Source organism: Bradyrhizobium sp. UFLA05-89 (assembly GCF_059803475.1).
Map to the genome: position 1 here is coordinate 1 of NZ_JBANBA010000015.1, position 52779 is coordinate 52779.

The 52779-nt window shown below is 60.1% G+C and carries 69 protein-coding genes and 2 tRNA genes (1 of these 71 only partly in view); 23 read left to right on the forward strand and 48 right to left on the reverse strand.

Annotated features, from left to right (window positions below):
* Positions 1-70 precede the first annotated feature (70 nt).
* The 4 genes from SO139_RS10525 to SO139_RS10540 all read right to left on the reverse strand — a co-directional run bounded on the left by SO139_RS10525 (position 71) and on the right by SO139_RS10540 (position 2565).
* Complete coding sequence (locus SO139_RS10525) at positions 71-322, reverse strand: hypothetical protein (RefSeq protein ID WP_498540018.1); 252 nt, start codon at positions 320-322, stop codon at positions 71-73.
* A 4-nt stretch (positions 323-326) separates the two neighbouring features.
* Positions 327-539: a hypothetical protein gene (locus tag SO139_RS10530; protein WP_498540019.1), complete on the reverse strand. Its 213-nt coding sequence runs from the start codon at positions 537-539 to the stop codon at positions 327-329.
* 267 nt (positions 540-806) lie between these two features.
* Positions 807-2081, reverse strand: coding sequence for a tyrosine-type recombinase/integrase (locus SO139_RS10535; protein WP_498540020.1), 1275 nt, complete (start codon positions 2079-2081; stop codon positions 807-809).
* Positions 2082-2379: 298 nt separating this feature from the next.
* Positions 2380-2565, reverse strand: coding sequence for a hypothetical protein (locus tag SO139_RS10540; protein WP_449381790.1), 186 nt, complete (start codon positions 2563-2565; stop codon positions 2380-2382).
* Between the two features lie 827 nt (positions 2566-3392).
* Between SO139_RS10540 and SO139_RS10545 the strand changes: the two genes are divergently transcribed.
* Entirely contained in the window at positions 3393-3644 is a 252-nt protein-coding gene (locus SO139_RS10545; protein ID WP_449381789.1) for a hypothetical protein, read from the forward strand.
* Between the two features lie 1354 nt (positions 3645-4998).
* Here SO139_RS10545 and SO139_RS10550 read toward each other — a convergent pair.
* The 3 genes from SO139_RS10550 to SO139_RS10560 all read right to left on the reverse strand — a co-directional run bounded on the left by SO139_RS10550 (position 4999) and on the right by SO139_RS10560 (position 5861).
* A complete protein-coding gene (locus tag SO139_RS10550; RefSeq protein ID WP_449381788.1) occupies positions 4999-5139 on the reverse strand; it encodes a hypothetical protein in 141 nt (46 codons plus the stop codon).
* A 210-nt stretch (positions 5140-5349) separates the two neighbouring features.
* Positions 5350-5499 (reverse strand): hypothetical protein, encoded by a 150-nt coding sequence (locus SO139_RS10555; protein ID WP_449381787.1) that lies wholly within the window; start codon positions 5497-5499, stop codon positions 5350-5352.
* 134 nt (positions 5500-5633) lie between these two features.
* Positions 5634-5861, reverse strand: a complete 228-nt coding sequence (locus SO139_RS10560; RefSeq protein WP_449381786.1) for a hypothetical protein — start codon at positions 5859-5861, stop codon at positions 5634-5636.
* Positions 5862-6101: 240 nt separating this feature from the next.
* Between SO139_RS10560 and SO139_RS10565 the strand changes: the two genes are divergently transcribed.
* Together SO139_RS10565 and SO139_RS10570 are read left to right on the forward strand one after the other, a co-directional pair.
* The gene (locus SO139_RS10565; protein ID WP_449381785.1) at positions 6102-6368 is read left to right on the forward strand and encodes a hypothetical protein; all 267 of its coding nucleotides are present in this window, start codon (positions 6102-6104) and stop codon (positions 6366-6368) included.
* 161 nt (positions 6369-6529) lie between these two features.
* A complete protein-coding gene (locus tag SO139_RS10570; RefSeq protein ID WP_449381784.1) occupies positions 6530-6700 on the forward strand; it encodes a hypothetical protein in 171 nt (56 codons plus the stop codon).
* A gap of 271 nt (positions 6701-6971) precedes the next feature.
* On the opposite strand, the gene SO139_RS10575 is transcribed toward SO139_RS10570, so the two are convergent.
* The 4 genes from SO139_RS10575 to SO139_RS10590 all read right to left on the reverse strand — a co-directional run bounded on the left by SO139_RS10575 (position 6972) and on the right by SO139_RS10590 (position 9312).
* Positions 6972-7769 (reverse strand): transglycosylase SLT domain-containing protein, encoded by a 798-nt coding sequence (locus tag SO139_RS10575; RefSeq protein ID WP_498540021.1) that lies wholly within the window; start codon positions 7767-7769, stop codon positions 6972-6974.
* Between the two features lie 140 nt (positions 7770-7909).
* Positions 7910-8650 (reverse strand): hypothetical protein, encoded by a 741-nt coding sequence (locus SO139_RS10580; protein ID WP_449381782.1) that lies wholly within the window; start codon positions 8648-8650, stop codon positions 7910-7912.
* 162 nt (positions 8651-8812) lie between these two features.
* Entirely contained in the window at positions 8813-9022 is a 210-nt protein-coding gene (locus SO139_RS10585; RefSeq protein ID WP_449381781.1) for a DUF2273 domain-containing protein, read from the reverse strand.
* A 62-nt stretch (positions 9023-9084) separates the two neighbouring features.
* Positions 9085-9312, reverse strand: coding sequence for a hypothetical protein (locus SO139_RS10590; RefSeq protein WP_449381780.1), 228 nt, complete (start codon positions 9310-9312; stop codon positions 9085-9087).
* 268 nt (positions 9313-9580) lie between these two features.
* Between SO139_RS10590 and SO139_RS10595 the strand changes: the two genes are divergently transcribed.
* Positions 9581-9934: a DUF6481 family protein gene (locus SO139_RS10595; protein WP_449381807.1), complete on the forward strand. Its 354-nt coding sequence runs from the start codon at positions 9581-9583 to the stop codon at positions 9932-9934.
* 128 nt (positions 9935-10062) lie between these two features.
* On the opposite strand, the gene SO139_RS10600 is transcribed toward SO139_RS10595, so the two are convergent.
* Positions 10063-10302, reverse strand: a complete 240-nt coding sequence (locus SO139_RS10600; protein ID WP_449381779.1) for a pentapeptide MXKDX repeat protein — start codon at positions 10300-10302, stop codon at positions 10063-10065.
* A gap of 341 nt (positions 10303-10643) precedes the next feature.
* Here SO139_RS10600 and SO139_RS10605 point away from each other — a divergent pair, with 341 nt between their 5' ends.
* From SO139_RS10605 to SO139_RS10615, 3 genes are read left to right on the forward strand one after another with little or no spacing between them, the layout of a single operon-like run.
* Complete coding sequence (locus tag SO139_RS10605; RefSeq protein ID WP_449381778.1) at positions 10644-11666, forward strand: TRAP transporter substrate-binding protein; 1023 nt, start codon at positions 10644-10646, stop codon at positions 11664-11666.
* Positions 11663-12217 carry a TRAP transporter small permease gene (locus SO139_RS10610; protein WP_449381806.1) on the forward strand — a complete coding sequence of 185 codons (555 nt, stop codon included), beginning with the start codon at positions 11663-11665 and terminating at the stop codon, positions 12215-12217. The genes SO139_RS10605 and SO139_RS10610 overlap by 4 nt, the downstream gene beginning before the upstream one ends.
* Complete coding sequence (locus tag SO139_RS10615; protein ID WP_449381777.1) at positions 12214-13572, forward strand: TRAP transporter large permease; 1359 nt, start codon at positions 12214-12216, stop codon at positions 13570-13572. Before SO139_RS10610 ends, SO139_RS10615 begins: the two co-directional genes overlap by 4 nt.
* A 92-nt stretch (positions 13573-13664) precedes the next feature.
* Here the strand turns inward: SO139_RS10615 and SO139_RS10620 are convergent, their stop codons facing one another.
* The 4 genes from SO139_RS10620 to SO139_RS10635 form a co-directional block, all read right to left on the reverse strand.
* Positions 13665-14576 carry a hydroxymethylglutaryl-CoA lyase gene (locus SO139_RS10620; protein WP_449381776.1) on the reverse strand — a complete coding sequence of 304 codons (912 nt, stop codon included), beginning with the start codon at positions 14574-14576 and terminating at the stop codon, positions 13665-13667.
* Between the two features lie 7 nt (positions 14577-14583).
* Positions 14584-16587: an acetyl/propionyl/methylcrotonyl-CoA carboxylase subunit alpha gene (locus SO139_RS10625; RefSeq protein WP_449381805.1), complete on the reverse strand. Its 2004-nt coding sequence runs from the start codon at positions 16585-16587 to the stop codon at positions 14584-14586.
* Positions 16588-16601: 14 nt separating this feature from the next.
* The gene (locus SO139_RS10630; RefSeq protein WP_449381775.1) at positions 16602-18206 is read right to left on the reverse strand and encodes a carboxyl transferase domain-containing protein; all 1605 of its coding nucleotides are present in this window, start codon (positions 18204-18206) and stop codon (positions 16602-16604) included.
* A 74-nt stretch (positions 18207-18280) separates the two neighbouring features.
* Positions 18281-19453 (reverse strand): isovaleryl-CoA dehydrogenase, encoded by a 1173-nt coding sequence (locus tag SO139_RS10635; RefSeq protein WP_449381774.1) that lies wholly within the window; start codon positions 19451-19453, stop codon positions 18281-18283.
* Positions 19454-19556: 103 nt separating this feature from the next.
* Between SO139_RS10635 and SO139_RS10640 the strand changes: the two genes are divergently transcribed.
* A complete protein-coding gene (locus tag SO139_RS10640; protein WP_449381773.1) occupies positions 19557-20585 on the forward strand; it encodes an AraC family transcriptional regulator in 1029 nt (342 codons plus the stop codon).
* Here SO139_RS10640 and SO139_RS10645 read toward each other — a convergent pair.
* Together SO139_RS10645 and SO139_RS10650 are read right to left on the reverse strand one after the other, a co-directional pair.
* The gene (locus SO139_RS10645; protein WP_449381772.1) at positions 20582-21052 is read right to left on the reverse strand and encodes an Lrp/AsnC family transcriptional regulator; all 471 of its coding nucleotides are present in this window, start codon (positions 21050-21052) and stop codon (positions 20582-20584) included. The two genes, SO139_RS10640 and SO139_RS10645, sit on opposite strands and share 4 nt — an antisense overlap.
* 156 nt (positions 21053-21208) lie before the next feature.
* Positions 21209-21514 (reverse strand): ETC complex I subunit, encoded by a 306-nt coding sequence (locus tag SO139_RS10650; RefSeq protein WP_449381771.1) that lies wholly within the window; start codon positions 21512-21514, stop codon positions 21209-21211.
* Between the two features lie 290 nt (positions 21515-21804).
* On the opposite strand from SO139_RS10650, the gene SO139_RS10655 reads away from it, so the two are divergent.
* Positions 21805-22983 carry an OpgC domain-containing protein gene (locus tag SO139_RS10655; RefSeq protein ID WP_498540022.1) on the forward strand — a complete coding sequence of 393 codons (1179 nt, stop codon included), beginning with the start codon at positions 21805-21807 and terminating at the stop codon, positions 22981-22983.
* 23 nt (positions 22984-23006) lie between these two features.
* Here the strand turns inward: SO139_RS10655 and SO139_RS10660 are convergent, their stop codons facing one another.
* The 3 genes from SO139_RS10660 to SO139_RS10670 all read right to left on the reverse strand — a co-directional run bounded on the left by SO139_RS10660 (position 23007) and on the right by SO139_RS10670 (position 24305).
* Positions 23007-23201, reverse strand: coding sequence for a hypothetical protein (locus tag SO139_RS10660; RefSeq protein ID WP_449381769.1), 195 nt, complete (start codon positions 23199-23201; stop codon positions 23007-23009).
* A 151-nt stretch (positions 23202-23352) separates the two neighbouring features.
* Positions 23353-23538 carry a hypothetical protein gene (locus SO139_RS10665; RefSeq protein ID WP_474797391.1) on the reverse strand — a complete coding sequence of 62 codons (186 nt, stop codon included), beginning with the start codon at positions 23536-23538 and terminating at the stop codon, positions 23353-23355.
* Positions 23539-24143: 605 nt separating this feature from the next.
* On the reverse strand, positions 24144-24305 hold the full coding sequence (locus SO139_RS10670) for a hypothetical protein (protein WP_449381767.1): 162 nt from the start codon (positions 24303-24305) through the stop codon (positions 24144-24146).
* On the opposite strand from SO139_RS10670, the gene SO139_RS10675 reads away from it, so the two are divergent.
* Positions 24286-24462 carry a hypothetical protein gene (locus tag SO139_RS10675; RefSeq protein ID WP_449381766.1) on the forward strand — a complete coding sequence of 59 codons (177 nt, stop codon included), beginning with the start codon at positions 24286-24288 and terminating at the stop codon, positions 24460-24462. The genes SO139_RS10670 and SO139_RS10675 overlap by 20 nt on opposite strands.
* A 235-nt stretch (positions 24463-24697) precedes the next feature.
* On the opposite strand, the gene SO139_RS10680 is transcribed toward SO139_RS10675, so the two are convergent.
* On the reverse strand, positions 24698-24958 hold the full coding sequence (locus SO139_RS10680; RefSeq protein WP_449381765.1) for a hypothetical protein: 261 nt from the start codon (positions 24956-24958) through the stop codon (positions 24698-24700).
* A 458-nt stretch (positions 24959-25416) separates the two neighbouring features.
* Between SO139_RS10680 and SO139_RS10685 the strand changes: the two genes are divergently transcribed.
* Genes SO139_RS10685 through SO139_RS10695 form a run of 3 tightly spaced genes read left to right on the forward strand, consistent with a single transcriptional unit; the run spans position 25417 to position 27108 of the window.
* Positions 25417-25707: an Arm DNA-binding domain-containing protein gene (locus tag SO139_RS10685; protein WP_498540060.1), complete on the forward strand. Its 291-nt coding sequence runs from the start codon at positions 25417-25419 to the stop codon at positions 25705-25707.
* The gene (locus SO139_RS10690) at positions 25620-26558 is read left to right on the forward strand and encodes a tyrosine-type recombinase/integrase (protein WP_498540023.1); all 939 of its coding nucleotides are present in this window, start codon (positions 25620-25622) and stop codon (positions 26556-26558) included. The genes SO139_RS10685 and SO139_RS10690 overlap by 88 nt, the downstream gene beginning before the upstream one ends.
* 4 nt (positions 26559-26562) lie before the next feature.
* Positions 26563-27108, forward strand: coding sequence for a hypothetical protein (locus SO139_RS10695; protein ID WP_498540024.1), 546 nt, complete (start codon positions 26563-26565; stop codon positions 27106-27108).
* A gap of 1161 nt (positions 27109-28269) precedes the next feature.
* Here SO139_RS10695 and SO139_RS10700 read toward each other — a convergent pair.
* The 3 genes from SO139_RS10700 to SO139_RS10710 all read right to left on the reverse strand — a co-directional run bounded on the left by SO139_RS10700 (position 28270) and on the right by SO139_RS10710 (position 29130).
* Positions 28270-28398 (reverse strand): hypothetical protein, encoded by a 129-nt coding sequence (locus tag SO139_RS10700; RefSeq protein ID WP_498540025.1) that lies wholly within the window; start codon positions 28396-28398, stop codon positions 28270-28272.
* Between the two features lie 103 nt (positions 28399-28501).
* Complete coding sequence (locus SO139_RS10705) at positions 28502-28753, reverse strand: hypothetical protein (protein ID WP_498540026.1); 252 nt, start codon at positions 28751-28753, stop codon at positions 28502-28504.
* Positions 28754-28902: 149 nt separating this feature from the next.
* Positions 28903-29130 carry a hypothetical protein gene (locus SO139_RS10710; RefSeq protein ID WP_498540027.1) on the reverse strand — a complete coding sequence of 76 codons (228 nt, stop codon included), beginning with the start codon at positions 29128-29130 and terminating at the stop codon, positions 28903-28905.
* 26 nt (positions 29131-29156) lie between these two features.
* Between SO139_RS10710 and SO139_RS10715 the strand changes: the two genes are divergently transcribed.
* On the forward strand, positions 29157-29489 hold the full coding sequence (locus SO139_RS10715; protein ID WP_498540028.1) for a hypothetical protein: 333 nt from the start codon (positions 29157-29159) through the stop codon (positions 29487-29489).
* Between the two features lie 553 nt (positions 29490-30042).
* The gene (locus tag SO139_RS10720; RefSeq protein ID WP_498540029.1) at positions 30043-31098 is read left to right on the forward strand and encodes a DUF2971 domain-containing protein; all 1056 of its coding nucleotides are present in this window, start codon (positions 30043-30045) and stop codon (positions 31096-31098) included.
* A 601-nt stretch (positions 31099-31699) separates the two neighbouring features.
* Here the strand turns inward: SO139_RS10720 and SO139_RS10725 are convergent.
* The gene (locus SO139_RS10725) at positions 31700-32923 is read right to left on the reverse strand and encodes an HNH endonuclease (protein WP_498540030.1); all 1224 of its coding nucleotides are present in this window, start codon (positions 32921-32923) and stop codon (positions 31700-31702) included.
* Between the two features lie 877 nt (positions 32924-33800).
* Here SO139_RS10725 and SO139_RS10730 point away from each other — a divergent pair.
* Positions 33801-34652, forward strand: a complete 852-nt coding sequence (locus SO139_RS10730) for a hypothetical protein (protein ID WP_498540031.1) — start codon at positions 33801-33803, stop codon at positions 34650-34652.
* A gap of 152 nt (positions 34653-34804) precedes the next feature.
* On the opposite strand, the gene SO139_RS10735 is transcribed toward SO139_RS10730, so the two are convergent.
* From SO139_RS10735 to SO139_RS10810, 16 genes are all read right to left on the reverse strand, one after another.
* Positions 34805-35104, reverse strand: a complete 300-nt coding sequence (locus SO139_RS10735) for an HNH endonuclease (RefSeq protein ID WP_498540032.1) — start codon at positions 35102-35104, stop codon at positions 34805-34807.
* Between the two features lie 405 nt (positions 35105-35509).
* Positions 35510-37789: a bifunctional DNA primase/polymerase gene (locus tag SO139_RS10740; RefSeq protein WP_498540033.1), complete on the reverse strand. Its 2280-nt coding sequence runs from the start codon at positions 37787-37789 to the stop codon at positions 35510-35512.
* Positions 37789-38121 carry a hypothetical protein gene (locus tag SO139_RS10745; protein WP_498540034.1) on the reverse strand — a complete coding sequence of 111 codons (333 nt, stop codon included), beginning with the start codon at positions 38119-38121 and terminating at the stop codon, positions 37789-37791. Before SO139_RS10745 ends, SO139_RS10740 begins: the two co-directional genes overlap by 1 nt.
* Positions 38122-38142: 21 nt before the next feature.
* On the reverse strand, positions 38143-38346 hold the full coding sequence (locus SO139_RS10750; protein ID WP_498540035.1) for a hypothetical protein: 204 nt from the start codon (positions 38344-38346) through the stop codon (positions 38143-38145).
* A 69-nt stretch (positions 38347-38415) separates the two neighbouring features.
* On the reverse strand, positions 38416-38835 hold the full coding sequence (locus SO139_RS10755) for a hypothetical protein (protein ID WP_498540036.1): 420 nt from the start codon (positions 38833-38835) through the stop codon (positions 38416-38418).
* A gap of 65 nt (positions 38836-38900) precedes the next feature.
* Positions 38901-40172, reverse strand: a complete 1272-nt coding sequence (locus tag SO139_RS10760) for a phage major capsid protein (RefSeq protein WP_498540037.1) — start codon at positions 40170-40172, stop codon at positions 38901-38903.
* Positions 40173-40420: 248 nt separating this feature from the next.
* A complete protein-coding gene (locus tag SO139_RS10765) occupies positions 40421-40960 on the reverse strand; it encodes an HK97 family phage prohead protease (RefSeq protein ID WP_498540038.1) in 540 nt (179 codons plus the stop codon).
* Positions 40947-41126 (reverse strand): hypothetical protein, encoded by a 180-nt coding sequence (locus tag SO139_RS10770; RefSeq protein WP_498540039.1) that lies wholly within the window; start codon positions 41124-41126, stop codon positions 40947-40949. Before SO139_RS10770 ends, SO139_RS10765 begins: the two co-directional genes overlap by 14 nt.
* A complete protein-coding gene (locus SO139_RS10775; RefSeq protein ID WP_498540040.1) occupies positions 41123-41680 on the reverse strand; it encodes a hypothetical protein in 558 nt (185 codons plus the stop codon). Before SO139_RS10775 ends, SO139_RS10770 begins: the two co-directional genes overlap by 4 nt.
* On the reverse strand, positions 41664-42227 hold the full coding sequence (locus SO139_RS10780; RefSeq protein ID WP_498540041.1) for a hypothetical protein: 564 nt from the start codon (positions 42225-42227) through the stop codon (positions 41664-41666). Before SO139_RS10780 ends, SO139_RS10775 begins: the two co-directional genes overlap by 17 nt.
* Positions 42228-42542: 315 nt before the next feature.
* Entirely contained in the window at positions 42543-43082 is a 540-nt protein-coding gene (locus SO139_RS10785; RefSeq protein WP_498540042.1) for a hypothetical protein, read from the reverse strand.
* Entirely contained in the window at positions 43082-43276 is a 195-nt protein-coding gene (locus tag SO139_RS10790; RefSeq protein WP_498540043.1) for a helix-turn-helix transcriptional regulator, read from the reverse strand. The genes SO139_RS10785 and SO139_RS10790 overlap by 1 nt, the downstream gene beginning before the upstream one ends.
* A 240-nt stretch (positions 43277-43516) precedes the next feature.
* Positions 43517-43593, reverse strand: a tRNA-Pro gene (locus SO139_RS10795).
* 73 nt (positions 43594-43666) lie between these two features.
* Positions 43667-44143: a DUF192 domain-containing protein gene (locus SO139_RS10800; protein WP_449381764.1), complete on the reverse strand. Its 477-nt coding sequence runs from the start codon at positions 44141-44143 to the stop codon at positions 43667-43669.
* Positions 44144-44274: 131 nt separating this feature from the next.
* The gene (locus SO139_RS10805; protein WP_449381763.1) at positions 44275-44937 is read right to left on the reverse strand and encodes a cold-shock protein; all 663 of its coding nucleotides are present in this window, start codon (positions 44935-44937) and stop codon (positions 44275-44277) included.
* Positions 44938-45135: 198 nt separating this feature from the next.
* The gene (locus SO139_RS10810; RefSeq protein WP_449381762.1) at positions 45136-45897 is read right to left on the reverse strand and encodes an SIR2 family NAD-dependent protein deacylase; all 762 of its coding nucleotides are present in this window, start codon (positions 45895-45897) and stop codon (positions 45136-45138) included.
* 428 nt (positions 45898-46325) lie between these two features.
* Between SO139_RS10810 and SO139_RS10815 the strand changes: the two genes are divergently transcribed.
* On the forward strand, positions 46326-46490 hold the full coding sequence (locus SO139_RS10815; protein WP_449381761.1) for a hypothetical protein: 165 nt from the start codon (positions 46326-46328) through the stop codon (positions 46488-46490).
* A 69-nt stretch (positions 46491-46559) separates the two neighbouring features.
* Here the strand turns inward: SO139_RS10815 and SO139_RS10820 are convergent, their stop codons facing one another.
* Positions 46560-46835 (reverse strand): hypothetical protein, encoded by a 276-nt coding sequence (locus tag SO139_RS10820; protein WP_449381760.1) that lies wholly within the window; start codon positions 46833-46835, stop codon positions 46560-46562.
* Positions 46836-47144: 309 nt separating this feature from the next.
* Here SO139_RS10820 and SO139_RS10825 point away from each other — a divergent pair, with 309 nt between their 5' ends.
* Positions 47145-47360 (forward strand): hypothetical protein, encoded by a 216-nt coding sequence (locus SO139_RS10825; RefSeq protein WP_474797387.1) that lies wholly within the window; start codon positions 47145-47147, stop codon positions 47358-47360.
* 218 nt (positions 47361-47578) lie between these two features.
* Here SO139_RS10825 and SO139_RS10830 read toward each other — a convergent pair whose 3' ends face one another.
* Both SO139_RS10830 and SO139_RS10835 read right to left on the reverse strand, forming a co-directional pair.
* A complete protein-coding gene (locus tag SO139_RS10830) occupies positions 47579-47779 on the reverse strand; it encodes a hypothetical protein (RefSeq protein ID WP_498540061.1) in 201 nt (66 codons plus the stop codon).
* A 165-nt stretch (positions 47780-47944) separates the two neighbouring features.
* Positions 47945-48292: a GrlR family regulatory protein gene (locus SO139_RS10835; protein WP_498540062.1), complete on the reverse strand. Its 348-nt coding sequence runs from the start codon at positions 48290-48292 to the stop codon at positions 47945-47947.
* Between the two features lie 171 nt (positions 48293-48463).
* On the opposite strand from SO139_RS10835, the gene SO139_RS10840 reads away from it, so the two are divergent.
* Both SO139_RS10840 and SO139_RS10845 read left to right on the forward strand, forming a co-directional pair.
* On the forward strand, positions 48464-48916 hold the full coding sequence (locus tag SO139_RS10840; protein ID WP_449381758.1) for a VOC family protein: 453 nt from the start codon (positions 48464-48466) through the stop codon (positions 48914-48916).
* 281 nt (positions 48917-49197) lie between these two features.
* Positions 49198-49863, forward strand: coding sequence for a glutathione S-transferase family protein (locus tag SO139_RS10845; protein ID WP_498540044.1), 666 nt, complete (start codon positions 49198-49200; stop codon positions 49861-49863).
* A 3-nt stretch (positions 49864-49866) separates the two neighbouring features.
* Here the strand turns inward: SO139_RS10845 and SO139_RS10850 are convergent, their stop codons facing one another.
* The 3 genes from SO139_RS10850 to SO139_RS10860 are packed head-to-tail and all read right to left on the reverse strand — an operon-like array spanning position 49867 to position 50597.
* Positions 49867-50034, reverse strand: a complete 168-nt coding sequence (locus SO139_RS10850) for a hypothetical protein (RefSeq protein WP_449381756.1) — start codon at positions 50032-50034, stop codon at positions 49867-49869.
* A gap of 6 nt (positions 50035-50040) precedes the next feature.
* Positions 50041-50286, reverse strand: a complete 246-nt coding sequence (locus SO139_RS10855) for a hypothetical protein (RefSeq protein WP_449381755.1) — start codon at positions 50284-50286, stop codon at positions 50041-50043.
* 56 nt (positions 50287-50342) lie between these two features.
* Entirely contained in the window at positions 50343-50597 is a 255-nt protein-coding gene (locus tag SO139_RS10860) for a PilZ domain-containing protein (RefSeq protein ID WP_449381754.1), read from the reverse strand.
* A gap of 206 nt (positions 50598-50803) precedes the next feature.
* Between SO139_RS10860 and SO139_RS10865 the strand changes: the two genes are divergently transcribed.
* The 3 genes from SO139_RS10865 to SO139_RS10875 form a co-directional block, all read left to right on the forward strand.
* Positions 50804-50878 (forward strand) — tRNA-Glu (locus SO139_RS10865).
* Between the two features lie 612 nt (positions 50879-51490).
* Positions 51491-51625, forward strand: coding sequence for a hypothetical protein (locus tag SO139_RS10870; RefSeq protein ID WP_449381753.1), 135 nt, complete (start codon positions 51491-51493; stop codon positions 51623-51625).
* Positions 51626-52183: 558 nt separating this feature from the next.
* Positions 52184-52779, forward strand: partial view of an autotransporter outer membrane beta-barrel domain-containing protein gene (locus SO139_RS10875; protein ID WP_498540045.1) — the 5' portion only. 2917 nt of this gene lie beyond the right edge of the window; the window shows 596 of its 3513 coding nt (coding positions 1-596); the start codon lies at positions 52184-52186; its stop codon lies off the right edge, out of view.

The window sequence follows — 52779 nt, forward strand, 5'->3', positions numbered from 1 at the left end:
TTCATAGCGCTGCGGCGCGCTGAATTCGACGAACGCGGGCGACGGATCTCCGATGCAGTGATAGTACATCTCAGATGCTCTCGATTTTGGCGGTCGCGAAGGAAAAACTCGGACCGACGCGCCACCGACTTTCGTTCGGGCATGCGATCGAAATTTCCTCGCCGTCGTAGAGCCGGAAACAATTGTGGTGCGTGCCGTCGAGGCGATGCACGGGCACTTCGTGGACACCGACACCGGCCTTCACGACCAGTCGCCAACCGGCCGGCAGAACGACGTCGCGCTCGGCGCGGGGCGAGACTGAAAACGTTTCAAGGGTGGTCATGGGATCAGGCCGCGACCGGCTGGCGCTGCTGCTTCTCGGCGGCGGCGCGGTGCGCAGCCTCGAAAATCGCGGTGTCGAGTAGCCAGCTTCCACCCTGCTTCGCTGCGCCAGCGACCTGGCCGCGTTCGAGCATGTGGAAGGCCGAAGCAACGGAGCAGCCGAGATAACCGGCAATGGCTTTGCCACCGCGCCTAAATCGGGATTGAGAGTTAGACATAGCGAGCCCTCTTCGGTGCTCGCTGACGGGCATAAAAAAAGCCGCGGCGAGCACAGGTTAAACTGTGTGCTCGTATCCGCAGCATCCCGCCGCTAAGACGCGCCGTGCGATGTCGCAGATTGCTCTGCTGAGGTAGGCCCCTGCCACCCTCAACGCTGATTAACAGCGCGCACCGTCGACTGACCATCAACGATATACAATTGCCACCTTACATCAAAATTCGCCTTGATACAACTAACCGGAGATGAACGAATCCCTAACAACTACTTAACCCCATTTGCCTTCTGCGGCGGTAAGCTCTCTGGAACGGTCAGGACGATCAATCAGGTGCGTGTAAATCTCTGTCGTCGTGACGGACTCGTGTCCTAGTGTTTCGCTCAATTCCTTCAAGCTCATCCCCGCGCCAACCGGCGGACGCGCCAAACACCACGACGCAAAGTAGTGTCGTAGGTCATGCAAACCGCTGTATTTCGCTTTGACGATCGGCCTGCCCTCTTCATCGCGGGTCGGCTTTCCATTGCCATCAAGCACCGGCTTCGTCACGTCTGCGCGAATCCACGCAGGAATTAGGCCGCGGTCAATAATGTTGCTGTGTGTCTCGACGTTGCCCTCGCCGTTCGGAAACACAAAATGCCGCTGGCCGTCCTTATCCGTCGGGCAGTTGATTTTCCACGCTTTAAGCGCCAACACAGTCTTCTCCGGGATCGGCACGCTGCGCCGGCTGTTTCTCGACTTCGGAGGGCCGATTCGGTTGTACCGATCAGCGCGTTGACGAATGTGAATTTCGGGATCGGACTTTTTCAAATCCACATCGATCCATCGCAAACCGCGTAGTTCCGACGATCGCAAACCACACCGAATTGCGACCAAAAAGAACGCGCGCCACCGTTCGCTCTTTTCATGCTGTAGAAGCAAATCGATTTCGTCCGACGTCGGGATGTGCTCGCCGACAACGAGTTTCTCCTTATGTCGACGTTGAACCTTGCTGTCTTTTTTCCTCCGGACGGTCATTGACCGCACGACGTTGTGGCCAACCTTGCCGCTTTCCATCGCTTCGCTAAGGAGGCTGGAAAGCGACGTCGTGACCTTGCGAACCATCGCCGCAGAGCGTGGCTTGGTTTCGGCCTGCCCTGGCGCGGGCACACCCTGGCGCAATCTGTTCTGCCAATCCTTTACCGCTTCGGCGGTCAGCTCCGATAGCTTTGCGGCGCCAAGATACGGATTAATGTGGAACCGCAGATGCTGTTCGTATTGGTCACGCGTCGAGCGTTCCAGCTCGCCGCAGCTATCAATCCATAGATTACCAGCCTTTTCGACGGAGATGCTCCGGCTGTGCGGCGTATGCGTACCCTTGCTGATGTCGACGTGCGTCTGCGCAGCCCACGCCTCAGCATCCTTTTTGCGATCGAACGTCTTGATGTGCCGCTTTAGTCGGCCGGTTTTCTCGTCGCGCTCGTTACTCGAATAGTCGACGATCCACTTTTCCTGCTGCTCGCCTGTGACCGGATCCTTCGGACCCCATTTCCGCTTCCGTATGCCCACGCCCCACCTCCCTTTGCGAACGCTGGCGAGCATAGGCGAATAGAACTGGTCAGACAAGAGTCAGACACAAGGCAAAATTCGCCAATAATTTCAATGTAGCGAGCGGATTTCTACTCCGCGGGTTGCAGGTTCGAGCCCTGCCGGGATCGCCATTTTCCGCAAATCGACAGGCAGGCGTATTGGCGTCGCTCTTCGAACCGATACGTGGCGCCCCACTTCACGCTTGCAGCAAATTCCACGCGCTACGGGACATTACAAACCGCTCCGCGCAACGCGAGCGCAACCCGCGAATTCGCGTTCACTGCTCGGTGGCGCTGCCGCCGACACGAAAGACGAGATCGGTCAGCGCTATATTCGATGGCGTATCTTTCGAACGCCATTTCTCCACACCCACGAGAAGCAGAAGTCCATCGGCAGGGGCAGCAGGCTTGTGACTGGCAACGACCATAAGGAACCCGGGGCGTTTTGCAGGGTTGTTGGTCACGCCTTTGTCTTTTACGAGTGGAGGTGATCCATGAGCATCGTCAAGACAGCAGCCGCGCTCTTTGTCGCCGGCACGATATCGTTGGTCAGCGCGCCCGCTTCTGCTGCACCGCTGTCGTCCCTTTCCGGATTAGCGAAATCGACTGAGAATACGGTACAAGTTCGCTGGGGTGGTGGCTGGCACGGAGGCTGGGGTGGTGGCTGGCGGGGTGGCGGCGGCTGGCATGGAAGAGGCTGGGGCGTAGGCGCGGGACTTCTTGCGGGCGGTCTGATCGCAGGCGCCCTTGCTGCCCCTTATTATGGGGGCGGCTACTACGATCCTTACAATTCCTACGGCTCCTACGGCTACGTGTATCCGGACCCCGGGTATGGGGATCCCTATTATGGCGGAGGATACGGGTATCCACCTGCTTATGCCCCTCCGCCTCGGTTCTATGTGAGCCCCTACGGGGGCCCCTACTGATAGACCCGCTTCGGCCCTGTCACAAACCTGTGGCATGAGCCTTGCTAATTCATAACCAACTGGGATTTCAGCGCCCAGTTTGAGACACGAGCGCTGCCGGGGGGACTGGCATTTCGAGCCCGGCAGCGCTTTCGTATCGGTACGCCTTGAGCCTGGCGACGCGATAGAGTTTGGCGAGCATGGGGCTTGGCTCGACCGCTCCTCGGACAATCCAATCGCGCGCAACCGGGATATCTAGCGGTTGCTGTAAGCTCCGTCCTTTGCCGAGCTTGCACCGTGACGCTCCTCATAGATGAAGACGTTCCGGTCTCGCATTGTGCGGCGGCTTGCACGGATGCAAGCGACCACATGAGAGGATCAAAAACATGTACAGGGCCCTTTGCCGCTTGTTCGCGGCAGCCGCCGCGCTGGCTGCCGTTTCCATCGTGCCAGCCATGGCCTCCCAAATGCCGCTCGGAGAAAAAGACATGCCGGCCAACGCGGACCGTCCCAATGCGACGATTCGGTTGCCGAAGCACCAGTTCCGCGAGACCAAAGACAGCGGAGCGTTTGGAATAGGCGGCGCCGCGACGCCCAACGTGCGCTGCCCGCGTGGAGCATACTGCCTGACGCCCTGAGAGCTGGCACGTGACATCGCAGGGCTTGCCGCAAATTCATCCACGCGATGGACGGTCACGATCCGCGCAAACTGCGCCCTACTTTGCGGAAGACGAGCTCCGAAAGGCTAGTGGCGCGCGGCCAGACGGGCATCAGTGTGCCGCATGTGCCTTGAGGGATTGGTTTCCAAGCGCGGCGATCGGCGTACCGCAGGGGCCAGGTCAGAAGACCGCGGGTCATCTCGCCATGGGTCGCGTGAAGGAGCGCGTTGTCGGGTGAGACGGGAGGAATGCCTCCGGAGTTCCTGACTGCACCAGATCAGCAAGATGGGCTTGGGCTTGATCTATTCTCCGGAGCAACTCTGCCTGACGCATGCAGAAGCCGGTTATGGAGAGGTCACGCCGTGCGGCATGCACCTCGTGCAACGCGTGATCGATTGCCTCCGCAACATTGTCCTTTTCGATGGGTTGTTGTGGACCGATACCGGTCGCCACCGGGCGCATGAGCCTGCGTTGATCAGCCATCAAATTGCCTGCCTCCAGTCCGATGCGCGTCCGATGTCGGAACCGTCTTGCTTTGTAGCGAACTCGTCCGCTGTGGCTTATCTACGGCGGCCGCCGGCGTCTTTCCTGGCGCGGCAGTGCGCTGCGCTTTTAAGCTCCGCTTTTCACCGTTTCCGCACCGTCCGTGGGAATCGCCGCGCACGCCCTTCACTCCGGAAAAATACGGCTGTGGCGCGCACGCCACGACCTCTGGGAGAACGTCTGGACGTGGCGCGCGTACAATTGCCGGGGATTCCGCGAATCACCTAAACCGCAAGTGGGGCTGGGAAGCGGAGAGTAAAATGAGAGTCGCTTCCTTGGAAAGTGTACTGGCGGCAGCCAGTTTGGTCATGGGTATTGTCATCGTGTTGTGGGGAATCAAGATCTTCTACGGCGTGTAAGGTGTAAACAGACAGGACGCAGGCGTCGGACAAGAGACTTTCGAAAGGTCCACGACAGGCATCCCTTCCGCGGCGGCGGAAGCCCTGCTGTTTTTCATGAGCCAACACGTGGCGAATGACCGCTACGTCACCAGGATCTCGTCCCGCTTCGACCTTTCCTTGACCCGGTTCAGGAATGTCACGCAGACGAAGTCTGCCGTTCACTCAGGTGAGCTCGCAAGATGCGACGCGGGGGGACTGGCACGCCGATCAAACCTACCCATGAATCTGCGCCTCTTGAGCAAAGCCTTGCCGGTAACATAGTGCAGGCGCATTTTACGCGAAGTGAACGGCGTGTCCCGAATGGGGCGTCATGGCCGGGCACGTCCTACTTTGCATGGGGTTGTTCTCGCGAAAATGCGCGCGACGTGGGCGATGGCGGATCTGGAGAATCACTTTCCCTGGCCGACCGATTGCGAGGAGTTCGTCGAAAGTTTCTCGAGGGCCGCCTGCTGTGCGCGTTCGCCAAAATGAAGGCACAGGAAGAGGACGAAGCCCGCCACCGCAACGATCGCGAACCAGGCGACGTTCATGCGCGCACGCTTTGAGCGAAGTGGTCGAAGTGAAGATCGCCGCATCGTCGGCGTCCGTTGTCGCGATCAAAAACGGCCTCGGCTGGTACGGGGGGCATCACACCGAGGCCGCCATTCCGACGTGCCGACAGTCGGCGGTCGTCGGCACAACAAGGCAAGTCGGTCAGGAGCCAACGGTTCCAAGACGCCGAGCGCCGGTTGCGGGACGCCCTACTCCGCGTCGTTCTGACGGCGCTCACGCGCGAGCTGATGCCACGCCAGAGCAAGCTGGATCAGCCGCTGCCGGTCGGCACCTTCGGAGGCCGCAGCGCGCTTCATCGCCGCCGCGGCTTCACTCTCGGGGTCATATTCCGCACTCATGACGGCGATCATGACTCGTAAAAGTGGACGAGGGCATGACAATTCGTCCCGTATGAATGCGGGGGGCGTCATCACAGTGCACCTGCGAAATAATCGGGAAACCCGCAATCGACGCGGGACGCCCTTCGATGCGGCTAAAGCTCTTTCACAGTCGCCGCGGCGGGCTCGTCGAGCCTTCTCAAGCCGCTCTCGATCGCCTCGATATCGTCGGCAATCTGCGCGATCGACTGGCGGCAGTCGAATCCCTTGATGGATTTGAGATCGACGGCAAGGCGCCGCCTGTGCATCCGCAGATCCTCCAGTGACTGGCGATCCCTGATGCGCGTAAAACCGTCGACGATCAGCTCGATGGCCTTGGACATGACGCATACCCCCAGCTCGCGACGCAGCCGGCCGGGACATCCGGCCTGGCACGCCATTAAAGCCTGCCGTCGCGTCTGGCTTTCGTCATTAATGCAGGTTTGGTTAACGCGGCAGCGCAGCAAGATGCGGGCAACACGTCTTGCGGCCCCCGGCCCTTCGTTCGAATTGGCACTCGCCTTGCTCAGCCAAGCCCAATCAGCCAGACCCGCCGTGGGTCTGTTTCACAGTGAGGCAAGCCCATGCAGCCGATGTCCCGCTTCGAAGCGACCGCCACCACACAACTCCATGCCTTGATCGCCGACCTGCGCTGGAGGGTTCAACTCCTCGACGCCGACATCAAGGAAGAGGAGCGCAAGGCCGGCGTGTCCGATCCCGCGAGCCTCGCTTATCCCATGCTGGCCGTGACGCTGCGGGGACGCCGCGACAACTTGCAGGCGACGGTTGCGACCCTGCAGCGGCAGCTCGAGGCCATTGCTCCCTCGCCCGATTGGGGCCGGGCCGCCTGAGGCCGGTGGGTCGTGTTGACGGCAGTTCACGGATAGCGGCCGCGATTGTGAATTTAATCACAGAGGTGGCGCGATTCCTCGGCTAAAAGGCAGGCCACGCGGCCGCGCGATGTAGCGGCCGCGGGCCACGCAACGACGCACCAACCGACGCCCTCCCCGCCATGACACACGACGCCGAAGCAGCAGCCACGGACGCAGACGCACAGGCGCCGCGCCGGAGTCGCGATCTGCTCGGCTTCGCCTATCTCGCGACCATCGGCGTCGTCATGGTCGCCTGGATCGGCGGCCTGATCTGGGCCGGAGTAGCCGTGGTCCGTTGGCTGATCTTCTAGAAAAGATGTGGCGCCAGTTGTGCGGCCTTGATGCTGCCGCACACGATCATTCCCCAAAGTGCAACGCTGATTTGGATAGCATCCAGCATGTCCCGTTTCCCCGCGAATCAACTTCAAACTTTTTTTCTTTGATCAAAACCGCGATCTGGCCGGGAGCGCCAGAGAAATTTTCAGGCAGTTGTTGTGCATCGCCGAAGGATGCACAGCGCTCGTCAAGGACGATATCCGCATGCCCGGCAATGATTGAGACGCAGGCAGCTGCGCAGATTGCCTAACGCGACGCCACGCGCCGCCACTTGGCCTCGATCCGCGCCTTGATCGCGCGGACGCGTGCTTCGTGCGCGGCCCAGAATGCGCGGCTGGCCGCCGCCGTTCCGTGTTTGTAGGTCGCGTAGACGTCGGTCGGCTTGACCGGTGATGGCCGTGCTTGCGGCTTAGCGCTCACCACCGCCCGCGCGGGCGCGGGATCCGGCGCTACGGCCGTCGCCGCGTCTGTTGTCGCAAACGGCGAGTTCATCGCGATGAGGCGGTTGCGCGCGCGATTGCAGTAGATGGCGGAGCGCGGCGTCATGGTCTCTTCGCCGTGGCCGGCGCGGTATTTCATCAGTGCGCGGCAGAGGTCGCCATGCGCCAGCCGCCAGGCCCTGGCGAGATAGGTCACGCCGTAGCGGATATTGATCTCGGGCCTGGCGAGTTCGGCCGTGGTGCCCCTGAAGCCGAGCATGGCCGCCGTCTCGGGCCTGACCTGCATCAGCCCGATCTCGCCGACGCGGCCGACCACCGTGGAATCGTAGCGGCTTTCGACGAAGACGACCGCTTCCGCGATATCGGGCGGCAATTTCGTCTTCGCGGCTTCCTTCTCGATCAGCGCGCGAACGGATGCGCGCACCGGAAACGGCTGGGCATCTACGGCCATTGGAGCTTCGACACTATCCGACGCGACCGCGCCGGTGACGTCGGCCGCCGCCGCATCATCCGCCGCGCCGGCGTGCACTGGACCGGCCGCGAGCACCGCCAGACAAAGCGGCGCGGCGTACAGAATCCAAGGAATGCACGTGGAAGACCTCATCGGCGCTTCATAGCGGAGGCCAGTTAACAACGCTTGTCGGCACGCCCGCCGCGCGATCGCGCCGCGATCCGAAGCAGCGTGTCAAACGAAAGAGGCGGGCCGTGAGCCCGCCTCGGTCAGATCGTGGATCGATCCACGGATCAGTAGCACGCGCGCCGATCGGCAAGCACGTACTGGCCGCTCGGATAGCGGTAGTAGCAATTGCCCTGCGACCAATAATAGCCCGGCTGCGACGCCGCCGTTGCGCCGGCAATCGCACCGGTCGCGCCGCCGAGCACAGCGCCCGCGGCAGCTCCCGTTGCGTTGCCGGAGATCAGCCCGCCCAATACGCCACCGACGATGGCCCCGCCGAGCGCACTGGCACCCGGGTCTGCCGGAGCAGGCGGCGGCGGAGGCGGCGCATAGGCCGCCGGAGGTGGCGGCGCATAGGCCACCGGCACATCATCGATGTACTCTTCGGAGATGTACGCGGGCGGCCCTTCTATGCGCTCCGGATAATAATACCAGACGCCGCCAACGTCCCACCACCAGCCATAACGGCCATTGTGGTTCTCATGCCGCCAGCGGCCCCCCTCCCAGGCGAGATTGCCGCGATAGGCGTGTCCGCCCCAATCGCGCTGCGGCACCGGTCCGCGGGCCACGTAACGCCCCTGCGGCGATCCGCCGGGGGGACCCTGATGCCCAGCGTGAGGCGGCGCGATTCGTGTGGCCTGCTGCGGCGGCGCAACTCGCGTGGGAGCATTGGCGTGTGGCGCCGCGCCCGCACCCGGCGGCTGACCGCCCCTCCCCGTGTTTGAATCCTGTGCCTGCGCCGAAAGCGCGAGCAGCGACACGGCCGAAACCAAGGGAATGATAATCTTCATCCGGCTGGATGCACGCATTGGTGCCTACCCCTTACCTCTATCTCTCATCTGTCGTCGCCGTGGTCCGGATGCCCGAACAATCTCAGGTCCCGGTTGATGCCGGCGGACAACGTTGATCCCGTTGATCAGCGATGTCCCGTTACAAACAGTTAAGATCACGGCAATTTTTCGTCCGCGGCGTTAGCGCGCCGGCTCGATCACGTTGCAATTGGTCCGCCCCGACATCAGGCAGTCCTGCATCTTGCTGGCGGCGGTGAGATCGCGCGCCAGCCAAAGGCCGACGCCGAGGATGACGACGGCAATAATCAGTCCGGCGATGGCGCCGCGCCGATTGTCGCCGGGCGGCCTTGGCTGCGGCTTTGAATGCGAGCTGGGCTGGGTATCGGGCATGGCAAGGTGAAGCCGAGAATTGCTGCCCTTACCATCTCTGCGGCGCCACGTCACACCCCGCTTTAAGGCTTGGGTGCGCGGAGTGCCACCTTGTTCGATGCCGATGTGGCCTGCTGTACCCGCGGCGCGCAGGTCGTGAGCACAAAGGCCGTCTGGCTGCACTGCCATTCGGCGCCGAGTAAATCACTCTCGACTGGCTTGGGCTGGGCCAGGTAAACCACGATGCCGACGAGCGCCACTGTCGCAAATGTGATCGCGAGCCTTCGCAAAGACACCCGGAAAATAGTCATCGCCGTAGCTCCGTTCGTCTGGGTGCGGACACTAGGCGCCGCCCCCGTGCTCCCTTGTTAGGGGGATCACAATTCGGCAGTTTTTCCGGACTACGAAAGATCGGCGATTCCAGCGATTTTTCGCGACCTGATAGGCTGCGATTATGGGTGGCTTCGCGACGCGCATAGATGTACACGCTTGTTCGTCGCGCGGCGCGCGCTTGTTCGCGGCCGCTGCACCCACAGGTGCTGATGTAGGATTGAAAGCGAGGAAGACAAGGCTCGTTCGATGAGTGGATTCAGGGAACCCGGCTTCGCAGACCGGCAAAAGGCGGCACAGGACGCCCGCAAAAATCTTTTGAACAAATTCAAATCGCAGCCGGGGCACGACGACCCCGCGGTCGCGGCGCGGCGTGCCGAGCGCGAGGCGATTGCCGCCAAGCGTGCCGAGGTAAAGTCGGCACGCGAAGCAGAAAAGGCCGAGCACAAGCGGCGTGAGGACGAGGCTGTGGCCGCCGAAGCCGCACGCATTGCTCGCGAAGCCGAGGAGGCCGCCGCCAGGCAGGCCGATCTCGAAGCCGAGCAGAAGGCCAAGCGCGATGCGCGCTACGCCGCCCGCAAAGCCAAGGGCAAGCGAAAGTAACCGTCACACCGGAGCGATGCGACGGGACCGCGCCAAGCACGAGCCCAACCGTATCGAGTCCACAACGTGTCGTTGCGCATTCCGGGGCTCGCGTTGTCGCGCGCCCCGGAATGACGACGACGGCGCGATCAGTTCTTCTTCATCATTCCGTCGTCTTTTTTCATGCCGTTCTTGGACATCGTGTCCTTCTTCATGCCGTCGTCCTTCGACATGGAATCCTTCTTCATGCCATCCTTGGACATCGCGTCCTTCTTCATGGCGTCATCCTTGCCCATCTTGTCCTGAGCGAAGGCGGCCGGCGCGAGCGCCAGGCTGAGCGAGAGAGCGGCAGCGGAGACGCCGAGTGCGATGCGGGTGCGAATGGTCATGGTTCATCTTCCCTTCGAGGGGTGGAGGTTGCCAGCGACGGATGCCGCTACTCACGCTCGACGGGTCGACGGGCACGCTTGTTACGCGAGCGGCCGAATTTTTTCCGAGCCCTTGCCCCGTTTCCGTGTTCAGCCCGACACAATTTTGCCCGCGTCTGCCATGCTAGTGCGCGGAACCTGAGGAACGAGTGTGCAGCGCAGCATCGGCGCCCCCGCGACTTGCCGCCGCATTCGCTCTCGAACTATCAGATTACAGAATATCGGGTGAAAGACCGGCTAGGATGCGCCTAAACGCCGGCCTCAAGACCCAATCATCAAGAACCGTTCAAGGGGATCATTCCATGTTCACGCGACGTCAACTTCTCGCGACGGCTGTTGCCGCGCCCGCCATTCTGCGCTTCGGCATCGGGACCGCCCAGGCCGCGACCACGCTGAAGATCTCGCACCAATTCCCGGGCGGCACGATCGACAAGGGCGACTTCCGCGACCGTCTCTGCCGCATGTTCGCCGCCGAGGTCGCAAAGCGCAGCAATGGCGACATCGCCGCCGAGATCTATCCGAACTCCTCGCTGATCAAGACCAACGCGCAGTTCTCCGCGATGCGCAAGGGTGCGCTCGACATCTCCCTCTATCCGATGCCCTATGCCGGCGGCGAATTGCCTGAGACGAACATCGGCCTGATGCCGGGCCTCGTCACGACCTACGACCAGGGCATGCGCTGGAAGAAGGAGCCGGTCGGCAAGGCGCTCTCCGACTTCCTCGCCGACAAGGGCATCATCCTCCTGAGCTGGATCTGGCAGGCCGGCGGCGTCGCCAGCCGCTCCAAGGCGATCGTTGCGCCTGAAGATGCCAAGGGCATGAAGGTGCGCGGCGGCTCGCGCGAGATGGATATGGTGCTGCAAACTGCCGGCGCGTCCGTGCTGTCGGTGCCATCGAACGAAATCTACGCTGCAATGCAGACCGGCGCCTGCGATGCCGGCATCACTTCCTCCACCAGCCTGATCTCGTTCCGCCTCGAAGAGGTCGCCAAATCGCTGACCTCGGGCGCCGGCGCCTCCTACTGGTTCATGCTCGAGCCCCTGATGATGTCGAAAGCGATCTTCGACAAGCTGCCGAAGAACCATCGGGATATCCTGCTTGCCGTCGGCACCGAGCTCGAAGCCTTCGGCCGCAAGGGCGCGCAGGACGACGACGTCGAGGTCGCCAAGGTCTACGAGAAAGCCGGCGCCAAGGTCAGCGCACTCGATGCGGCGACCGTCGGCAAGTGGCGCGAGATCGCCCGCGATACCGCCTGGAAGGACTATGGCGCGAAGACTGCGACCGCGGCGAACCTGCTCAAGCTCGCCTCCGAAGTCTCGGCATAATGCACGGTCTGCTTCCGGATCGTGACGACCCGGTGGATGCCGCCGCACGCCGTGGGCTTGCGGCGGTGCTCGATCGCGGTCTCGCTGTCCTCAACAGCGTTATCGTCGTGCTGGCTGCGCTCGCGCTGATCGCCGCCTGCGCGATTCTGAGCTACAGCGTGCTGAGCCGCGCCCTCTTCAAGGCCGCTAATTACTGGCAGGACGAGGCGGCCGTGTTCCTGCTGGTCGGCGCCACCTTCATGACGGCGGCCTATGTGCAGCAACATCGCGGCCATATCGGCATCGAGGCCTTTGTCGGGCTGTTGTCGCCGCTCGCGAACAAAATCCGACTCTGGCTCGTCGACGCCGTGACGCTGCTGTTCTGCGCCTTCTTTACCTGGAAGTCCTGGACGCTCACGCATGAGGCCTATGTCGACGGCCAGGTCTCGAACTCGATGTGGTCGCCTCCGCTCGCCATTCCCTACAGCCTGATGGCGATCGGCATGACCCTGCTTTGCGTACAGATCATCGTGCAGCTCGTCCTTCCCTTCACCGGAGCCAAGCGCCGATGAGCGTGTTCGGTATCGGCCTGTCCTACGGGCTGGCGACGCTGTTTGTGATGTTTTCCGGCATGCCGATCGCGTTTGCGCTCGGCGCGGTCGCGGTCGTGTTCATGGGCATCTACATGCCGGCCGCCTCGCTCGATACCGTGACGCAGAACGTCTACGAGGAAATGGCCTCGATCACGCTGCTGTCGATTCCGCTCTTCATCCTGAAGGGTGCGGCGATCGGCAAGTCGCGCGCCGGCCAGGATCTCTACTCGGCCCTGCATGCCTGGCTTCATCGCGTGCCCGGCGGCCTTGGCGTAGCCAACGTCTTCGCCTGCGCGCTGTTCGCCGCAATGGCCGGCTCCTCGCCCGCGACATGCTCGGCGATCGGCTCGGCCGGCATTCCCGAGATGCGCAAACGCGGCTATTCCGGTGGCTTTGCCGCCGGGATCATCGCCGCCGGCGGCACGCTCGGCATTCTGTTGCCGCCCTCGATCACCATGATCCTGTTTGCGGTTGCCGCGGAAAAATCGCTCGGGCGGCTCTTCCTCGCCGGCATCGGCCCAGGGCTTTTGCTGGTCAGCCTGTTCGGCGCCTATGCCGTGATCCGCTTCCGCCGGGAATATGCTGCGGCTGAAGCCGTTTACAAGACGGGCGGCCCTGAGGCTGCGATCCTGACCCGCGACGAATACACATTGGCCGAACGTTTCAGTGTGCTGCCGCGCGTCATTCCGTTCGTGCTGTTGCTCACGGGCGTCATGATCGCGCTTTATGGCGGCTATGCCACGCCGTCGGAAACTGCGGGACTGGGCGGCCTCCTCGCGCTCGCGCTGATCGCGATGATCTACGGCGTCTGGCGGCCGACAGATCTCGGGCCGATCATGAAGTCGACGATCCGGGAGTCGACCATGCTGATGATGATCATCGGCATGTCGCTGCTCTATTCCTACGTGATGAGCTATCTGCATATCTCGCAATCGGCCGCGGAATCCATCGTCGCGATGCACCTACCGCGCTGGGGCCTCTTGTTCGCGATCCTCGCTATGGTGATCGTGCTCGGCTTCTTCCTGCCGCCAGTCTCGATCATCCTGATGACCGCCCCGATCATCCTGCCGCCCTTGCGTGCCGCCAATTTCGACATCATCTGGTTCGGCGTCGTCATGACCATCGTGATGGAGATGGGGCTGATCCACCCGCCAGTCGGTCTCAACATCTTCGTCATCCGCAATGTCGCGCCTGATATCCCCCTGAGCGAGGTGATCTGGGGCACGCTGCCCTTCGTGCTGTTGATGATGGGCGCCGTGCTCCTGCTCTGTTTCGTGCCGGAGATATCGACCTGGCTGCCGGATCTGGTGATGGGGCCTGACGGGAGCAGGTAGACGCTCTCGGGTGGGCCAAGCGAAGAGTGCCCATCATCAAGACCATGATCGTTGAGAGATGGTGGGCACGGCGCTCCGCGCCTTTGCCCACCCTACGAAGCCGCCTGGTTCTTCCTCGCATTCAGCGCCGATGCGACACGGCTCACCGGCGTCCGGCCAAGCAGTCGGCTGATCTCGTTCGTCGCCGCCAGCAGCTTTTCCATGTCGACGCCAGTTTTGATCCCCATGCCCTCGAGCATGTAGACGACATCCTCCGTCGCGACATTGCCGGTCGCGCCCGGCGCATACGGACAACCGCCGAGCCCGCCGGCGGCTGCGTCGATGACGCGGACGCCCTCCTCCAACCCCGCATAGAGATTGGCGAGCGCCTGGCCGTAGGTGTCGTGGAAATGCATCGCGAGATGGGCCGCCGGGATGTTCGCGGCAACGGCGCGCAGCATATCCTTCGCCTTGGTCGGCGTGCCGACGCCAATGGTGTCGCCGAGCGAAATCTCGTAGCAGCCGAGATCCCACAGGGTCTTGGCGAGATCGGCGACGGCGTTGGGCTTGATCTCGCCGTCGAACGGGCAACCCAGCACGCAGGAGATATAGCCGCGTACTCTCACGCCGTCGGCTTTCGCGCGCGCAAGGACGGGCTTGAACCGCTCGATGGATTCGGCGATCGAGCAATTGATGTTGGCCCGCGAGAATCCTTCCGAAGCTGCCGCGAACACGGACACGACCTGCGCACCGGCCGCGCGCGCGGCGTCATAGCCCCTCTCGTTCGGCACCAGCACTTGGAATTCGGCGCCCTTGACGTGGCTCACCCCGCGCAGCACCACATCGGAGCCGGCCATCTGGGGGATCGCCTTGGGCGAGACGAAGGCGCCGACCTCGACGGTGTGAAGGCCGGCCGCGACCAGCGCCTCGACGAAGGCAATGCGCGCCTCCACGCTGACCGGTGTCTTCTCGTTCTGGAGGCCGTCGCGCGGCCCCATTTCAATGATGCGGACCTGGTCGCTCATGTCTTGCTCACTCGCCGATCGGCTCGAGCTCGGCAAGCTCGACGCCTTCTTGCACGATGTCGCCGACCTTGCACTTGATCGCCTTCAGAACGCCTGCAAACGGCGCGCGCAGCGTCTGCTCCATCTTCATCACTTCGAGCGTCAGGATTGGCGCGCCCTTCTCGAGCTTGGCACCCTCCTCCGCGAGCACCGCCACGACCGTGCCCGGCAGGGGCGCTGCAATCTTGTCCTCGCCGACATGCTCCTCGCTCTCGCCGCCGAACGGATCGACCCAGTGCAGATCGAACCGGCCATTGCGCGTACGCAGATAGAGCTCATGGCCATCAACAACCGCGGCAACCGCCGTCTTGACGCCGTCGAGCGCCAAATCGAATCCACCCTCCTTCGGTACCATCGCGAAAGCCAGCTCCCGCTCACCGATGACGAGCGTCGAGGGGCCGCTGCCGTAATTCAGCGAAATCGTCTGCTCCGGCCCGTGGCCGACACGGAAGGCAAAGCTGCGCTGACGTCGTCCGACCGGCTGCCAGCCGAAAGTTCGCCAGGGCGAAACGGTTTCGCCCTGAGCGGCTCTACGTTCCTCATTGACGATAGCCGCGACGGCCGCACACAGCTCGAGCTCGCCGGGCGCGGCGCCCGCCGCCGTCAGCCCGGCCAGCTCCCGCTCGATGAAGCCGGTGTCGATCGAGTTCGACCGGACCTTGGGATGCGTCATCAGCGCCGAGAGGAACGGAATGTTGGTGACGATGCCGCGGACGTCGGAATTCTCGAGCCCGCGGTTCAATCGCTCGATCGCCGCATCCCGTGTCGGCGCCCAGGAGATCATCTTGGCGAGCATTGCGTCATAGTAAGGCGAGACGGCATCGCCCTTGCGATAGCCAGCGTCGATGCGCAGACCGCCGGCCTCCTCGGGCAAACGCCAGGTCGAGATCCTGCCGACCGAGGGCATGAAGTTCTTGGTCGGATTCTCCGCGTAGACGCGCGCCTCGATGGCGTGCCCGTTGAGACGGATCTCGTCCTGTTTCAGCGGCAGCGCCTCACCGAAGGCGACGCGCAACTGCCATTCGACGAGATCGATCCCGGTGATCAGCTCGGTCACGGGGTGCTCGACCTGGAGGCGGGTGTTCATCTCGATGAAGAACACGTTCTTGCCGTCGGAGACGAACTCGATGGTGCCGGCGCCGACATAGTTCACCGCACCGGCCGCCTTGCGCGCGGCGGCAGAGACGGTCTCGCGTTGCGTGGCATTGAGCGTCGGCGAAGGTGCTTCCTCGATCACCTTCTGGTGCCGCCGCTGAAGAGTGCATTCGCGCTCGAACAGCGACAACAGATTGCCGTGGCTGTCGCCGATTACCTGCACCTCGATATGGCGGGGATTGTCGACATATTTCTCGATCAGCATGGTGTCGTCGCCGAACGCGGCTTTTGCTTCCCGCTTGGCGCTGACGATCGCCGGTCCAAGCTCGGCAGCCGAGCGCACGATGCGCATGCCACGGCCGCCGCCGCCCGCGGAAGCCTTCACCAGCACGGGAAAGCCAATCTTGTCGGCAGCCTTCGCGAGCGTCGTCTCATCCTGCGCCTCGCCGTGATAGCCAGGCACCAGCGGCACGCCGGCCTTCTCCATCAGCGCCTTGGAGCCTGACTTTGAGCCCATCGCGGTCATCATCCCGGCTGTCGGGCCGACGAAGACCAATCCGGCGTCCAGGCACGCCCGCGCAAACTCGGCATTCTCCGACAGGAATCCGTAGCCGGGATGCACCGCCTCCGCACCGGTTTTCCGCGCTGCCTCGATCAATCGCTCGACATTGAGATAGCTGTCGCGTGTCCGCGCGGGCCCGAGCAGAACGGCCTCGTCCGCGAGCGCAACATGCATCGCGTCGCGGTCGGCCTCGGAATAGACCGCGACTGTGCGCAGGCCCATGGCGCGCGCGGTTCGGATGACGCGGCAGGCGATCTCGCCGCGATTGGCGATCAGGAGCGTGCGAAAGCGCCGGTAGAGATTTGAGCGGTCCATCATCAGTTCCTGCGTCACATCCTGAACAGGCCGAATTTCGTCGGTTCGATCGGCGCGTTCGACGCCGCTGACAGCCCAAGCCCAAGCACGAGCCGCGTATCGGCCGGATCGATCACGCCGTCGTCCCACAGCCGCGCCGTCGCATAGTACGGATGCCCCTGGCTTTCATATTGCGCACGAATGGGGCTGCGGAACTTCTCTTCCTCTTCCTTGGACCAGCTCTCGCCCCTGGCCTCGATGTTGTCGCGCCTGACCTGGCTCAGCACCATCGAAGCCTGCTCGCCGCCCATCACGGAGATGCGCGCGTTCGGCCACATCCAGAGGAAGCGCGGGCTGTAGGCGCGCCCGCACATGCCGTAATTGCCGGCGCCGTAGGAGCCGCCGATCACTACGGTGAACTTCGGCACCGAGGCGGTGGCGACCGCCGTGACGAGCTTCGCGCCGTCGCGGGCGATGCCACCGGCCTCGTATTTCTTGCCGACCATGAAGCCGGTGATGTTCTGCAAGAAAACCAGGGGAATTCCACGCTGGCAGCACAGCTCGATGAAATGTGCGCCCTTCAGCGAGCTCTCGCTGAACAGGATGCCGTTGTTGGCGATGATGCCGACCGGATAGCCCCAGATATGGGCAAAGCCGCAGACCAGCGTCGTGCCGTATAGCTTCTTGAACTCGTCGAACTCGGAGCCGTCAACCACGCGCGCGATGATGTCGCGCACGTCGAACGGCTTTCTGCCGTCGACTGGCACCACGCCGTAGATCTCCTCCGCGGCGAACAGCGGATCGCGCGGCGGATGCATGTTGAGGTTCGGCCGCGCCTGTGGCTTCAACGTACCCACGATACGCCGCGCGATACCGATCGCATGAGCATCGTTCTGCGCGTAGTGATCGGTGACGCCGGACTGCCGCGAATGCACGTCGGCGCCGCCAAGTTCTTCGGCGCTCACGACCTCGCCGGTCGCGGCCTTCACCAGCGGCGGGCCGCCGAGGAAGATGGTGCCCTGGTTGCGCACGATGATGCTCTCGTCCGACATCGCCGGCACATAGGCGCCGCCGGCCGTGCAGGATCCCATCACGATCGCGATCTGGGGGATGCTGGCTGCCGACATCTGCGCCTGGTTGTAGAAGATGCGGCCAAAGTGCCGCTCGTCCGGAAAGATGTCGTCCTGCATGGGCAGGAACGCGCCGCCGGAATCGACCATGTAGACGCAAGGAAGATTGTTCTGGCGCGCGATGTCCTGCGCGCGCAGGTGCTTCTTCACCGTCATCGGGTAGTAGGTGCCGCCCTTGATGGTGGCATCATTGGCGACGATGACGCATTCGCGCCCCGAGATCCGCCCGACCCCCGTGACGACACTGGCCGAATGCACGTCGCCGCCGTACAGGCCATATGCGGCAAGCGGCGACAGCTCCAGGAACGCAGTCCCGGGATCGACCAGCAGATCGACGCGCTCGCGCGCCAGCATCTTGCCGCGCGCTGTGTGGCGCATGCGCGAGGCCTCGCCGCCGCCGCCGGCGACCTGGGCGAGCTTTTCCCGGAGGTCACCGACGAGCCCGCGCATCGCTTCGGCATTGCCTGCGAAATCCGATGATGAAGGATCGATCGTGGAATGGAGCGGCATGTGTCCAGCGCTTCTTTCGTCGTGGTGAGATGCCGCGGCAGGTTGACCCATTTTCGCGGCGATTCCAAATGCGTTCAGGCGGTCTCCGCCATCAGCTCACGCCCGATCAGCATGCGGCGCACTTCAGACGTGCCGGCGCCGATCTCGTACAGCTTTGCATCGCGCCACAGACGCCCGGTCGGAAACTCGTTCGTATAGCCGACGCCGCCGAGCGCCTGGATCGCCTCACCTGCCATCCATGTCGCCTTCTCTGCGGAATACAGGATCGCGGCGGCAGCGTCCTTGCGCAGAGTCCGCGCGTGACCGCCTCGATCGCAGGCGCGCCCCACCGCGTAGACATAGGCGCGCGTCGCCTGCCAGGTCGAATACATGTCGGCGAGCTTTCCCTGCATGAGTTGGAAGTCGCCGATCGGCTGACCGAACTGCTTTCGCTCGTGCATGTAGGGCACGACAGCGTCCATGCAGGCCGCCATGATCCCGAGCGGACCGCCGGACAGCACCGCGCGCTCATAGTCGAGGCCGGACATCAGGACCTTGACGCCCTCGCCCACCCCGCCCAGCACGTTGTCGGCCGGCACCTCGCATTCGTCGAAGAACAACGGATAGGTGTTGGATCCGCGCATGCCGAGCTTGTCGAGATGCTGGCCATGGGTAAAGCCCTTGAAGCCCTTCTCGATCAGGAAAGCTGTCATCCCGCGCGGGCCGGCGTCCGGATCCGTCTTGGCATAGACCACCAGCACGTCGGCGTCGCCGCCATTGGTGATCCACATTTTCGAGCCGTTGAGCACGTAGCGGTCGCCGCGCCGGTCCGCGCGCAGCTTCATGGAGACGACGTCGGAGCCGGCGCCCGGCTCGGACATCGCGAGCGCGCCGACATAGTCGCCGGAGATCAGTTTTGGCAGATAGCGCTGGCGCTGCGCGTCGTTGCCGTTGCGGCGGATCTGATTGACGCAGAGATTGGAATGCGCGCCGTAGGACAGGCCCACCGCGGCCGAGCCGCGCGAAATCTCCTCCATGGCGACGATGTGGGCGACATAGCCCATGTTGGAGCCGCCATATTCCTCCGGCGCGGTCATCCCGAGCAGGCCGAGATCGCCGAAGCGCTTCCAGAGGTCGGCGGGAAACAGGTTCGCCTTCTCGACCTCGGCCGCGCGCGGCGCGACCTCAGCCTCCACGAAGGCGCGGACCGTATCGCGCAACATGGTGATGTCTTCGCCGAGGTCGAAATCGATGCTCGGGATGTTCATGGGCTGCTCCTCCGATCTTGTCTTGCCCGCAAACCTACTCCCGATCGGGCATTCGGGCGGTCGAAAAGGTTGCATTTTCCGCCATAGTTGGCGAAGATTCGGTATGCCTTTTCAAGCCTCCGCTGCAGTTCCTCGCCGGGCCATGACACCGGCCGCCTTCGTGCGCGGAGTGGTTGCTGCTTACGCCAGATATGGCCGCGACGCGGCCGAGGCGCTAGCCAGAAGCCAGGTGCCCGCGGACCTCCTCGGATCCGCTGATGGGCGGGTCACGGCAGCCCAGTTCGAGGTCCTGGCGGGCCATGCCATGCGCGAACTCGACGACGAGGCGCTCGGCTGGTTCTCGCGCCGGTTTCCCTGGGGCACCTATGGCATGCTATGCCGGGCCTCGATCACCGCCCCCAATCTCGAGGTGGCGCTGAAGCGCTGGTGCCGGCATCACCGCATCCTCACCGAGGACGTGCTGTTCGAGTTCGGCTTCGATCGCGACACGGCCATGATCGGTATTCGCGAGCAGCGCGACCTCGGGCCGTTGCGCGAATTCTGCCTGGTGACGCTGCTGCGCTACGTGCTCGGCTTCTCCTGCTGGGTCGTGGATTCCGCGATCGCGCTCCGCACCGCGGAATTCCCTCATGCCGAGCCGCGCCACGTCTCGGTCTATCCAACAATCTTCTGCAGGAACGTTCGCTTCGATGCGGAGCGCGCCAGCATCACCTTCGACAAGCGCTACCTGGCGCTCCCGCTGAAGCGCAGCCCGTCCGATCTCGATCACATGCTGAAGGGTGCGCTGCGCCTGACCGTGCTGCCCTACCGACGCGACCGCCTGATGGTGGAGCGGATCAGGCACGTGCTGCGCAGCGCGCGCGGTCGGATCCTGACCGCCGACGACGTCGCAAGTGAGCTTGCGCTGTCGACCCGCACGATGCATCGTCGCCTAAGCGACGAGGCAACTTCGCTACGTGCGTTGAAGGAAGAGGCAAAGCTCGAACTCGCCAGGGAAGCCTTGATGCGCGGCCGCGCGCCGATCAAGCGGATCGCCGAGATCGCCGGTTTTCGCAACGAGAAGAGCTTTTCGCGCGCCTTCCGCAACTGGACCGGCGCCTCGCCGCGCGAGTTTCGCGCCAGGTATCGCTAGGCTTGCACCGGCAGCGACACATCCTTGGCAACGCCCAGCACCGGAAAGCTGCGCACGTTCTTCACGTTCGGCATGGCCGCAAAATTCAGGAGCTGTTGCCGCATGCTTTCCATGTTCGGAGCCACGCATTTCAGGAGATAGTCGGTATCGCCGGAGATCCGCCAGCACTGCTGGATACGCGGTACCGCCGCAACGGACGTCTCGAAGTCCTCCAGAACCGGTTGGGCCTGGCTGCCGAGCTGGATGGTGACGAACGAGATCACCTCGTAACCAAGCAGCCGCTCGTCCAGAATGGCGCGGACTGCTTTGATCACGCCGCGGCTGATGAGGGATTTGAGCCGCCGCAGGCAGTTCGGCGCTGAGATGCCGACACGATGCGCCAGCTCGTTGTTGCGGACGCGGCCGTCTTCCTGGAGCTCCGACAATATCCTCAGATCGACGCTGTCGAGCTGGTAACGCCCGGCCATACCCACCTCGTCATGATCCCGTCACGCTTCGCCCAGCGGAGCACACGACAAAACCCCCGCCAAGGACCTTAGCGGGAAGCTGGCGTTCAGTGCGTCCGGCTCAGTGCGTTCGGCTCAGTGCGTCCAGATCAGTGCGTCCAGATCAGTGCGTCCAGATCAGTGCGTCCAAGGCTCGCCGCGGCGGAAGGAGAAATTGTCGGCATAGGCGACCGAGCGGCGGATCGACTCCTTGGGCTCGATCACCTGGTAGGCGATGCCCTTGCGCTCGCAATAAGCGATCGCCTCCTCCTTGGTCTCGAAGTGCAGCGTGATCTGCTGCTTCATGTCCGCCGAGGAGGTCCAGCCCATCAGCGGCTCAACCGCGCGCGGCTGCTCCGGCTCGTAATCGAGCTGCCATTCCCGGGTCTTCCCCTTGCCCGATTGCATCGCGTTCTTGGCGGGCTTGAAAATGCGTGCGGTCATTGGACGGCCGGACCCCTTTAACGTCTATTCGGTCTAACTCTATGCGTCACCGAAGCTATTGGTGGAAACCACCGGGATAGTATAGAGAACACCGTATCGGGAATTTGAACGGTGATTCCACAATCCTGGAGGTAGCGTTGCCAACGGGTATAGTCATTATGCTGCGCCGTGACAATCTCGCTCCCCGCTCACCGCGGACCGGTAGCCTGCCCCCGCGGTGCGGCTGATCTGCTGGCGGCTCGCCGTGCGCGCCTCGTGTTCTGTGTTTCCTCCTCGAAAGTCAGCTTCGAATGGCCTTCCTGAACATCAACGCAACGCTTCCCGAAAAAGGCCGTGACCTCCGGCTGGACCTGTTTCGCGGGGTCGCGAACTGGGCGATCTTCCTCGATCACATCCCCGACAACGTCGTGAACTGGATCACGACGCGAAATTACGGTTTCAGCGACGCCGCCGATCTCTTCGTCTTCATCTCCGGCTATACCGCCTCGTTCGTCTACGCGCGGATGATGCTCGAGCGCGGCTTCGTCGTCGGCGCCACCCGGCTGACCAAGCGTGTCTGGCAGCTCTACGTCGCCCACATTATCCTGTTCGTGATCTACATCGCCGCGATCAGCTATCTGGCGCTGCGCTTCGGCGATTCCGACATCATCGATGAGTTCAATGTCGCCGGTCTCGTCGACAACGCCACCGAGACGCTGCGGCAGGGCTTGTTCCTGCGCTTCAAGCCACTCAATCTCGACGTGTTGCCGCTCTACATCGTGCTGATGGGATTATTCCCGCCGGTCCTGTGGTTCATGCTGCGCAAACCGGACCTCACGATGGGGCTCTCCATCATCCTCTGGCTGGCAGCGCGGCATTTCGGCTGGAATCTCACCGCCTACCCGGCCGGCACCTGGTATTTCAACCCCTATTGCTGGCAGGTGCTGTTCGTGTTCGGTGCCTGGTGCGCGATGGGCGGAGCGCGGCGTTCGATGACGCTGATCAACTCGAAGGTCACGCTCTATCTGTGCCTTGCCTACCTCCTGTTCGCGCTGACCATGACCATGGCGGGCCGCTTCCCGAGCCTCGGCGCGATGTTTCCGGAGTGGCTGTTCTCAGCCTTCAACCCGAACGACAAGACCAACCTTGCGCCTTATCGCTTCATCCATTTCGTCGTGATCGTGATCCTGGTGATCCGCTTCGTGCCGAAGGACTGGCCGGGTCTGGAGTGGAAGATTTTCGATCCCGTGATCGTCTGCGGCCAGCAGTCGCTCGCCGTTTTCTGCGTCGGCGTGTTCCTGTCCTTCGTCGGCCATTTCGAATTATCGATGAGCTCGGGTTCGCTGTTCGCGCAGCTGTTCGTCAGCATCGCCGGGATCGCGATCATGACGACGGTCGCCTACTACATCTCCTGGTCGAAGCGGCAGGACAAGCCGCTGAAGCCGCCCGCCACGACGAAGGCAGCGGCCACCCCCGCGAAGGCGGGCTGAGCAGCAAACCCGAAGCGGCCGCTTCAGGCCGCCTCGTCCTCGCTATATTCGGTGAACTTCTTGTAGATCCACTGTCGGCCATCGTGGCGGCGCCAAACCTTGCCGTAGACCAACTGCCCGTTGATCGAGCGCCTCGGTACGATGATGGTCCACAGGTGCCAGATCTCGGCCCAACCGGATCGTGAATCGGGGATTTGGGAGCTGCGATCGAAAATCATGACGAAAAACTCGCAAGAAAACGAAGACGCCGCGATGTCTGTGATGTTGTGTGAGCTATTTTCGTAGGCACGGCGGCGAGCCGGGACTGATTTGATAACAGTCGACAAAATGGCCGCAACAAGAGGGCGCACTTAACCTAACTGGTCAACCTTAACTATCGAGGGTGTGCAGGCCGTGGCGGTTGAAACTGTGCCCGGTCTTTTCTAGAATGCGGGTGAGATTTGAGATGACCGTGCCGTTTTGAGGCGCGTGACGATTTTGAACTGAATTTGAATTTTTGAGACGCCTGCTATCCGGGTCGATCGCCATGAGTTTGCTCAACATGAATTTGCTCAACATGAATCTCCAATGTGCGTGTTTGCATCTAGCGATCACGTCTCCGCCGGCGGCGCCGACCGTCGAACAAGCCGCCGAAGAACTCCCCGATGCAGCGAACGATAACGAGACGGTCTGGCCGCTCGTCCCGTTCCCGGTGGGTTGGTGCGCGTCGAGCTAGAGCATGATCCGGCCCCGAAGGGCCGCGTTCGCGCAAAGTGCGAAGCGGTTTTCCCTCGCGACAAACACGGAACGCGTTTGCGCGGAGATCATGCGCAAACAACGATCTCAAGCGCGATGGCGATTCATCCCAAGCTCATCGCACTCCAGGACGCACGGCCAGTTTGTTGGCTCTGAAAAGCGCGACGCCGCACAAGCGGAATATCGTCGCTTGGCGGCGTCCGTTTAGATATTGGGCGCTGAAATCCCCAATACTCGTATGTCTATTGCGGACGCCAAAGGTTCGATGCGCCTTGATAATTTCGCGCGCGGCCGATGCACCAACTGGCTGAAAAATCGCGTAGAAGTCGCGACGCGCTGCGAACAAAGACCCAAGGTTTGAACAGGCGCTTGTGCAATACGTCGGCGCGTCGACCGACCGCCACTCCCGGTCTCGCGCCTGTGCCTCAGGTGCTCCCGGCACTGCCGAGCGTGCCCTGAGCCGTGTAGGTCTGACCAGCCGGGCCGGTCTGACCACCCTGGTTCTGGCCGCCTTGCGCGTTGACCGAGGTTTCGACTTCGGTCGTGCCGTCGGAATAGGTGATGACCGTGGTGGTGATCCCATTCACCGTCGTGGAGACCTCGCTGACGATGGTTTTGGCCGAGCTGCCGCCACCGCCGCCCGCTCCACCGTCCGCCGACTGGGAGGACGATGCAGTCGCCGAAGACGAGGTCGTCTCCGGTGTGGATGATGTTGCCGAGGAAGAGGAGCTTGCCGCGGAGTGAGACGTTGCCGCTGCGCTGGAGATCGAACTGATCGCCGTGATCGACATGGGAGCCTCGCCTTAGGAAGATGCTGCCGGGCGCAACGCGAGATGCACGATCCGCCCTTTCCTTCAACGCAGCTCCCGGCCGGATCAGGCGTCAGGATCGCCCGGAAAATGGCGGCATCACGGCCATGGCTTTGGCTGAGCGGCGCGCCGACGCACCCCGCGTGGCGTCTGTGAGCTTGCCCTCGCAGTTATCGACGGTGCATGCAGGCCTGCACGTACTCCTTCATGGCCGGATCCAACACGCTTCGGTTGAGGCCCATCGCTAGGGCCTCCTCTTTGCACCTTTCAATCTTTGCATCGAACTGCGGATGGTTTGCTTCGGCGCACTGACGGCGGAAGGGACCGGGGGGATATTGCATGCAGTTTTGCGCTTGAGCGCTGGTGCTGCCTAGAACCATTGAGACGGCAATCAGCTTTCGGATCATGTCCGAATGAACGGTCTCCGCCATGTCATTTCTCCTCCCCCTGATCTCGACAATCCGCAGATGCTCGGGCAACCGCCGGTCGCGCGCAAGCGGATTTCGCCAGAGCGGGGATGGATGCTCTGAACCAGGGCTATTCTGCGAAGGAATAGACCCGCTTATTTTGCTGTAAGTGCTTGAAATTACTGGTCGGGGCAGCTGGATTCGAACCAACGACCTGCAGTACCCAAAACATAATTGACCTATTTGACAGCGTTTCCTCCTGTTGCCGGGGATAACTCAAATTGTTGAGGTATAAGGCGTTTCTCTTGTACTGCGTTTCCCTCGATATGCTAGAAATCTATGGCCGGTGCATACCCGGTGCAGACTCGGGGGCTCTCTTGCGAAACGTCAAAATCGGCCTGCAATGGCTTAAGACCGTGCCTAAGGTCGAAAAGCCCCGCATTTTCTACGACGCGGACCTAACCGGCTTCGGTCTAAAGGTTATGCCGTCTGGGGCGCTTTCTTGGATTATCGAGTACCGCCCTCATCCCGGAGGAAAAGGCGTACCCACGAAACGTATGGTGATCGGCAAACCGGACATGCTGACGCCAGAGCAGGCGCGCAAGCGCGCCAAAGAGCTACTTGCCCAAGTGGTGCATGGCGGTGATCCGCCGCTGCCCGACAAGAAGACCGGAAGGCAAGCACCGTGCAGGAACTGGTTACGACCTTCATGGACAGCCACGTCAGGACGAAAAGGAAGGGCCGAACGGTCAAACTCTATGACGGGTACATGAACAACCATGTAGTTCCCGCTCTTGGAACCAAAAAGGCGCCTGCCCTCACCCGCACCGACGTGGAGAGGCTTCAAAGAAAAATCGGCGCCAATAATCCAGTCACCGCAAACCGCGTCATCGCATTCATAGGCGCGGCATACGCGTACGGCATCGACCAGAAGCTCTTGCCGAAGGGCACGGAGAACCCTGCGCTTGGTATCGAGAAGTTCAAAGAGGAACCACGCGAACGGTTCTTGAAGGCCGAAGAGCTTGCGCGACTAGGTGAGTCGATCCGACTTGCAGAGACAGGCGGAATTCCCAGACCGGTTAGCAAGGCCAAGCATGCCCCCAAGGTAGCCATCAAAATCGATTCTCATGCCGCCGCAGCGATTCGATTATTGATATTCACCGGCGCCCGGCTGAGAGAGATTCTTGACCTGCAGTGGGACCACGTTCACCTAGAACGCGGCGCGCTCTTCCTGCCTGACTCAAAGACCGGCAAGAAAACAATCGTCCTAAGTGCCCCTGCTGCAGAGGTACTAGAAAACATCGAGCGCATCGGCCGGTATGTTATTGCTGGTGGGCATGAGTGGGACGAACCGAAGGATAGAGACAAACCGCGCAACGACCTGAAACGGCCGTGGGAGCTAGTCTCCGTCCATGCTGGGTTGGCCGGCTTGCGGCTCCACGATCTTCGCCACACGTACGCTAGCATAGGCGTAGGCGCCAGCGCCGGGCTGCCAATCGTTGGCAAATTGCTGGGGCACCGAAACGCAAAGACTACCGAGCGCTACGCGCACCTAGATATCGATCCTTTGCGGCGCGTCTCGGACGCAATTGGCAGCAATCTATCCGCTGCGTTAGGAGAATAGGCAAATGAGCAGCGCCGAATATCTCGCGATGTATCTCTGCAATGAAAGGCTGGAAAAGGGTGATGCCGATCCCTTCATGCCGCTCGTACGCTACCTGAGGAGCGAACGGCCCATTGGCGACGAACTGAGAACTTGGATTGCCGGCCTGTTCGCTCAAGACGGAGAGTCAGCATTTCGCCTCGAATACAAGCGGCGACGCAAGGGGCGGCCAGCGGGTTCGAAAAAGGCTGAAGACTACATCTACATGCGGGCTGCCGAACTTCAGGACGAGGTAGTGACACTCGATTTGATCGGTTACCTCAAGGACAGTACAGGCTGGGAAGTTGCTGAGGACAACAATCCCGAGATATTCCGAATGGGTGACGAAGAATTGGACTGGTGTGACCAGACCGGCATCAAGCCCCGAGTAACGCTGACACTCGGTCAGAAACTTTCGCAGGCCGAAATTAAGGAGATTATTTCCGCCGAAACTTACTGGAATTTCGATAGAGACGGCTGGGCGTCGACAAGAACGGTACGACGCCATCTCAACGGCTTGCAGAGTGAATGAATATCGGCGCTATTCCCTGCCGAAAGCATGCGAGAATACGACGCGATCGCCTTCTGCTCTTAGCTCCTTCACAATCTGAGTGGCAGTGAGAAACTTCCACCGAAACTCATCTGCTGATGTCGACTGCATAGCCGAGTCCAGCAGGTATTCAACTTCCTTGGCTTTCTTGTGCGAAAGTCGCGCGTAGTCCCCTAGAGCGGTCAACATCATTCTCCGAACTTGCGTTTCGAGAGCTATAGATTTGGTGATGTCCATTCCGCGACAAGGTCGGATCGAATGTAATTTTCGCGCAACCCTCGTAAACGAGCCGCTTGATCGCCCTGCCGTGCTTTATGATTGTTTGCTAGCGCCGGTAGCGTCGAACCCTAGAAGACTTTCTCCGCCTTCGGCGCGTGCCGATCAATCGGTTTCGTTCAGCTTCTTGTACGCGGTCGCGAAGAGTTTCAAGTTCGGAAAGTTCGAATATCAGCTCGTCAAGGGTTTTGCGCAGAAAAGTGACGCGATCACAGATACTCATAGAACGCCCCTAAAATAATACCTTCAGTAATAATCGGCGCTAGTACAACCGCCGCGCGAGGGGACGTCAATCCGGATTTTTCCAGTTCGGTTAAGACGAAGAGTTCCGTAACCATGGGCGGCCCTGATTGCTGAACCTTGGGCCAACCGGATTCGACTCATTTTTGCTAGGAGCGCCCTTCCCCAAGACGCTCAGCCCAAGGACCGCCGGCCCGCATCTCCGGATTGGACACCGCCGGGGCCGGCGAGTCCGAGGGCCAAGGACCAGCGGTGTTCGGCGCCCTTTCCGAACCGCCATGCGGGGCGAGTAAGGGCAAGCGTAACCTTTGTTGTTTGAGCGTGCCCGCTCTCCACGGTAGAATGTTCCCCATCAGAGGAATGGGCGTCCTCAGATGGAAATCTTCAAGCAACCTAAACAATTAAGCGCGCCGATTTGCACCAAGTGCGGTAGCGCAATGACTTGGATTCAATCGGTGTTGATCAAGGTCGAGCAATCCATCCTGCACGAATTCACATGCAGGAGTTGTGGCGAAAACGTCAAAATGAGAACGCCAGCGAAGCCCGCAAAGAAATAAGGCCGCCTAAGCTGGCGGCCTCTTCCATTTCCGCTTGGGCTATCCGGTGTATGCCGGGACGGCCCCCGTCCTACGCCTCAAACTCAATAACCTCTTCGCCAGCCAAATCCGTCTCAGTATCAAAGAGCCGGTCAAAAGCCCGGTCTACAGCGAGTTTGTCCCAACGTACGGCGCCATCTATCTTCTTCGGCTTTGGCATGCGCCCATCTTGAACCATTCGCATGAATGCCTGCGGCGTCACACCGACGTAGGCTGCCGCGCGCAAACGCGACAGCCCGCGTGGCCAGTGCGGTAGAGTACGCTCAGTCACTGAACACATGACCGCTGAGTTCGATCCTGAACGACTTCGCGGGTTCGCGAGTCGTCTCACGACGCATGTTGGCTCGCACCTCAAACACGACCCCATATGAGGCCATAAGCTCGCCGGTTCTTATGTCCCTGTCAGCCGTTTGCTGGTCGATGCGCCCAACTCGGACTAGTTCAGATAGCAAGGTCTTGTTCTTTGCGAGTTGGTCGGTGACGCCTCGCGACAGTTGGTCGGTGATGCTCTGCATTGCCCCTTCTTTCCCCCTAATAGGAATCAATAACGGAGTCAGAATGCCCGAGCGATTTTTGCAAGTCAAATCTGTGGTTTTGTACCGATTTTGGCTACACCTTTGGTTGTACCGTTTTTAGCTACAGCACTTTCTAGACCTTCGCGCACCTACTTCCCACGATTCAACGCACGCATAACTCCGATGCGCGCAAGCATCGTCGGGCCGCCCTTCTCCGCAACCAGCATCAGCGCTTCAATCGCTGCCAGCCATTCCGGCGCGTCGTGTTCGCGCTTCGGCAACTGCGTGATGAATGTTGCCGCGTCGTGCAGCGTGAGCAGCTTCCGGCCGTTGGGCAGCGTTATCGGCTCATCAAACGACCGCTGCCAACCTTTCACGGCTCGTTGTCTCGCGACTCTAGTACTTGCTGGCGCGCTTTGCCGATGGTTGCTATTGTGCGACAACTCAACCAAGCTTTGAGGGGCTGGCACTGATGTTGAAGAAACTCACTTTTGTGGTCGTGCTGATCGTGCTCCCGGGTGCACTCGTGGAAGCCCAGTACATCGGAGGGCCGAATGTGGCGCCTTGCACGCAAAATACTCCTTCAGGTGTTTTTTGCTCTTGCAATCACGGAGTGTTCAGAGGTCGTGATGTAGTTAAAGACGGCTGGCATTTCGACGGACGGCACGCTCTTAGAAACGGCTTTTCCGCCACTTACAACAAAGGTACTCACACCCGCGTCTGCAAACGCGACTAGTTGGATCGATTGACGTCTGGCCGAACTAGCACCCTCTCGCCCCGCGCCCACGCAGCATACTTCCGTGCCGTCCACTCTTGCTGCCTGCGCCACTCTTCAAAATCGGCTTCCGTCCGCCTGGACAAGAACACGGCCCATGCTTCTAGAAACGCCGCGCGTGCGCACTCAAATGTCGCTGCCGTGCCGGCTGTACATTCCCCCGGCTCACTGCCCGGATAGAACCCACAGCGCCACTGCCACGGGTTTGTTTCGGTCGGGTTGCCGCTACGTAGACCGATGCTGCCGGCCTCTACGTCGTCGTAATAAATCGTCCAAGCCTCTTGGCTGGCGGTCCGATCGCAGCGGCGGGTTAGTGTGGGCATAGCCCGCCATGATCGCGCCGACCGGTCCGGTAGCAAAGCCGCTAGGGGTTGGGTTTGCGACCGAGCATCGCCCCGCATACTGATCAATACACAATCCAAAAAGTAGCGTGGAGAATTCTCCACAACCCTTGCCCGTGTGAACGTCGTGGGTAGTCTGCTGAGGCAACCAGTCCTCCCGATCCAGAAACTCCATGAAACGCAAAAAGAAATATCGAAAGCAGCCCAACAGCGCGCGAACAGCGCAGGTCGTGAGCGAACCAGCCGAGGGCGAAGTGGCGGTACATTCGGAAAACAAAACGACACGGTCTCTATTCCACTACACGACCGCGGAAGGTCTCATCGGAATACTTGAGACTCAGTCTCTTTTCGCGACCCATTATGATTTTCTCAATGACTCTACTGAAGGTCGGATTATTTTATCACTGCTCCTACCAATGTTAGAACGCGAGTTGCGCGACGTCGTTCCTACGCTGGTCGAGCGCAAGCTGTTTCATCCAACCATCTTAACCGATTTTGGAGACAGCATTTACAAGCAAGAAGCCGAAAATATGCTTCATGCAATGACAGAGACAACAAACGCCGTCGCACCGTTCTTCATAACGTCTTTTTGCATTCACGAACCCGACTCAGGTTCGTACCAGCATGGCCTACTTAGCCAATGGCGTGGATACGCGAGAGGTGGTTTTGCCATAGAATTCGACGAGCTACTTATCGACAAACTCAGCATCGAAGAAAGCAACAGATATCGGTACCAAGGCATATTAACTGACAAGGTGACGTACAGGGACTACGCGGAGCGAGTTAAGCCTGACCTTTTTGCTGGTTTTGCTGGAACCTTGTTAAAGAACCTCTTTCCGAAGATCGCAGACAAGTTGTCTGACGTATTCGGACCGAAAGGAACTGACGACTTCGCACGCCCCTTTCTGTCGCTCGCACCCTTCCTGAAGGATTCTACGTTCGAAGAGGAGAATGAATATCGCATCGTTGCCCTTTGCAATCGCCCGTCCGTGACAGGACCTGGAGAGACTCGAGCGGTTAAGTCAATAAAGTTTAGAAGTCGTTCGAGCGGACAGATAGTGCCGTACATCGCCCTATATGATGGACTCGAGTCGAAATTGCCGATCAAGTCAATAATCATTGGTCCGCATATACAGCAACGAAATCAACGTATGGCTCTAGAGATTTTGCTGGAGAAATGCGGCCTCGAAATTCCCATCAGAGAGTCCGGTATTCCGTTTCGTGAGTAAGGCGTCTTCCAGCGGCAAGATCGATTAAGGGAAAGCTACATGGGCCTCTTGAGATTATGGCGCGAGGCGCGCGGAGAAATAATGGCAAAAGAGACGCGAGACTTGTTAACCCGCGTGCGAGGCGCGAATGACGCAGCTAAGCGCGCTTGCTTTAACAACATACGTGCCACGCATGATGACTTGAGAACCGCATACGACATCGCTAGCGCCGCTGAACGAAAGCAAATCTTAAAGGACCTAAAGAGGAGCGCCAAAACAATGTGGGATCAAGGCGATTGGCCTTCGGCGTTAGGGCTTGGCATAGTCGCGCTCAACATCGAAAGCCGTCATGTTCCGGGAAAGGAGGCTGCTTCCGTGCTGAATGACACGGACGAGGTGATTAGCATAGCTATGCGTAGCTAGAGACGAAACCCGTTGGCGCTTAGACTAACGGGTCTTGTACAAGCCTCGTTTGGTTTCGAGATGGACTTACAGACGCCTGGTAGCTTCGCTTTCGTGACAGTTGACACGATGAAACCGGGAAGACCCGTCTTCAGCTCTGCAAGCTGTCGATTAACGCGCATCAGCGCGGCCGAGTCGGCGCCGCGTGCGTCAACTGCGCTTAGACTGGAAGGGGCGCTGCTTCAACCTGCAACTTGCGTTGATGCGATCTTCGATGGTGCTCCAAGTATTTTCTTTGCTCGGCGTTTAGCCCTGCTATCCGGGCACTAGTTGTGATCCCCAGACAAGCAAGTGTCTGCTCACTCAAACTGGGCGAAATAACAATCCTTCCATCGTCATCAAACGAGACGAAGCCTCGATCGAATAGACCATCAATGTGGAGCGCCAGCAGCAGCCCATTGTTCGAATCCAATCGTTCCTTTGGTTCGCACTCGCACCAAGGCTTAATGTGAGACGCGCGCAGCAACTCTGGCATCGCCAGGCCTGTTACCGCGCAACGTCCATTCCACCGGTCGAGAAGATCGTCTCGGAACCTTTGTTGTCCCAATCTCGCCGCGCGAAGAATTTCGGACTCGGTTCTGGGATCAACGTCCATAGTATCCGGGTCGAACGACCTTAGCTCTGATTTGGGCAAGACATCGAGTGCCGCTATGAATTCTCGAAGAGAATTCCTGGAGGCAAAATCGAAATCGATTCCATATGGAATTGGGCTCTTCCCGCCGTGCATGTGCTGCGGAAACGAACGCATGGTCGAATTGTGATAGAGTAATCGATCGTTCGGCCGGTGCACCCCGGGCATAACGCTGAGGGTTGACACGCTGTCTTCAAAGCAGGGGTCGATCACCAAACGCCAGCTTCCGCTGTCGATCTTGATGTAACATGTCAGCGCTCCTTTGGACGCGCGCCGGGTCTTCACACCGCTTTCGCCCAGTGCGAAGCCAAGCGACGCCAATTCCTGGCCAATCTCTTCGGCGTTCAAAACGGAGGATAGCCCTCTCGGACGGGCCTCTTCGAATGCCCATCTAATAACAACGGGAGTGGCGTCGATAACCTCTAGGGGCTGTCCGACACCAGCATATTTGAACGGCGAACGGTCCGCGGAACGCCAGAATATGTTTACCGGTGCGCCCCCCGACGCCATCCGCCGGATCATTGGCTGACCAACGTTGCTCCGGCTCTTTGCTGACCAAACAAGTTGATCGCCATCCCAACGATTGGGATAATCGTGGCCAGTGCGTCCCGCCGTGCCGACGTTGCAGAAAACATAAATTTGCCCATCGTAGCTAGTGTAGCCCGTCGCCCAGTCGCCACCTCTACGTTCTTCGGGCACCCTGAGCGCATCTTGTATCTGTGCCCTGGTATAAAGCTCTCCGACCTGAAACACGTTGGCCCCCCCTGTTGTATCATACTAGTTATGACTGCGAATCGAACTCGCCGCCATTGGCGATAGGTAGGAGACCGCTGAGGTCCCAACCGTACTCTCGCGGTGGCTAGCCGCCCAACATGCTAGTCCGAGTCGGTGCCTTCGCCGGTTGCAGCGATTGCAACAATGTCGCCGTCTGACATTTCTGTTTGTGTGATCCTAAGATTAAATGTGTGAAATGCAATTCGCCACGGCATTGCCCATTTTTCTGCGCGTGCTAAAAGCCCGGCTTCAAAAACAGGAGCGGCAATGGCAAAGAAGAAGCGCGCACGTCGCGAATACACGGCATCAGATGTGAAGGAGCTACGTGCGCACTCCAGAGCACGGACGCCCGTCGTAAAGGTGGCTAAAGCGATGAAACGGACTGAGGCATCTCTTCGCGCGAAGGCGATGAACCTCAGTATTCCGCTTGGTCATCGTCGGTAAGAAGCCGGCTACGTTCGCGGCGCACTAACCGCGAACGTGCCCGCCCTCTAAGACGTCGCCGCGCGGATAGTTCGCCGTTGCGGTTCAGCTTTATGAACGTGTCCGCATCACGCATGCCACTATCCTCGGCCTCGTAGTCGTTTCCAGAAACATACGATTTCGCCATTCGCGGATTCTTGATCGCATTCGCTAGGACGGGGTCCATAGGGCGGGAGTTAACGCGCCGGCCCGTTGCGCGATTCCAAGTGCTTCGAAGACTTGCGGTTGCTGAAAAGTAGTCGGTCATTCTATCACTCCAATAAAAATGGCAGCTAACGCGGTTGCGTTGCTGCCCGGATGATGCGTGCTGAAAAGCCCGCGCACGCGTCGGGATTGTATGATATGCTTTCAGCCAGCCTGAACGGAGTCCCAAGTGGAGGCAATCGGAAAGCTGATTGACCACCTAGGCTACGCGACGCCGCTGCTTTATTCGGCGGCGGCCTACGGCTTGTTTGCTTGGCTTGATAAAGAAGCGTCGGACGAAGCCAAAAATTCGCTTGCTGTTGTGATGAAACTGAAAGCGTTTAGCAAACAAGATGTAGCTGCCGCTTTAGTTGAAGCGTTTGACGCGATTTATACGAATCCGCTTCTACGGCTACGTGCCGTTGCTAGGTCATTCCTCATCAGTGCCTTAATCACTATCGTGTTCGCCTTTGAAATGCGCTCAGAGGGTCTCGCGAAGATATTTGGCACGATCGGAGTGTTGGGACTTTATATCTTTAGCGTTTTCTTACCGAACGCGATGACTGACTATCTTAGTCTATTTTTGATAAGGCCTGTGCTGAAGTGGTGCGGCAGGAGACCAGTTTTGGCTTTGAGTTGTGGAGTGATTGTATTCCTTTTCATCATCTGCGCGAGTTTTGTTATTCGTGCTGCTCTGCAAATATGGGTATGGCTGCCGGGTGCTGATTTCTCTGGTGACCCAAGGTCCGCTATAGAACTCATGGATGATCCTGAGACTCTTAAGAAGGTGATGAGGGCAGATAGTGCGAGAACCGCGACCTTTTTCTTGGCGTTCATTCCGGGGGTAGCCGTCTTTTTTTGGCTTCCGCTTTATCTCCTCGGGTTGCTGACAATTCGCTTGTCGGTCCCGCTTTTCCGTCTCGTTGCAGGCATTCAGTGGCTCCTAAAGGATGGTAAGGATCATCCTCTGAAGGCAATTGGCTGCGTAGCAGCGGTGGCCACCTTTGCGGCAGCGGTTCTTTTGCAGGTCGCATTCGAATAAGCGGCCTGCAAATGGTGCCAAGATATCTTGGCTAAGTTGAACACGACGAGGGGTAAGTTTCCCCATTTTGTGGATGTGAAAAATCTGAGGCCCATCGGGAAATAGGGCCTCGCGCCGGAGGAATCACGTCCCCCTTCCCTTGGCCCATTCCTTCACAACACGCGCCGTCCTCTCAGGCCGTGCTGCCGGTTGTGGCAGCGCATGCAGAGGGTGCGCAGGTTAGACAGCGTGTCAGTCGAACCGGGCGTGCCGCGTTCAATGATGTGGTGCGCCGTGAGCCTGTCGGTCGGTGTGGTGCAGTACGGCTCTGTGCACCGGCCGCCATCGCGCTGGAGGCACGCGGCCCGTAGAGCACGCCAGCCCGCAGACTTGTAAAAGGCATCGCCGCTGAAGGTGGGCCGCTTGTACGGCCGCCATTGGGCGGGCCTGAATTGCTTCGGTCGTGTTGGCATTGTCTCCTTGTTTCGGTTTGCAGCCGCTGGCCGTGGCGCATTGATTGGCGCCGAAGACTACTTGCGGTAGGCTCAGGTAAACGCTGCTGTGCGGGCTTCCTATTGAGGCAACCTAGTTCCCGCAGTGGCTGTATTGCAACATATCTGCAATCAGACCCTTTCATACGTTTCGTACGCAGTGCTCTTATAAGCACTGCAAAAAGTCATGCAGAAGCACTACTGCGTACGAAACGTATGAAAGGGTATATGTTATAGAATATCCCTTATTTTACGGTCTTTTTGCTACATACTTTCGTACGCAAGGCTGCGTACGAAATGCGTATGAAATGCGTACGAAAGGCCCTCTGACAACCTTTCGTATGCGTACGAAAGCCCCTTCTGCGTACGGAAGTGCGTACGAAAGGTTCAGGCCGCGTAGTACCGCCTGCTTGGCCGGCCGCCAGTCTCACTTACCTCCCGCAGCACTACCCGGCCGGCATCTACTAAGTCGGATAGCAGCTCCGTACGGCGCCTCTTTTCGATACCCCGGCAGTTGTTGCCGATCCTACCATCTGTGATGCCGTCCTTAGCCTGTCGGATCGAAGCAAATATCCGATTCAGGTCCATTTCACGCTGGCTGTCCGCAATCCGAAGGTTCGTTTCTTCAATCATTATCGCTGTCGAATTCCATGCAAGTTGTGTTGCCCATTCCATCTGTGGCCCGGAGATGACCGGTGCCCAGCAGTCGCTCGCGACCGAAACAGTCAGGGCCAGCTTGATAGCGTGCTCCACGGCCCGGTTCAGGATCGGCTGACTCTTTGCCTCCGTCTTGGTGCCCTGCTCGTCAATCAACGTTTTGAACGCCGCTAGTGCGGCTTCAGCTTCAGCCGAATACCGAACAACTGTTGGTGTGCAAGGACTCTTGCCGACGTTTACCCCTCTTGAGATGTTGCCGACACCACCGGCAAGGGTGAGTGCCTTGCACGCCTCAATCAGGCTTTTAGGAACGTCAAACACGCTACGCGAAGGCTTGACCTCTTCGGGCTTTGGGCCGTCGACATTGAACAGTAAGAAGCGCGGCAACAACCCGTCAGCAGCATTCAACGAACTGACTGACGCCCAGAAATCTTCGGGTGTGGATGTGCCGTAAATGCAAAGGTTCGGATTGTAGATTCGCTCCGGAGTGACGTTTCGGGCGTATGCGGCGCCTTCGAAGAAGTTGCCTGCGCTCGAAAACATCTCAAGCATATCGTTGCGGATTAGCTGGTTGTGAATACCTGCCTTCCTGTCGTTGATCTGTCGCATCATTCCGCCGAACTCGTCGACCATAGATACACTTGACGGCTTTGCCATGACCGCGTCACGCATCCCGGATGCCGACATGAACCGACTAGCGTTCCAAAACTCATTTAGCCCCCCTTCGGTCACCAAGCGCTTCAGTTGCGATCTTGCGTGTTCCTTGCCATACCCTGTACCAGCAAGTGCGATGCTGTAGAAATTCGTTCGAAGGTTGGTCGGGCTTGCAAACCTCCGTCCAAGCAACGCCCCAACGAACGGAATCACCGCCGACAATGCCAGTTCTCGCGATGGCCGTTCCGACGATGACACGATCCAGTCGACTAGATCGCTAATCAGTCCACCCGGATTTGTTAGGTCTGATAGCGGCGTCGTTCCTGCAAGTGCTGGAACAGGTTCATTGTCGTTGGCGGCGATGAATGCGCCAACGTCGAAGCCGTCGCCTTTCACCGTAAACCCGATCTTCTCCGATAGCCATTCAGCCGCCTCACTGAAATCACAGCCGCGCGCAACCATCACAAGATCGATTGGTGAATACTTCTTGTCGTTGTCTCCCCAATCGATGATGCCCTTTGGGTGAATTGACAGCGCGTTGCCGTCTTCATTCGAGTTTACGATAGGTCGCCAGTGCGCCACTGCGCGATATTCGTGCCGTTTCTTCTTCAATCCGAAGAGTCCTAAGCTCGGCACCCACTTCGAAAGATCGGCGAACGCCTCATCCTTCAGTCTACGCCAATTGTCACTATCAGCACCGGCCGGCCTGCGCTCGCGCTGCAATTCCGGCTGGTAACCAAACGGCTCAAGCACCGCTGCGATACGGTCCGAAATATCATCTGGCAGTTCCGGCAACTGTTCAGCCGGCACGTCAAGCAGCGTCTCACCCGTAAGCCAGTAATAAGGCTTGCCGCTGTTTGGATGAATCGACGGAGGCAAAACGGTTTGCTTGCCAAAGGCGAGCAAGTCGACGAACGGCCGGAAATTTCGCGACGGAATCGCCCCGACAACTTCGCCGGTCGCGGGGTCCGTCCGCTGAACGTTGCCCCGATAGAATAGCGTCTTGCCCTTCGCACCCCTTTTTTGTACGGGCGATTCCGGAAGCACGCTGAGAATAGCCGCAACAATAGCCGCGTCATCGGTATCAATATCGACGGCGACAACGCCGTTGAAACCTAGTGCAATGCCAACCCCGGCGTCTTGCCAGCCGCTCCATATGTCAACTTCGTTCTCCACGTTGGGCGAGCGGTCGCAGAACCGCTGCCAATCATACATGCCGTGCCACCTCCCGAACGACATTCCACCCGGCAGCTTGTCGCCCGGTAGGATTGGGATCGCACTATAGCCGGCGTCGACCAATCGTGCGCCGACTTGCGCGTAGGGACTAGGTGCAGACGCAATAGAAACAGCCGCCATTACTTCGCACCGCCGTTCGTCAGGTTATCCAACAGGAAGCCGAGGTAGTCCTTAAAGCTCCTAGGAAAGCGGCAGTACTCCACTTGCCGGTTCGTCAGCCTCACGGCGTCCCGCCATTTCGGCGCGTCGTCGTAGTGCTTCTCAAACAACGGCCAGTCTTCTTTCGAGATTTCCGCCTGCCGGCTCAACTCAAATAGCCGCGTTGCTGCATTGAGATTGACTACGCGATATGCAGGGAATTGTTCTGCCATTCGCTCGCGCCAGTATGAACCGTTGAGCATCAGCAATCCAGCGTGACGCCCCGCTGCAAGTCGCTTATCATTGTCAGTCATTTCAAACTTTCTTTTTAATTTCTATTCGTCGATCAATGAAACTTCAGCCGCAAATTTTTGCGTGAAAAACTCTGACACGTCAGCGACGTGCAGCATGTTGCCTTCTTCATACAGAACCACAGTGCGTCTTTTGGCTGTGTCGACGCCGATCAGCGTTGCCTTCAACACCTTGTCGTTTTTCGTGATGAATCCCATCACCGGTTCACCGACAGAAACAATACTCATTCATTTTCCTTCGTATGATTGGTAGCGGCGCGCAGCGTACATCCGGCCAACGCGCCGCAGATCGCCCGCTTAAGCAGCCGGCGCGTTGCGCGGACGGCCAAGGATGGCCAGACCACCAAGAAACACGTTGCCGGTGTTGCTGGCCGGGGTAACGACAACCTGAACATAACGCTTGCTACCGACGTAACCGATACGCTTAGCGCTGTTGTCAAACGAGAAGTCGAAGTTGAGAGTCGACAGCGCGTCCGTCAGGTCCGAAGCTGCGACTGCAGCGGCGTCAGACAGGTTCGACTGATCGCCATGATTAATCGTAACGGCGAAGGTCGCATCAGCGTCCGAAAGCGTGCCGGTCTGGAACGCGAGAGTCACGGACTCATAGCCGGCCGTGTCGATAGTGTTGGAAGTCCAAGCGGTGTTGTCAGTGGTCGCCGCAACAGGGTTAAACAGCGGCTTAACCGAAATGTTGTGCGCTTGATCGCGAGAAGCCATAAGGCCCAAATCTCCTATGTATTGAAAAAAGAAAGGGCGACGATGTCGCCGCCCCCAAGTTTGGATTAGGTGGAGCACTTCAGTTTGGTGAACGCCTCGCCCTTCACGACGGCACCGCCGACGCGCTTACGGGCAAGGAACTTGACCATTCCGCTATCAGCCTGCGTGTAGGGGTCGCGAAGAACCGAAATCAGAACGCGGTCGACAATGCGGTAGCCCTGCCTGAAGTCGCCCACCGCAATCGGGAAGGTGCCAACGCCCGCGTCCGGCATATCCGGCAGTTCGACGTACGGCGCGTCCAAGATCGTCGCAGGGGCGCCGGTAGCGATGCCGGGTACCCAGATGTACCGGCCGGTGGTGTCCTTCAACTGGCGGACAGCGCCGATTGTCGCGCGGTTCATCGTCCACACGGCGTTCTTCGCGTACGCGGTCTTCAGGCCGTAGAACATCTGAATCAGGCCGTTCGCCTGCCCGTTCGCGTCCGCAATGGTCGCGGCCGAACCGGAGTTGTACACCGCCGTAATGGCCGAAGACGTCATAAACCCTTCGGCTTGGTTTCCGTTGCCTGTACCGTTGACGAATTCCTGCCCCTCCTTCACTGCGAACTGTTCGACAAACTCCTGATTCATCTCCGACTCAATATCGAACATGGAGTCTTCGATCATCTGAGCCGAAATCAGCACTTCGGCGTACATTTCAGGCGCGTTGATTTCGACCATGCCGGTGGTGTAGCCGGTTGTCTCGGTGCGCGTCGCGACTTCGCCAGTACGACGAGCGGCGAACGTGCCGGTGCGCTTCGGCAGCTTCAGCGAGCTAACGCCGATCGAAGTCGAGCGAGCGATCGATCGCACCGGAGACATCAGAACGACGTTCTTGATAATCTCGGCGGACATTTCGGGCGGAGCAACGTAATAGCCGCCCAACGTGTCGTTGCCGGCGACAAGAGCCTTGTATTCGTTCAGCGTCTTACGCTCGTCTGCAGTCAGGCCGCTGTCAGTGCGACGCAGATACCCGTCAAACGCATCCTTGTACTCCGACTTCGCCTGTTCCGTACCACCCGCGCCGGGACGACCGAACTTAGCCTCAAGCTTCTCAAGAGCGGACTGCAGAGCCTTGATTTCGCCGGCCGCTTTTTCTGCAGCCTTAGCCTGTAGAGTCAATTTCTGGTTAGCGTCTTCATGCGCCGACAGAGTCGTTTCGATCTTCTCGATCTTGTTGAGCGTGATGATATCAGCGCTGCCCTTGCGCTCGATCTGGCTAATACGGTTATCGTTGGCTGCCTTAAACTCTTCGAAGGCCGTCATGACTTCGCGGACGGCAGTATTGCTGGTAGACATTAAGTTCCCTTTGCAAAAGAAAAAGGGCGCATCGAGCGCCCTGTAATTTATCCGCAGAAACAACCCGTGCGGACGTCGGGATTCGTGGTTGATCTACTCTTCGACGAACCCGCGCGATGTAATCGCCTTCGCGCGGGAGTGTGAGAATCCTAAGCTACGTAGTAGCGCTTCAAACTCTCGTTTCGTGGTCGGTATCTTCGACGTGCGCCCCGGTGGGAACGCCTTCAGTGCTTCTGCTCCGTCGCTGGTCATTGAAGTTCCAAAAGGCGAGAGAGCGCTTGCATGACCCTGTCGCTGGCGTCGGCGCTGCGCACCGAATCTACAGATGCCCTTGGGTTCGCTGGCGCGGAAACAAGACTCACTTCAAAGAGCTTTACGTTAAGAAGTTTGCGCCGCACGTCGCTGCCCTTCGGCATGTAGACGGCCTTTCGGGTCCTGTAGCCAATGGACATTTTTGAGATTGCTGGCGGATACATCTTCATAAGCGCAAGAACATCTCTTCCGCGCTGCGTTGGGGCAAGTTTGCCTTCGACATACAAGCCCTTGCTGTCTTCGCTAAAGTGAGTCCATGCGCCAATGGGCAAGCTGTCTTCAACAGTCATGCCCATACCATGCTGAAGCAGCATCAAGGGGTACGAATTGGTACGCTTGGATTCCGCGAGCGTATCGGTGAACGCGCCCGGCTCAACGATATCACCGTAGCTATCTGGCGGGCCGCCGAAGGTAGATGCGTATCCACTGAAGGCGCCCTCTTCGTTGCTTGAGAGCTTGAATTCAAATGGGCTCATTCATCGCCTCAATCGCGGCACGGACCTTATCGGCTGCAACTTCGTAACCGTCGTCGACGTAGTCGGAGACCTTGACCGCCTCGCCGTCGTCCTTGAACTCCCAGACTCCGGGCGGCAATTCTTTGCGCTCAGTCATCTTCGCGCCTGTGCTTGCGTACTCAATCATGCTATTTCTTTCCTATCAACATGTCCGCAATCGACAAGCGTGCGGAGAAGATGCGCAAATGCGCTGGTCTTGTCGTTCGGGTCACCGAACACCGCGTTAGCTTCAAGATCAAAGTCGATTGCCAGCGGATGCCACCCCAGCCCTTGTGCAGCTAGTTTGCTCTTCACGTTGTCGATTTCGATCAATGCTTTTCGAGCGGCAAGCAAGGCCTTGCTGAACTCGACAATGGCCTTGGTCGGTCGCACCGACTTCAGGTACTTCGCCACTTCAACGGTCTTGCGCGTGGCAACATCGACGTTGTGAATCTCGATCGCACGCGCGTAGTCGAAAATCTTACTGTCCGCGTTGGCGATCAGGACCGACAAAGGCTGGCTATCGGCTGGCTCTTTCCCTGCCACTAGCTGTGCAGCGCGATTGTCTCGGTCAGGGTCGACGCCCTGCAAGGCGGCCAGTCTACGTCTGTCTGCCTTCGCGGCCTCATAGCCGGCCTTTAGCTCATCCGAGCGCGCTTTGTCGGCGCGAACGATCGAAGAGAAATCAGAAAAGTTTTGCATTGGGGTCCCAAGCATTAAAGTACAATCCCATAGCGATCCGGAAAATGATGGTGCCGGAGATAACAGCGACGTTGCGCACGCCGAGCAATCTGGACTCTTTTTCCTTCACGGGGCCGTAGGTGGTTTCGACAGTGTCACCGTCCTTACATTCGGTGACGATTTTCACCCGTGCGAAACTTTGATCTACTTCGACGATCGAATGTAGGGCGTGCGAAGCCATTAAGGCGTTGGCGTCTTTGACGCCGGGAATGATTTTTCCTATGCCTTCGATCCAGCCCGAAATGAGGTCGTCAACGCGCTGTCCGTGTTCGTTGCGGCATGCACCATACTGGCCGCTGACATCAGCGACGCGCTTGATTGTTGAACCACACGCGTAGCCGAGAATGAGTCGTGTTGTGTCTCTCGCATCGAGTTTTTCGATACGGTTCGGCCCGCCAGATTTTGGGCTGATGCCATTTTCGACGAACGCGCGGTGTACGGCTTTCAACCTATTCTTGTCGAATCCGTACTCCGGCAGGTGTTCTAAAATTTCTGAAGCCGGTTGCACGGCTTAATCCTCCGTATTTGAGAGTGAAAAAAATTCGGACTTAGGTCCGAAAAAAAACGCGAGCGCCCTCCGGTAAAGAGCGCTCGCGCGAGTCCAGCCCGCTGCGAGGTCGAGTGCGCGGCGGGCCGGTAGAGTTAGGGTGTAGGGATCAATAAAAAAGCCGCCTTAAAGGCGGCCAGACGCAATACTTACCTGTACTTTCTTTTTAACCCAAGATGGTACCGATGTCAAATCGCAACCTTAGCGGCATTGATTTTATTGATCTTTTTCTGCAGCCGCCGAATGATCGGCCCATTTCACTAGTTGCCAATGCAACTAATTGGCTTGAGTCAGCCCGTAATGCCGGGCTAGGAGGAACAGCCCAGCCTTGAACCGCTCCAGTGCAACAGCTCGCGTGATCTTCGGGTTCTTGGAGCCCGTCAACGCCGCCCCGACGGCCGGCAAATCTTCTTGCCCATCGAGCAGGATCATCTCCACCGGCTTGCGGTACACCTCGTACAGCGCGTCACGGGCCGCTCTGTAGCGCTCCCGGCTCTGCGTCTGCAGTCGCCCTACCGGCAAGCCGCCGCCTGCTCCACGACCGCCTGAGACCTTGCCGTAATCGATAGCAACCAGCGTCGACATGCCGGCACCGTACCAATCTTCGTAGTAACGCTCGCCCGCGAGCTTCAGGGCCGCGTTCATGATCGCGTCGCCGGGATAAAGCTCGCCCTTGTCGGCCAGCCGCTCTAGGAGGCTGTCACGCATGATGCGGGTGCCAGCTTCGTTGACGTAAGACGGTCCCTTGGCGAGCCGTTGGGGTGTGGTGTCAGCCTTCTGGCGTGCCTTGGTCGCGGTAACGGAAATGTCGAGCATCAGGCGGCCACCCGCTGAACCTGAGACGTGTTCGCGACCTTTTTTGACGCTAGCCATGCCTCCAGATCGGTCTGGTCATAGACCACGCGGGCGCCCACTTTAATAAAGAGTGGACCGCCCCCGTATATCCGCAGCTTATCCAGATAGGATTTTGAGACTCCCGCGTGTTCGGCGGCCTGTCGCACGTTAAGCATACAAATTCTCCCCTCGCGTCGGCGGAATTGACGACGATGGACGAAGTTGTACCCGAAGTCGGAAAGCGGTTTTGGGACAGCAAATGCTCGAATTGTTGTCCCAGCGAAAAGCGCGGAATCGTGGCACGGAATAGGCTGCCGTTACCCGGCCGGTGCATATCCGGTGCCGATTTTTGGCTTACGACGCCTAAGCGGCTGAGAATGCCACACCGGAAACAGTAATGATTTGATGTAGTTAACTGGTCGGGGCAGCTGGATTCGAACCAACGACCTGCAGTACCCAAAACTGCCGCGCTACCAGGCTGCGCTATACCCCGAATGTCCAGCAGGCCCGTCGATACACGCTTCAAGGGCTGCCAGCAAGGCGGCTGTGCGCCGCCGATCTTGGCTCTATTTGGCACCGAACAGCGGATGGGCGACGCGGTCGCCCGGGCGGATGCCGTATTTCTGTGCCGTGCCCGCCGGCACCTCAAGGACGGCCCTGGCAAGACCGCGCGAAGGGATGATCTTGGTCGACAGCGGCTCGGTATTCTCGGCGATCCGCAGGATGCGGCCGTCCGCACCGATGAAGATCATGTCGAGCGAGATGTAGGTGTTCTTCATCCACATCGTCACTTCCTGCTCGGGCGAGAAGTCGAACAGCATGCCCTTCCCGTCTGCGAGTTCCTTTCGGTACATCAGGCCCGTGGTCTTCTCCTGCTCGGTCGTGGCCATCTCGACGGAGAATACCTGAACGCCGTTCCTGGTCGCGATCTCGAGCGGCTGGAAACTCGCAGCCCGCATGGGGCCAGCGCAAGCGGCAAGAACGAGGACTATGGCCAACAAGCCCCGGACCAGGGACCAGGCTGCCTTACGATCAAAATTCATGGAACGGCACTCATGCCAACGGCAGGGGATGGGGCTGCGCATCCTAACCCGGCGATCATGGCAAATGCCAGACGGCCCCGCCCGCCCGGGCTGCTCACGAATCCGGGAACAGCCGGCTGGAAGCATTGTGGTTAGTGGGACTGGAGCCCCGGCGATCCGGTCTCGGGATGGATCTCGGCGGCCATCATGCCCTTAGAGCCCGGCCCAAAGCGGACCAGCACATACTGGCCCGGTCGCAGTTCGGTCATGCCGAAGCGGCGCAGCGTCTCCATGTGCACGAAGATGTCGGGGGTGCCCTCACCGCAGGTCAGGAAGCCGAAACCGCGGAGGCGGTTGAACCACTTGACCTGCGCCCGCTCGAGCCCGCTCGTCGGCGTCACCGTGACATGGGTGCGCGGCGGCAGCATCTGAGCTGGGTGGATCGCGGTCGACTCATCCATCGAGACGACGCGGAACGCCTGGTAGCCCTTGGCGCGCTGGATGCACTCAACGACGACCCGGGCACCCTCATAGGCGGTCTGAAAACCGTCGCGCCTCAGCACGGTAACGTGCAGGAGCACGTCGGGCCAGCCATTGTCGGGAACGATGAAGCCGTAGCCTTTCGAAGCGTCGAACCATTTGATGACGCCCGTGACTTCGACAAGATTTCCGCTGCCCTCACCGAGCCCGGTGAAAGGATTAAGCGCTGCATCGCGACCGACACCTGCGATCTCGCCTGGTGCCAGCCGCCCAGACGACGCGCCTGGCGCGGGAACCCCGACCTTCTTGGACTCGAATCCGTCCGACGACCCCATAACCCCGGACCTCACACATCAAAGGCGGACCGCCCTCAGCGACGGTACCGAATCACGCGTCTGGACGAGAACTTCTCACCATGACGCCACACGAATCTCTCGAATCAAAAGATAACATTCCCGGTTGCGGCGCATAGACAAAAAAGAGATTCGCCGGAACCTATGAACAGCCTTGCACAGCCACGAATCAATTCGTCGTCAGTTGCCGACGAAGGGCCCCAGGGTCTCGCCGATATCGTGATGGATCACGAGGTCAGCGATGTCGTCCTGCTCGGTTGGCTCGCGGTTGATGATGACGAGACGCGCGCCGCAATTCTTCGCCATCATCGGAAAGCCCGCCGCTGGCCACACCACGAGCGAGGAACCAATCGCGATAAAGAGATCGCACTGCTGTGCAAGCTCGGTCGCACGCTGCATCGCATCTTCCGGCATCGCCTGCCCGAACGAGATCGTCGCCGTCTTCACCGGTTCGGCACACACGCTGCAATCGGGCGCGGCACCGTCTGCGTCGAACCGCCGCTTCACCCAATCGAGTTGATAGGTCTCGCCGCAGTTGATGCAGCGCGCGTAAGTGGTATTGCCGTGGAGTTCGATCACGTGATCGGAAGCGAAGCCCGAAGCCTGGTGCAGATTGTCGATGTTCTGGGTGATGACGGCGGGAGTCTTGCCGGCGCGGTAGAGCGCGGCCAGCGCGCGATGGCCGCGGCCGGGCTTTGCCGCGGCAAAAGTCGGCTCCATCGCGAAGCGGCGGCGCCAGGATTCGTTCCGCGCCTCCTGGCTCGCGACGAATTCGTCGAACGGGATCGGACGGTTACGCGTCCACAATCCACCCGGCGAGCGAAAATCGGGGATGCCGCACTCGGTCGAGATGCCCGCACCGGTGAACGGCACGATGGTGCGTGCTGCGGCAATCATGTCGCCGAGCCTGTCGACCCCGCTGCGAAGATCTGATGCAATCATAGGCAGCCATCCGTTCGCGAACGCGTCTCCTATAGCACGCCCTGCCCGTCGCGATGATCTCGCTCATCGCAAATGACGCCCCGCTGCCTGTGAATCTGGCACCAGCGCGGCGACCTTCTCGAGGAGCTTCGCGTTCGCACGCTCGCGAAACGATGCTGCGAGAGTCTTACAGATCGTCGCCACCTCGGCCTGCTGATTTGCTCATTTGGGCTAGCGTCAGAGCGCGTGAGCGACAAGATCGTTGACACTTTTATCCACCATGAAGTGCGACCAGGGTCGGCAAGTTTTTCCGCCCATCCCTTATCACAATCCGGCAATGCCTCGTCCCCATTGACGCCCCATTCGAGGTCGATCAATGCACCCGTCGAATCCGACTCAACGCGATGCGGCGGCAGCGCTTGAGGTCAGTTGGTAAGAAGGGGATGGACATGACAGAAGAAGAACAGCGTAAAGCAAGGGAGCGTGACGAGATCGCAGCGCGCGTCGCCGCTTTTCGCGCGACACAGGAAAAATTCAAACGCGAACGAGAAGAATATTTTGTCTCGACGCTGGAGAACGCCCGCAAGGTCGAGCGGCCATCGCTTTGGCCGTAAGGCCGTTTTGAATTGAACAAGCAAAAAGCCCGGAGCGCAGCTCCGGGCTTTTCATTTTGGCGCCTTGGTTTACCAATGGCGCCAGTGATGGTGCCGGTAGTAGACCGGTCCGCCGTAATAGGCGTAAGGACCCGGTCCGTAGGAATAGCTCGGGCCGTAACCATAGTAGTCCGGACCATAATAGTATGGATGGGACGCTGCGATCGCGCCCGCCGTGAGTGCGCCGGCTGCTAGACCGAACGCGAGACCCGGTCCGATGCCGCGCCCGCGCGCCTCTGCCGGTGCCGCAATCGCGGTCGCGCCGACGGTCGCAACGGCGGCCAGAACTGCCAAAGTCTTTCTCATGCGCTTTCTCCTCCATCGCTCGTGGAGGACCAACGCTCGCACCGTCCGATAGTTGCGGCCGATCGACTCCGGCGAAACCCGGGGTTAGTTGAAAAAAACCGAGCCAATGTGGAACAAACGTGCTCGGCGGCGCATTTGCTCTTCAAGTGCGGCAGCCTCCGCCATCCGGGTCGAGGCGAAAGCACGAAGACCCCGCCAGCATCCTCCGTGGTGTTGGCGGGGTTTTCGGTTTCAGAGCGCGATGGCAGCAGAGGCGCCCCTTTGCCAATGGGGAGGGCACGTGAGGAGGTCCGTTTGCCGATATCCGCATTGCTGGCCCGCATCCGCAGGCTGATCCCCAGACGCCAAGATGAACACTACGAGGAGATCGTTCGCAGCTTCGGCGTCGGCGCTTTGCGCCCGCCACCGACGCCGATGAGCGACGCCGAACTTGCCCGCGCAATCGCGGAGTTCCTGAAGGACTCGCCTTCGGCAGTCTCAGTCTCCAGCCTCGGGCGGTGGCTGGATCCGTCCTCCCGGACCTGAGCACGTCATCTCACGATGCTGGAACAAACTTGGCCCTAGCGCGTTGGCTATCCTCGTTCGCGCAAAGAGGCTGCGATGCCAGCGTGGCTTGAAGTCTTGCTCAATCTGGTTGGCTACGCCGGGTTCCTGGCGTTGGCTGCGCGCAGCACCTCGCGCGCCCGCGGCCCCGGCGACGACTCGCATTTGCAGCGATAGGATTAGAGCGAGCGGTGGCGCACTCAATGCGCCTGCGGCGGTTGCCCCGCCGTCCGCACCAGCCGGTCGGCCTTGACGAGTACGTGCGCCCCGTCTTCCACCTGCGGACGAAGCGAAAAGCTGATCACTACGAATGCGGCGCAGAACAGCACGCCGACGACGGCGACACGACGAAAAGTCTGTCGGTCGGCTTGGTAAAAGGATGGCGTCGAAGGTAGTGTCATGGCCATCGTGCCTGGCTCTCTCGTTTCGCTTTGCCTGCGAGCCGACACCTATCGCAATGCGTCGCAAGTGCAACGCGATCTGGCTTTTAACCTAACCGAATAGGGTTATCCGATCTCGTGCAAGCTTTCGTTAGGCTTTGCCGCGCGGCGCTTTCCGGTGGGCGATCAGACGTCGGCGAGCAGCTTCAACGTTGCACGAAAGCTCAGGCTGCGGTTGCCGACCAGCACGGTGCCGAACACCTCCGCCTCCTTGTCGGTGAACGTCCCGGAGAATCCGCTGGTGACCTCCTGCCCGCCGAACAGCGGCCGGACGAAGGGGTCGGCAAACGGCGTGTGCTGGTTGGTGGCAAGCTCGCCCTTCCAGGTGCCGTTGCCGACGGTGTACGAGCCTTGTGACCAGAAATAGGGTCCGCCGCCGAGCAGCACTCCATCGCGCAGGACCAGCACGCCGCTGTCGCGGCCTTTCACGCCGTCGAGCATGTGGATGTGAATGGAGTAGAGCCCGTTCTTCATGGCGGCCCTAGGATACAACCTGGCGCCGACAGCGTCGAGCAGCGGCGTGAATCGCGAGCCTGCCATGCAGCCGGTTGCACGCTCCTACCCCTGCCCTCAGCGCGCGTTTGCTGCTATGGAACGGCCGAACCAAGCCCGCCTCAATCAAAGACCGTCTAGGGAGAAAAAACCATGCGTTACCTCCACACCATGCTGCGCGTGCGCAATCTCGATGTCGCGCTGAAATTCTATCAGGATGCACTGGGTCTGAAGGAGGTGCGGCGGATCGAGAACGACAAGGGGCGCTTCACGCTCGTCTTCCTGTGCTCGGCGGACGATCTCGAAGCGCTCAAGAGGCAGCCCTCGACGCGCGGCGCGCCGCTGGTCGAGCTCACCTATAATTGGGACGAAGAGAAATACGGCGAGGACCGCTATTTCGGCCACCTCGCCTACGAGGTCGACGACATCTACGCGACCTGCGATCGGCTCATGAAGGCCGGTGTCACCATCAATCGCCCGCCGCGCGACGGCAACATGGCGTTCGTCCGCTCGCCCGACCTGCATTCGATCGAACTGCTCCAGAAGGGCGAGCCGAAACCGCCGCAGGAGCCGTGGCTGTCGATGCCGAACACCGGTCACTGGTAAAGCAGCACGCGCGTTCCGTCTGGAACGAGGCCTGCCCGTCGGCGTTCTCTCCTCGACTAGGAAATCTGGAGGAGGACGCGAATGGCGAGAGGGCTGTTGCTGTGGTTGCTTGGCGTGCCGATTCCGGTGATCATTCTGCTGTGGCTATTCTTCGGCCACTGATTGTCACCGGTTGTCGGATGCGTCTAAAAGCTCCGCCCCGGGCGGAGCTTTTTGCATGAGGCGGCTTCGCGAACGCAGCTCGCGCGGTGCGTGATATTCCGCTATCACCCGCGCAACGCATGAACGCGGGAGGAGCAAGCGTGCCAGAGCAAAAGCCGCAACTGACGGTCTGGGGTCGCGTCAACTCGGTCAACGTGCAGAAGGTGCTGTGGTGCCTGACCGAGCTCGATCTGGCTTTCGAGCGCATCGATGCCGGCATGCAGTTCGGCCGCACGCGCGAGGCCGACTACCTCGCGATGAACCCCAACTCGCGCGTCCCGACGCTGGTCGATGGCGACTACGTGCTGTGGGAATCCAATTCCATCATGCGCTATCTCTGTCTCGCCTACCGTCAGGGCACGCCGATCTATCCGCTAGCCGCGAGACAACGCGCCGGCGTCGATCGCTGGCTCGACTGGACGCTCTCGACGCTGCAGCCGGCCGATCGGCCCGTGTTCTGGGGCATCGTGCGCACGCCGCCGGCCGCGCGCGACATGATGCAGATCCAGAAGGATGCGGACGCGGCGGCCGAGGTGTGGCGCATCCTCGATCAGCAGCTCGCATCACGCCGCTTCGTCGAAGGCGATGACTTCACCATTGCCGATATCGCACTCGGTGCCTATGCGCGGCGCTGGCTCGGCGTCGAGGGCATCGCCCGCCCGACGCTTTCCAATCTGAACCGCTGGTTTGCAGAGCTCGCGAACAGGCCAGGCTTCGAAAAGTACGTCGCACCTCCCATGTCGTGAAGGTTAGCGCCAGCCGCGCTCGACCAGCAGCACGCAGACGACCAGCACCAGCGTGACGGCGGCGGTTGCGAGGCGTGCGGTCCAACTCATGCCGCGTCCGACCCACCAGAGCAGGGCGCAATACATCAGCACGGGAACGATGATATCGAGCGACAGCCCGTTCGCCGGCATGCGCCGCTAGCGCCGGATCGAGGCGCCAACACCGACATCGAGCGCGCCGCCGATCTTCACGCAGCTTCCGGTGGCCTCGACCTTGACGAAGCCCGGGCCGTAGGCGGCGCAGGCATTGGCGTTCCCCGTACCCTTGAGTGGCAGCACCTTGCCGGTCGGGGGCGACCGCTCCGATGTAGGCAGGCGTGCCGTCTCGGCACTTGCCGACGAGATTGCGAGACAGCCGATGGCGATGATGGAGAGCGCGCGCATGTCGCCTTGTAGCGCGGGTACGATCCGGTTTCCATCCGGGCCGGCGCGGCCCAAGGTCAGATGAATTTGATCCCGGCGGAGTTGCCGCGCCGCCAGACCACCTGGCAGCTCCGCCCCGTCCGGGCATCGCGCGCGAAGGCCAGCCGGATGACGCCGGGCAGCTGAGCCGCGTCCTCGTCAAGCGTGATGCGCGCCCCCGAGGTGGAGATGTCGGCCACGAGGCAATGCCGCGCGGCGAACCCGCCCTCGAGCGTGATCCAGGCGTGCTGGGACAGCAGTTTGCGTGCTGCCCGCTTCTTGGTTGCGGCCATCGGTTGGAAATCTCCCCCTTCAGCGCTACCGCAGGGAACCCTAAGAAACCGTTGAAATTGGCTCCGAACTTTCCCGATGGTGAGTTTCTCCACCGGTCCCAAAAGACGTTCCCGAATGGCTTGCCCCACCGGCCAAAGGCCACTATACGTTCGCCCGCCGCAGGGCATTCCGGGTACGACTCGTTTGGGGCCCCGGCGCAAGTCTTGCTCCCTTCGTCTATCGGTTAGGACGCCACCCTTTCACGGTGGAGAGAGCGGTTCGATTCCGCTAGGGAGCGCCAACAAAATCAAAGACTTGCCCATTCCTTCTTCCGCTGTGTCCGATGGACCTTTGAGACGTGGCGAGCGTTGATGTCTTCAAGCCAGGGCAGGATCGCGAACCCGGAGTTCCGGTCGTGAGTATGGTCCCTTTAGAACTTGAAAGGCGGTCCGCGCAGCGGTGGGCCGCCAGATTTGAACGGTCTATTTCGCCAGCTCAGCAAGAACGCCAGCCCGACAGCGACAGTCCGCAGGTTCGCTCTCCCACAAAGCAAAAAAAGCCACCTGTCAGGATGCGGCCGCGGCGCATGGAGAACCCGCCGGCCTAGGGGCTGGCAGTTGGTCGTTCACCGCCGAGCTCGTCGATGATGTGCTGATCCCGCCCGATAACCGCGGATCAGACTCCAGCAACTGGAGTGGCACCATGACGCAGAACTTCGTAACCGTGTGTGTCGTCGCCGCTTTGATTGTCATGGGCTTGCTTGCCTTCGTCCACGAGCGACATGGAGAGTGCCTGCACGGGCGCCTGGTCAGAACCCATATGCCCTGCGGATCGGTCAGCCCTTCAATATAGGGCGCCGAACCGAAGTGGCGCCGGCGCTGGAACGTCGGTCCCTCCTGCGCATTCAAGCGGGATGAGGCAGCTTGCTTTCGGCTTGGCTGCTTTAGGCGGCTCGCTGATCCTCTTCGTCCTGTGGTTGGGACATCACGAGCAACAGGCGGCCGTCGAGCGGCTGGAGCGCTACGAGATCCCCCATACCGACCGGTGATCTGCCGGATCGAGTGGGACATCGCGGTGTGCGACTCCGACGGTCCTGCGATCTCCTAAAGTTGCGCGTCGGGCAGTTCCGTGAATGGGATGGCTGTACCGAAATTTTTCCCTCCCTCGCCCGAGCTCGCAAGATTTCTTTCGCACCTTGCGTGCTCAAAGCACCAGCTCAAGGACAGTGTGCCGCTGATCGTCACAACCAGGACGACACCTTTGACGGGCAATTGTCTTTAAGGACAATTGCACGCTCTGGATTTGTCGTCTTTTATCAGGGTGCCTATCGGCAACCCGACAGGCCTCACAAGCAACGGTCCCGTAGCTGCCGCCAGTTGCCGGACCGTTGCTGGGGATTGCGACCACAAATCACAGATGGCGTCGCGCGGGGACAAGGAGACGCTCGCGACTTCATTGACGATTGTGGTGTTGGTTTACAGTCAGGCTGGGGAGCTTGAATTTAAGCGTCATGCTGATCGTGTGACGCAACGATTGTGTTTACGTTCCAACCAAACGGGACGGCGCGCCTTTTTCATTTGCTTGTATCACCTCGGTGGGGAGAGCGATGAAGTATGGATTCGCGGCCGTCGGCGCTTGTGTGTCGGATCGGCAAGTCCGGAACACCCTAAAGCGCCGAGAACACCATTCGATTGCGAGTGCCGCGCTCTCCCGACTGGTTCGTAATCCTGTCTCGTGTCGATTGCTTCGCTATCGGCTGCTATCAACCGTTTCGTTAGCCGCCATTGTAACTGCCCAAGCCGCATTCGATGCGGGACTGTCGCCAGCGCTGGCGCAGTGCGCAGGTCCCGCGAGCAACACGATCTGTACGCTTGGCGGCAACCCCTATTCCGGCGGCATCAACGTCGATACCAACAACGGCACCGGCGGCACCCCCATCGGCCTCACACTTCTACCCGGTGTCAATGTCGTCATCCCCGCTGGCGCAGGCGGCGTTAACGCTGTCAACGCCGCCAACTCCACGGGCGTGACTTCGGGGAGTGCCAACATCACCATCACTACGGATGGCGTAACAATCAACAATACGGCCAATCCTCTCACGGCGAACAACACCGGATTGCGAATCCAGTCGAGCGGCGACGCGATCATCAGCGCAACGAACACCACGATCGACGTGGCCGGCACCGCAAGCGAGGACGCGAT

What these genes read in the sequence shown, in the direction of transcription:
- SO139_RS10785 (WP_498540042.1), bottom strand. Translation starts at nt 43,082, where the DNA reads ATGCTCGACATTTCCGTTACCGCGACCAAGGCACGCCAGAAGGCTGAC.
- SO139_RS10760 (WP_498540037.1), bottom strand. Translation starts at nt 40,172, where the DNA reads ATGTCTACCAGCAATACTGCCGTCCGCGAAGTCATGACGGCCTTCGAA.
- SO139_RS10655 (WP_498540022.1), top strand. Translation starts at nt 21,805, where the DNA reads ATGGCCTTCCTGAACATCAACGCAACGCTTCCCGAAAAAGGCCGTGAC.
- SO139_RS10605 (WP_449381778.1), top strand. Translation starts at nt 10,644, where the DNA reads ATGTTCACGCGACGTCAACTTCTCGCGACGGCTGTTGCCGCGCCCGCC.
- SO139_RS10855 (WP_449381755.1), bottom strand. Translation starts at nt 50,286, where the DNA reads ATGCGCGCGCTCTCCATCATCGCCATCGGCTGTCTCGCAATCTCGTCG.
- SO139_RS10805 (WP_449381763.1), bottom strand. Translation starts at nt 44,937, where the DNA reads ATGGGGTCGTCGGACGGATTCGAGTCCAAGAAGGTCGGGGTTCCCGCG.
- SO139_RS10585 (WP_449381781.1), bottom strand. Translation starts at nt 9,022, where the DNA reads ATGCCCGATACCCAGCCCAGCTCGCATTCAAAGCCGCAGCCAAGGCCG.
- SO139_RS10685 (WP_498540060.1), top strand. Translation starts at nt 25,417, where the DNA reads ATGCCGTCTGGGGCGCTTTCTTGGATTATCGAGTACCGCCCTCATCCC.
- SO139_RS10635 (WP_449381774.1), bottom strand. Translation starts at nt 19,453, where the DNA reads ATGAACATCCCGAGCATCGATTTCGACCTCGGCGAAGACATCACCATG.
- SO139_RS10870 (WP_449381753.1), top strand. Translation starts at nt 51,491, where the DNA reads ATGAGGCAGCTTGCTTTCGGCTTGGCTGCTTTAGGCGGCTCGCTGATC.
- SO139_RS10595 (WP_449381807.1), top strand. Translation starts at nt 9,581, where the DNA reads ATGAGTGGATTCAGGGAACCCGGCTTCGCAGACCGGCAAAAGGCGGCA.
- SO139_RS10705 (WP_498540026.1), bottom strand. Translation starts at nt 28,753, where the DNA reads ATGCAGAGCATCACCGACCAACTGTCGCGAGGCGTCACCGACCAACTC.
- SO139_RS10700 (WP_498540025.1), bottom strand. Translation starts at nt 28,398, where the DNA reads ATGCCAAAGCCGAAGAAGATAGATGGCGCCGTACGTTGGGACAAACTC.
- SO139_RS10820 (WP_449381760.1), bottom strand. Translation starts at nt 46,835, where the DNA reads ATGAGAAAGACTTTGGCAGTTCTGGCCGCCGTTGCGACCGTCGGCGCG.
- SO139_RS10575 (WP_498540021.1), bottom strand. Translation starts at nt 7,769, where the DNA reads ATGAGGTCTTCCACGTGCATTCCTTGGATTCTGTACGCCGCGCCGCTT.
- SO139_RS10570 (WP_449381784.1), top strand. Translation starts at nt 6,530, where the DNA reads ATGACACACGACGCCGAAGCAGCAGCCACGGACGCAGACGCACAGGCG.
- SO139_RS10555 (WP_449381787.1), bottom strand. Translation starts at nt 5,499, where the DNA reads ATGAGTGCGGAATATGACCCCGAGAGTGAAGCCGCGGCGGCGATGAAG.
- SO139_RS10835 (WP_498540062.1), bottom strand. Translation starts at nt 48,292, where the DNA reads ATGAAGAACGGGCTCTACTCCATTCACATCCACATGCTCGACGGCGTG.
- SO139_RS10770 (WP_498540039.1), bottom strand. Translation starts at nt 41,126, where the DNA reads ATGATTGAGTACGCAAGCACAGGCGCGAAGATGACTGAGCGCAAAGAA.
- SO139_RS10625 (WP_449381805.1), bottom strand. Translation starts at nt 16,587, where the DNA reads ATGGACCGCTCAAATCTCTACCGGCGCTTTCGCACGCTCCTGATCGCC.
- SO139_RS10640 (WP_449381773.1), top strand. Translation starts at nt 19,557, where the DNA reads ATGCCTTTTCAAGCCTCCGCTGCAGTTCCTCGCCGGGCCATGACACCG.
- SO139_RS10830 (WP_498540061.1), bottom strand. Translation starts at nt 47,779, where the DNA reads ATGACACTACCTTCGACGCCATCCTTTTACCAAGCCGACCGACAGACT.
- SO139_RS10530 (WP_498540019.1), bottom strand. Translation starts at nt 539, where the DNA reads ATGTCTAACTCTCAATCCCGATTTAGGCGCGGTGGCAAAGCCATTGCC.
- SO139_RS10645 (WP_449381772.1), bottom strand. Translation starts at nt 21,052, where the DNA reads ATGGCCGGGCGTTACCAGCTCGACAGCGTCGATCTGAGGATATTGTCG.
- SO139_RS10580 (WP_449381782.1), bottom strand. Translation starts at nt 8,650, where the DNA reads ATGCGTGCATCCAGCCGGATGAAGATTATCATTCCCTTGGTTTCGGCC.
- SO139_RS10850 (WP_449381756.1), bottom strand. Translation starts at nt 50,034, where the DNA reads ATGCCGGCGAACGGGCTGTCGCTCGATATCATCGTTCCCGTGCTGATG.
- SO139_RS10630 (WP_449381775.1), bottom strand. Translation starts at nt 18,206, where the DNA reads ATGCCGCTCCATTCCACGATCGATCCTTCATCATCGGATTTCGCAGGC.
- SO139_RS10525 (WP_498540018.1), bottom strand. Translation starts at nt 322, where the DNA reads ATGACCACCCTTGAAACGTTTTCAGTCTCGCCCCGCGCCGAGCGCGAC.
- SO139_RS10615 (WP_449381777.1), top strand. Translation starts at nt 12,214, where the DNA reads ATGAGCGTGTTCGGTATCGGCCTGTCCTACGGGCTGGCGACGCTGTTT.
- SO139_RS10860 (WP_449381754.1), bottom strand. Translation starts at nt 50,597, where the DNA reads ATGGCCGCAACCAAGAAGCGGGCAGCACGCAAACTGCTGTCCCAGCAC.
- SO139_RS10650 (WP_449381771.1), bottom strand. Translation starts at nt 21,514, where the DNA reads ATGACCGCACGCATTTTCAAGCCCGCCAAGAACGCGATGCAATCGGGC.
- SO139_RS10550 (WP_449381788.1), bottom strand. Translation starts at nt 5,139, where the DNA reads ATGAACGTCGCCTGGTTCGCGATCGTTGCGGTGGCGGGCTTCGTCCTC.
- SO139_RS10815 (WP_449381761.1), top strand. Translation starts at nt 46,326, where the DNA reads ATGACAGAAGAAGAACAGCGTAAAGCAAGGGAGCGTGACGAGATCGCA.
- SO139_RS10755 (WP_498540036.1), bottom strand. Translation starts at nt 38,835, where the DNA reads ATGGCTTCTCGCGATCAAGCGCACAACATTTCGGTTAAGCCGCTGTTT.
- SO139_RS10735 (WP_498540032.1), bottom strand. Translation starts at nt 35,104, where the DNA reads ATGCCAACACGACCGAAGCAATTCAGGCCCGCCCAATGGCGGCCGTAC.
- SO139_RS10840 (WP_449381758.1), top strand. Translation starts at nt 48,464, where the DNA reads ATGCGTTACCTCCACACCATGCTGCGCGTGCGCAATCTCGATGTCGCG.
- SO139_RS10545 (WP_449381789.1), top strand. Translation starts at nt 3,393, where the DNA reads ATGTACAGGGCCCTTTGCCGCTTGTTCGCGGCAGCCGCCGCGCTGGCT.
- SO139_RS10740 (WP_498540033.1), bottom strand. Translation starts at nt 37,789, where the DNA reads ATGGCGGCTGTTTCTATTGCGTCTGCACCTAGTCCCTACGCGCAAGTC.
- SO139_RS10660 (WP_449381769.1), bottom strand. Translation starts at nt 23,201, where the DNA reads ATGATTTTCGATCGCAGCTCCCAAATCCCCGATTCACGATCCGGTTGG.
- SO139_RS10765 (WP_498540038.1), bottom strand. Translation starts at nt 40,960, where the DNA reads ATGAGCCCATTTGAATTCAAGCTCTCAAGCAACGAAGAGGGCGCCTTC.
- SO139_RS10565 (WP_449381785.1), top strand. Translation starts at nt 6,102, where the DNA reads ATGCAGCCGATGTCCCGCTTCGAAGCGACCGCCACCACACAACTCCAT.
- SO139_RS10745 (WP_498540034.1), bottom strand. Translation starts at nt 38,121, where the DNA reads ATGACTGACAATGATAAGCGACTTGCAGCGGGGCGTCACGCTGGATTG.
- SO139_RS10560 (WP_449381786.1), bottom strand. Translation starts at nt 5,861, where the DNA reads ATGTCCAAGGCCATCGAGCTGATCGTCGACGGTTTTACGCGCATCAGG.
- SO139_RS10750 (WP_498540035.1), bottom strand. Translation starts at nt 38,346, where the DNA reads ATGAGTATTGTTTCTGTCGGTGAACCGGTGATGGGATTCATCACGAAA.
- SO139_RS10790 (WP_498540043.1), bottom strand. Translation starts at nt 43,276, where the DNA reads ATGCTTAACGTGCGACAGGCCGCCGAACACGCGGGAGTCTCAAAATCC.
- SO139_RS10680 (WP_449381765.1), bottom strand. Translation starts at nt 24,958, where the DNA reads ATGGCGGAGACCGTTCATTCGGACATGATCCGAAAGCTGATTGCCGTC.
- SO139_RS10800 (WP_449381764.1), bottom strand. Translation starts at nt 44,143, where the DNA reads ATGAATTTTGATCGTAAGGCAGCCTGGTCCCTGGTCCGGGGCTTGTTG.
- SO139_RS10810 (WP_449381762.1), bottom strand. Translation starts at nt 45,897, where the DNA reads ATGATTGCATCAGATCTTCGCAGCGGGGTCGACAGGCTCGGCGACATG.
- SO139_RS10695 (WP_498540024.1), top strand. Translation starts at nt 26,563, where the DNA reads ATGAGCAGCGCCGAATATCTCGCGATGTATCTCTGCAATGAAAGGCTG.
- SO139_RS10775 (WP_498540040.1), bottom strand. Translation starts at nt 41,680, where the DNA reads ATGCAAAACTTTTCTGATTTCTCTTCGATCGTTCGCGCCGACAAAGCG.
- SO139_RS10620 (WP_449381776.1), bottom strand. Translation starts at nt 14,576, where the DNA reads ATGAGCGACCAGGTCCGCATCATTGAAATGGGGCCGCGCGACGGCCTC.
- SO139_RS10720 (WP_498540029.1), top strand. Translation starts at nt 30,043, where the DNA reads ATGAAACGCAAAAAGAAATATCGAAAGCAGCCCAACAGCGCGCGAACA.
- SO139_RS10845 (WP_498540044.1), top strand. Translation starts at nt 49,198, where the DNA reads ATGAACGCGGGAGGAGCAAGCGTGCCAGAGCAAAAGCCGCAACTGACG.
- SO139_RS10590 (WP_449381780.1), bottom strand. Translation starts at nt 9,312, where the DNA reads ATGACTATTTTCCGGGTGTCTTTGCGAAGGCTCGCGATCACATTTGCG.
- SO139_RS10600 (WP_449381779.1), bottom strand. Translation starts at nt 10,302, where the DNA reads ATGACCATTCGCACCCGCATCGCACTCGGCGTCTCCGCTGCCGCTCTC.